This is a genomic window from Streptomyces sp. NPDC021080 (assembly GCF_044333225.1).
GTDB lineage: Bacteria > Actinomycetota > Actinomycetes > Streptomycetales > Streptomycetaceae > Streptomyces.
Window position 1 is genome coordinate 76281 of sequence record NZ_JBIRQM010000007.1, and the last position, 57671, is coordinate 133951.

Annotated in this window: 43 protein-coding genes and 1 tRNA gene (1 of these 44 only partly in view); 24 read left to right on the plus strand and 20 right to left on the minus strand. The window is 71.3% G+C overall.

Going from position 1 to position 57671, the window contains the following annotated elements; all coding sequences use genetic code 11:
• Positions 1-164: 164 nt before the first annotated feature.
• Positions 165-2891: a DNA polymerase I gene (gene polA / locus ACH4S8_RS18635; RefSeq protein WP_398395216.1), complete on the minus strand. Its 2727-nt coding sequence runs from the start codon at positions 2889-2891 to the stop codon at positions 165-167.
• 169 nt (positions 2892-3060) lie between these two features.
• Between polA and ACH4S8_RS18640 the strand changes: the two genes are divergently transcribed.
• The 7 genes from ACH4S8_RS18640 (at position 3061) to ACH4S8_RS18670 (ending at position 13260) form a co-directional block, all read left to right on the plus strand.
• The gene (locus ACH4S8_RS18640) at positions 3061-5340 is read left to right on the plus strand and encodes an FdhF/YdeP family oxidoreductase (protein WP_398395218.1); all 2280 of its coding nucleotides are present in this window, start codon (positions 3061-3063) and stop codon (positions 5338-5340) included.
• Positions 5341-5401: 61 nt separating this feature from the next.
• Positions 5402-5863: a PaaI family thioesterase gene (locus ACH4S8_RS18645; RefSeq protein ID WP_151474076.1), complete on the plus strand. Its 462-nt coding sequence runs from the start codon at positions 5402-5404 to the stop codon at positions 5861-5863.
• Between the two features lie 1530 nt (positions 5864-7393).
• Complete coding sequence (locus ACH4S8_RS18650) at positions 7394-8599, plus strand: branched-chain amino acid ABC transporter substrate-binding protein (RefSeq protein WP_398395894.1); 1206 nt, start codon at positions 7394-7396, stop codon at positions 8597-8599.
• Between the two features lie 194 nt (positions 8600-8793).
• Positions 8794-9726, plus strand: coding sequence for a branched-chain amino acid ABC transporter permease (locus tag ACH4S8_RS18655; protein ID WP_398395221.1), 933 nt, complete (start codon positions 8794-8796; stop codon positions 9724-9726).
• 5 nt (positions 9727-9731) lie between these two features.
• Entirely contained in the window at positions 9732-11513 is a 1782-nt protein-coding gene (locus tag ACH4S8_RS18660) for a branched-chain amino acid ABC transporter permease (RefSeq protein ID WP_398395896.1), read from the plus strand.
• 5 nt (positions 11514-11518) lie between these two features.
• Positions 11519-12547 (plus strand): ABC transporter ATP-binding protein, encoded by a 1029-nt coding sequence (locus ACH4S8_RS18665; protein ID WP_398395223.1) that lies wholly within the window; start codon positions 11519-11521, stop codon positions 12545-12547.
• A complete protein-coding gene (locus tag ACH4S8_RS18670) occupies positions 12544-13260 on the plus strand; it encodes an ABC transporter ATP-binding protein (RefSeq protein WP_328668515.1) in 717 nt (238 codons plus the stop codon). Before ACH4S8_RS18665 ends, ACH4S8_RS18670 begins: the two co-directional genes overlap by 4 nt.
• Positions 13261-13380: 120 nt before the next feature.
• Here ACH4S8_RS18670 and ACH4S8_RS18675 read toward each other — a convergent pair whose 3' ends face one another.
• Entirely contained in the window at positions 13381-14037 is a 657-nt protein-coding gene (locus ACH4S8_RS18675) for a response regulator (RefSeq protein WP_326788388.1), read from the minus strand.
• Between the two features lie 97 nt (positions 14038-14134).
• Between ACH4S8_RS18675 and ACH4S8_RS18680 the strand changes: the two genes are divergently transcribed.
• Both ACH4S8_RS18680 and ACH4S8_RS18685 read left to right on the plus strand, forming a co-directional pair.
• Positions 14135-14209: transfer RNA gene (locus ACH4S8_RS18680), tRNA-Leu, on the plus strand.
• 106 nt (positions 14210-14315) lie between these two features.
• Positions 14316-15107, plus strand: a complete 792-nt coding sequence (locus tag ACH4S8_RS18685) for a helix-turn-helix domain-containing protein (protein WP_398395227.1) — start codon at positions 14316-14318, stop codon at positions 15105-15107.
• Positions 15108-15162: 55 nt separating this feature from the next.
• Here ACH4S8_RS18685 and pyk read toward each other — a convergent pair whose 3' ends face one another.
• Entirely contained in the window at positions 15163-16599 is a 1437-nt protein-coding gene (pyk, locus tag ACH4S8_RS18690) for a pyruvate kinase (RefSeq protein ID WP_398395229.1), read from the minus strand.
• A 240-nt stretch (positions 16600-16839) separates the two neighbouring features.
• Positions 16840-17598 carry an SIMPL domain-containing protein gene (locus tag ACH4S8_RS18695; RefSeq protein ID WP_398395231.1) on the minus strand — a complete coding sequence of 253 codons (759 nt, stop codon included), beginning with the start codon at positions 17596-17598 and terminating at the stop codon, positions 16840-16842.
• 138 nt (positions 17599-17736) lie between these two features.
• On the opposite strand from ACH4S8_RS18695, the gene ACH4S8_RS18700 reads away from it, so the two are divergent.
• A complete protein-coding gene (locus tag ACH4S8_RS18700) occupies positions 17737-19542 on the plus strand; it encodes a 5'-nucleotidase C-terminal domain-containing protein (RefSeq protein WP_398395233.1) in 1806 nt (601 codons plus the stop codon).
• A gap of 170 nt (positions 19543-19712) precedes the next feature.
• Here ACH4S8_RS18700 and ACH4S8_RS18705 read toward each other — a convergent pair whose 3' ends face one another.
• The 6 genes from ACH4S8_RS18705 to ACH4S8_RS18730 form a co-directional block, all read right to left on the minus strand.
• Positions 19713-21158 (minus strand): lysine N(6)-hydroxylase/L-ornithine N(5)-oxygenase family protein, encoded by a 1446-nt coding sequence (locus ACH4S8_RS18705; RefSeq protein ID WP_398395235.1) that lies wholly within the window; start codon positions 21156-21158, stop codon positions 19713-19715.
• Positions 21155-22660: a pyridoxal phosphate-dependent decarboxylase family protein gene (locus ACH4S8_RS18710; protein ID WP_398395237.1), complete on the minus strand. Its 1506-nt coding sequence runs from the start codon at positions 22658-22660 to the stop codon at positions 21155-21157. The genes ACH4S8_RS18705 and ACH4S8_RS18710 overlap by 4 nt, the downstream gene beginning before the upstream one ends.
• Positions 22661-23005: 345 nt before the next feature.
• The gene (gene pepN / locus ACH4S8_RS18715; RefSeq protein WP_398395239.1) at positions 23006-25498 is read right to left on the minus strand and encodes an aminopeptidase N; all 2493 of its coding nucleotides are present in this window, start codon (positions 25496-25498) and stop codon (positions 23006-23008) included.
• A gap of 109 nt (positions 25499-25607) precedes the next feature.
• On the minus strand, positions 25608-25961 hold the full coding sequence (locus ACH4S8_RS18720) for a chorismate mutase (RefSeq protein WP_398395241.1): 354 nt from the start codon (positions 25959-25961) through the stop codon (positions 25608-25610).
• 34 nt (positions 25962-25995) lie between these two features.
• Complete coding sequence (locus tag ACH4S8_RS18725) at positions 25996-26262, minus strand: hypothetical protein (protein WP_398395243.1); 267 nt, start codon at positions 26260-26262, stop codon at positions 25996-25998.
• 188 nt (positions 26263-26450) lie between these two features.
• Entirely contained in the window at positions 26451-27233 is a 783-nt protein-coding gene (locus ACH4S8_RS18730) for a serine protease (protein ID WP_398395245.1), read from the minus strand.
• A gap of 218 nt (positions 27234-27451) precedes the next feature.
• Here ACH4S8_RS18730 and ACH4S8_RS18735 point away from each other — a divergent pair, with 218 nt between their 5' ends.
• Positions 27452-28345, plus strand: a complete 894-nt coding sequence (locus tag ACH4S8_RS18735) for a hypothetical protein (protein ID WP_398395247.1) — start codon at positions 27452-27454, stop codon at positions 28343-28345.
• Positions 28346-28510: 165 nt separating this feature from the next.
• On the plus strand, positions 28511-29257 hold the full coding sequence (locus ACH4S8_RS18740) for an ankyrin repeat domain-containing protein (protein WP_398395249.1): 747 nt from the start codon (positions 28511-28513) through the stop codon (positions 29255-29257).
• Positions 29258-29588: 331 nt separating this feature from the next.
• Here the strand turns inward: ACH4S8_RS18740 and ACH4S8_RS18745 are convergent, their stop codons facing one another.
• Positions 29589-30503, minus strand: a complete 915-nt coding sequence (locus ACH4S8_RS18745; protein ID WP_398395251.1) for an SDR family oxidoreductase — start codon at positions 30501-30503, stop codon at positions 29589-29591.
• On the minus strand, positions 30500-31279 hold the full coding sequence (locus tag ACH4S8_RS18750) for an SDR family oxidoreductase (RefSeq protein ID WP_398395253.1): 780 nt from the start codon (positions 31277-31279) through the stop codon (positions 30500-30502). The genes ACH4S8_RS18745 and ACH4S8_RS18750 overlap by 4 nt, the downstream gene beginning before the upstream one ends.
• Before the next feature lie 229 nt (positions 31280-31508).
• Here ACH4S8_RS18750 and ACH4S8_RS18755 point away from each other — a divergent pair, with 229 nt between their 5' ends.
• The 4 genes from ACH4S8_RS18755 to ACH4S8_RS18770 are packed head-to-tail and all read left to right on the plus strand — an operon-like array spanning position 31509 to position 35000.
• Positions 31509-32261 (plus strand): enoyl-CoA hydratase family protein, encoded by a 753-nt coding sequence (locus ACH4S8_RS18755; RefSeq protein WP_398395255.1) that lies wholly within the window; start codon positions 31509-31511, stop codon positions 32259-32261.
• Complete coding sequence (locus ACH4S8_RS18760) at positions 32258-33124, plus strand: CoA transferase subunit A (RefSeq protein ID WP_398395257.1); 867 nt, start codon at positions 32258-32260, stop codon at positions 33122-33124. The genes ACH4S8_RS18755 and ACH4S8_RS18760 overlap by 4 nt, the downstream gene beginning before the upstream one ends.
• On the plus strand, positions 33100-33906 hold the full coding sequence (locus ACH4S8_RS18765) for a CoA-transferase subunit beta (RefSeq protein WP_398395259.1): 807 nt from the start codon (positions 33100-33102) through the stop codon (positions 33904-33906). The genes ACH4S8_RS18760 and ACH4S8_RS18765 overlap by 25 nt, the downstream gene beginning before the upstream one ends.
• Positions 33906-35000, plus strand: coding sequence for an NAD(P)H-dependent flavin oxidoreductase (locus ACH4S8_RS18770; protein WP_398395261.1), 1095 nt, complete (start codon positions 33906-33908; stop codon positions 34998-35000). Before ACH4S8_RS18765 ends, ACH4S8_RS18770 begins: the two co-directional genes overlap by 1 nt.
• A 173-nt stretch (positions 35001-35173) precedes the next feature.
• On the opposite strand, the gene ACH4S8_RS18775 is transcribed toward ACH4S8_RS18770, so the two are convergent.
• Genes ACH4S8_RS18775 through ACH4S8_RS18785 form a run of 3 tightly spaced genes read right to left on the minus strand, consistent with a single transcriptional unit; the run spans position 35174 to position 37784 of the window.
• Entirely contained in the window at positions 35174-36331 is a 1158-nt protein-coding gene (locus ACH4S8_RS18775; RefSeq protein ID WP_398395263.1) for an acetyl-CoA C-acetyltransferase, read from the minus strand.
• 28 nt (positions 36332-36359) lie between these two features.
• On the minus strand, positions 36360-36977 hold the full coding sequence (locus ACH4S8_RS18780; RefSeq protein ID WP_398395265.1) for a TetR/AcrR family transcriptional regulator: 618 nt from the start codon (positions 36975-36977) through the stop codon (positions 36360-36362).
• A gap of 15 nt (positions 36978-36992) precedes the next feature.
• Positions 36993-37784, minus strand: coding sequence for an SDR family oxidoreductase (locus ACH4S8_RS18785; protein ID WP_398395267.1), 792 nt, complete (start codon positions 37782-37784; stop codon positions 36993-36995).
• 57 nt (positions 37785-37841) lie between these two features.
• On the opposite strand from ACH4S8_RS18785, the gene ACH4S8_RS18790 reads away from it, so the two are divergent.
• Both ACH4S8_RS18790 and ACH4S8_RS18795 read left to right on the plus strand, forming a co-directional pair.
• Positions 37842-38987, plus strand: coding sequence for an acyl-CoA dehydrogenase family protein (locus ACH4S8_RS18790; RefSeq protein WP_398395269.1), 1146 nt, complete (start codon positions 37842-37844; stop codon positions 38985-38987).
• Entirely contained in the window at positions 38987-40105 is a 1119-nt protein-coding gene (locus ACH4S8_RS18795) for an acyl-CoA dehydrogenase family protein (protein WP_398395270.1), read from the plus strand. Before ACH4S8_RS18790 ends, ACH4S8_RS18795 begins: the two co-directional genes overlap by 1 nt.
• Here the strand turns inward: ACH4S8_RS18795 and ACH4S8_RS18800 are convergent.
• A complete protein-coding gene (locus ACH4S8_RS18800; protein ID WP_398395272.1) occupies positions 40074-41807 on the minus strand; it encodes a cytochrome bc complex cytochrome b subunit in 1734 nt (577 codons plus the stop codon). The genes ACH4S8_RS18795 and ACH4S8_RS18800 overlap by 32 nt on opposite strands.
• 127 nt (positions 41808-41934) lie before the next feature.
• Positions 41935-42654, minus strand: coding sequence for a vWA domain-containing protein (locus ACH4S8_RS18805; protein ID WP_398395274.1), 720 nt, complete (start codon positions 42652-42654; stop codon positions 41935-41937).
• 208 nt (positions 42655-42862) lie between these two features.
• Here ACH4S8_RS18805 and ACH4S8_RS18810 point away from each other — a divergent pair, with 208 nt between their 5' ends.
• The gene (locus tag ACH4S8_RS18810; protein WP_398395276.1) at positions 42863-43783 is read left to right on the plus strand and encodes a rhomboid family intramembrane serine protease; all 921 of its coding nucleotides are present in this window, start codon (positions 42863-42865) and stop codon (positions 43781-43783) included.
• A 189-nt stretch (positions 43784-43972) separates the two neighbouring features.
• Positions 43973-44869 carry a chitosanase gene (locus ACH4S8_RS18815; RefSeq protein ID WP_398395278.1) on the plus strand — a complete coding sequence of 299 codons (897 nt, stop codon included), beginning with the start codon at positions 43973-43975 and terminating at the stop codon, positions 44867-44869.
• A 241-nt stretch (positions 44870-45110) separates the two neighbouring features.
• Here the strand turns inward: ACH4S8_RS18815 and ACH4S8_RS18820 are convergent, their stop codons facing one another.
• The 3 genes from ACH4S8_RS18820 to ACH4S8_RS18830 form a co-directional block, all read right to left on the minus strand.
• Positions 45111-46571 (minus strand): glutamate synthase subunit beta, encoded by a 1461-nt coding sequence (locus ACH4S8_RS18820; protein ID WP_398395280.1) that lies wholly within the window; start codon positions 46569-46571, stop codon positions 45111-45113.
• Positions 46564-51156: a glutamate synthase large subunit gene (gltB, locus tag ACH4S8_RS18825; RefSeq protein WP_398395282.1), complete on the minus strand. Its 4593-nt coding sequence runs from the start codon at positions 51154-51156 to the stop codon at positions 46564-46566. The genes ACH4S8_RS18820 and gltB overlap by 8 nt, the downstream gene beginning before the upstream one ends.
• A gap of 398 nt (positions 51157-51554) precedes the next feature.
• Positions 51555-52286: a VIT1/CCC1 transporter family protein gene (locus ACH4S8_RS18830; protein ID WP_398395284.1), complete on the minus strand. Its 732-nt coding sequence runs from the start codon at positions 52284-52286 to the stop codon at positions 51555-51557.
• A 272-nt stretch (positions 52287-52558) separates the two neighbouring features.
• Here ACH4S8_RS18830 and ACH4S8_RS18835 point away from each other — a divergent pair, with 272 nt between their 5' ends.
• The 4 genes in view from ACH4S8_RS18835 to ACH4S8_RS18850 are tightly spaced (at most 7 nt apart) and all read left to right on the plus strand, a layout consistent with a single transcriptional unit that may run on beyond the window.
• On the plus strand, positions 52559-53674 hold the full coding sequence (locus ACH4S8_RS18835) for an ADP-ribosylglycohydrolase family protein (RefSeq protein ID WP_398395286.1): 1116 nt from the start codon (positions 52559-52561) through the stop codon (positions 53672-53674).
• A complete protein-coding gene (locus ACH4S8_RS18840) occupies positions 53671-55152 on the plus strand; it encodes an ADP-ribosylglycohydrolase family protein (RefSeq protein ID WP_398395288.1) in 1482 nt (493 codons plus the stop codon). Before ACH4S8_RS18835 ends, ACH4S8_RS18840 begins: the two co-directional genes overlap by 4 nt.
• 7 nt (positions 55153-55159) lie before the next feature.
• Positions 55160-56329, plus strand: a complete 1170-nt coding sequence (locus tag ACH4S8_RS18845) for an ADP-ribosylglycohydrolase family protein (RefSeq protein ID WP_398395290.1) — start codon at positions 55160-55162, stop codon at positions 56327-56329.
• On the plus strand, positions 56317-57671 hold the 5' portion of the coding sequence (locus tag ACH4S8_RS18850; RefSeq protein ID WP_398395292.1) for an ADP-ribosylglycohydrolase family protein. The gene runs 10 nt beyond the window's last position; only the first 1355 of its 1365 coding nucleotides appear in the window; its start codon is at positions 56317-56319; its stop codon lies beyond the right edge, outside the window. The genes ACH4S8_RS18845 and ACH4S8_RS18850 overlap by 13 nt, the downstream gene beginning before the upstream one ends.

Genomic DNA, 57671 nt, shown 5'->3' on the forward strand with positions numbered 1-57671 from the left:
ACCCCCCCCGCGGGCAACCTCCCCGCCCCGGGGCGGGCCCCCCCCCCCCCGGGGGGGGCGGGGGGGGGCCCCCGGGGGGGGGCCCCGCCCCCCCCGGGGGGGGGGGGCCCCCCCCGGGGGGGGCCCCCCCCCCACGGCCCTTGGCCGAAGGCGTCGCCCGATGCCTAGTGCGCCGCCGACTCCCAGTCCCGGCCCGCGCCGACGGAGACGTCCAGCGGGACGTCGAGCCGGACGGCGGACGCCATCTCGCGGCGCAGCAGTTCCTCGGTCCGCTCCCGCTCGCCGGGAGCGATCTCCAGGACGATTTCGTCATGGACCTGAAGCAGCATGCGGGAGTCGAGCTTCGCCTCGCGCAGCGCCCGGTCCACGTTCAGCATCGCGATCTTGACGATGTCGGCGGCCGTGCCCTGGATGGGCGCGTTCAGAGCCATCCGCTCGGCCGCCTCACGGCGCTGCCGGTTGTCGCTGTTGAGATCGGGCAGATAACGGCGGCGCCCGAAGAGCGTCGCGGTGTAGCCCGTGGCCCGCGCCTCGTCGACCGCCCGGCGCAGATAGTCCCGCACCCCGCCGAAGCGCTCGAAGTACGTGTCCATCAGCGCACGGGCCTCGCCCGCCTCGATGTTCAGCTGCTGCGACAGACCGAAGGCCGACAGTCCGTACGCGAGGCCGTACGACATCGCCTTGATCTTGCGGCGCATCTCGGCGTCGACCGCGGACCGCTCCACCGAGAACACCTGGGAGGCGACGGTGGTGTGCAGGTCCTCGCCGGAGGTGAACGCCTCCAGCAGCCCCTCGTCCTCGGACAGATGGGCCATCACCCGCAGCTCGATCTGGCTGTAGTCGGCGGTCATGAGGCACTCGAAGCCCTCACCGACGACGAACCCGCGGCGGATCGCACGGCCCTCGTCCGTGCGCACCGGGATGTTCTGCAGGTTCGGATCGGTCGACGACAGCCGGCCGGTCGCCGCCACCGTCTGGTTGAACGTCGTGTGGATACGGCCGTCCGCCGCGATCGTCTTGATCAGGCCCTCGACCGTGGACCGCAGCTTGGCCTGCTCACGGTGCCGGAGCATGATCACGGGCAGTTCGTTCTCGGTCTGCGTCGCGAGCCACGCCAACGCGTCCGCGTCCGTCGTGTAGCCCGTCTTCGTCTTCTTCGTCTTCGGCAGGGCCAGTTCGCCGAAGAGGACTTCCTGGAGCTGCTTGGGCGAACCGAGGTTGAACTCGTGCCCGGCCGCCGCGTGCGCCTCCTTCACCGCCTGCTGCACCGCGCCGGCGAACATCTGCTCCATGGCCTCCAGATGGGCCCGGTCCGCCGCGATGCCGTGCCGCTCCAGCCGTGCCAGCAGGCTGGAGGTGGGCAGCTCCATGTCGCGCAGCAGATCCGCCGCGCCGACCTCCTGGAGCTTCTCCCCGAACGCCTCCCCCAGATCGAGGACCGTGCGGGCCTGCGCCATCAGCGCGTCGGCCTCGGCCTGTTCGTCCGTACCGAACGCCAGCTGCCCGTCGGCCGCCGCCGCGGGCCCGAGCTCCCGGCCCAGATACTCCAGGGACAGCGCGTCCAGCGCGAAGGAGCGGCGGCCCGGCTTGACCAGATAGGCGGCGAGCGCCGTGTCCATGGTCACGCCCTCGATGGTCCAGCCGTGCTCGGCGAAGACCCGCATCGCGCCCTTGGCGTTGTGCATCACCTTGTGCCGGCCGGAGTCGGCGAGCCACGCGGCGAACGCGTTCTCGTCCGGCTCGTCCAGCCGGGACGGGTCGAACCACACCGCGGGCCCCGTACCCGTCGCGAGCGCCACCTCGGCCACCGACCCCGAGCCGAGCGTCCACGAGTCCACCGTGGACACACCCAGCAGCCCGGCGCCGTGCTCGGCGAGCCACGGCGCCAGTTCACCCGTACCCAGCACCGCCCCGTCGATGTCGACGCCCTCGACGACGGGCAGCGCCTCCTCGGCCTCCGCGGTCCCCGGGTCGACGGCCAGCAGCCGCTCGCGCAGCGAGGGGTTACGGATCTCCAGCGTGTCCAGGACCATCGCCAGAGCCGTGCGGTCGTACGCGGCCCGCTCCAGGTCCGTCACCGTCCGGGACAGTTCGACGTCCTTGACCATCTCCGTGAGACGGCGGTTGAGCTTCACCGCCTCCAGGTGGTCACGCAGGTTCTGCCCCGCCTTGCCCTTGACCTCCTCGACCCGCTCGACCAGCTCCGCGAACGAACCGAACTGGTTGATCCACTTCGCGGCCGTCTTCTCGCCGACACCGGGAATGCCCGGCAGGTTGTCCGACGGGTCGCCGCGCAGCGCCGCGAAGTCCGGGTACTGCGCCGGCGTCAGCCCGTACTTCTCGAACACCTTCTCCGGAGTGAACCGGGTCAGTTCCGAGACACCCTTCGTCGGGTACAGCACCGTCGTGTGCTCCGAGACCAGCTGGAAGGAGTCACGGTCGCCCGTGACGATCAGCACCTCGAAGCCTTCGGCCTCCGCCTGCGTGGCGAGCGTCGCGATGATGTCGTCGGCCTCGAACCCGTCCACCGCGAACCGCTGCGCGTGCATCGCGTCCAGCACCTCGCCGATGAGCTCGACCTGCCCCTTGAACTCGTCCGGGGTCTTCGACCTGTTCGCCTTGTACTCGGGGAACTCCTCGGAACGCCAGGTCTTGCGCGAGACGTCGAACGCCACCGCGAAATGCGTGGGCGCCTCGTCGCGCAGCGTGTTCGCCAGCATCGATGCGAAACCATAGATGGCGTTCGTCGGCTGACCCGTCGCGGTGGTGAAGTTCTCCGCGGGCAGCGCGAAGAACGCGCGGTAGGCCAGCGAGTGCCCGTCCATGAGCATCAGGCGCGGGCGGCCCGTGCCTGCGGTTTTCTCGGTCTTATTCGATGCTGTCTCTGCCACACCCCCGATCCTGCCACGGCCCGCTGACAACGCGGGCCCTCCCGGCCCGGCGCACCCCCTCCCGTCCCGGATTCCCCCGACCCACGGCCGCCGCCGTCGGCCGCGCGTGCGAGGATCGAAGGGGTACGAACACACGCACACCGACGTGCGCATGCGAAGGGGTTCAGCGATGGCCAGCAAGCCGCCGAAAAGCGATCCGGTCCAGGACGCGCCGCAGGTAGCCGAACCCAAGCACGCAGCCGCCGGGTTCCCCGCCATCGGACACACCCTGCGCATCGCCCAGCAGCAGATGGGCGTCCGCCGCACCGCGCTCACCCTCCTGCGCGTCAACCAGAAGGACGGCTTCGACTGTCCCGGCTGCGCCTGGCCCGAGCCCGAGCACCGGCACACCGCCGAGTTCTGCGAGAACGGCGCCAAGGCGGTCGCCGAGGAAGCCACCCTGCGCCGGGTCACCCCGGACTTCTTCGCCGCGCACCCCGTCTCCGACCTCGCCGGCCGCAGCGGCTACTGGCTCGGCCAGCAGGGCCGCCTCACGCACCCCATGTACCTGCCCGAAGGTGCCGACCATTACCAGCCCATCGGCTGGGACCGCGCCTTCGACATCGTCGCCGAGGAACTCGTCGCGCTCGACTCCCCCGACGAAGCCCTCTTCTACACCTCGGGCCGCACCAGCAACGAAGCGGCGTTCCTCTACCAGCTCTTCGCCCGCGAGCTCGGCACGAACAACCTTCCCGACTGCTCGAACATGTGCCACGAGTCGTCCGGCTCCGCCCTCAACGAGACCATCGGCATCGGCAAGGGCAGCGTCCTTCTCGACGACCTCTACAAAGCGGACCTGATCATCGTCGCCGGGCAGAACCCCGGCACGAACCACCCGCGCATGCTCTCCGCCCTGGAGAAGGCCAAGGCCAACGGCGCGAAGATCATCACCGTCAACCCGCTGCCCGAAGCGGGCATGGAACGCTTCAAGAACCCGCAGACCCCCCAGGGCATGGTCAAGGGCGCCGCCCTCACCGACCTCTTCCTGCAGATCCGCATCGGTGGCGACCAGGCACTCTTCCGCCTGCTGAACAAACTGATCCTCGACACCGAGGGCGCCGTCGACGAGACGTTCGTCGCCGAACACACCCACGGATTCGAGGAATTCACCCAGGCCGCCCGCGCCGCCGACTGGGACGAGACCCTCACCGCCACCGGCCTCACCCGCGACAGCATCGACGAAGCCCTGAAGATGGTCCTCGCCTCCCGGCGCACCATCGTGTGCTGGGCGATGGGCCTCACCCAGCACAAGCACTCCGTCCCCACCATCCGCGAAGTCGTCAACTTCCTGCTGCTGCGCGGCAACATCGGCCGCCCCGGCGCCGGCGTCTGCCCCGTTCGCGGACACTCCAACGTCCAGGGCGACCGCACCATGGGCATCTTCGAACGCCCCGCCCCCGCCTTCCTCGACGCCCTGGAGAAGGAGTTCGGCTTCAAGCCGCCTCGCGAACACGGCTACGACGTCGTACGGGCCATCCGCGCGCTGCGCGACGGCGACGCCAAGGTCTTCTTCGCCATGGGCGGCAACTTCGTCTCCGCCTCCCCCGACACCGAGGTCACCGAGGCGGCCATGCGGCGCGCCCGGCTGACCGTCCACGTCTCCACCAAGCTGAACCGCTCGCACGTGGTCACCGGAGCGCGCGCCCTCATCCTGCCCACCCTCGGACGCACCGAACGCGACCTCCAGGGCAGCGGCGAACAGTTCGTCACCGTCGAGGACTCCATGGGCATGGTGCACGCCTCACGCGGCCGCCTGGAGCCCGCGAGCCCCCACCTGCTGTCCGAACCCGCCATCGTCGCCCGCCTCGCCCGCACCGTTCTCGGCGAGGCCAGCACCACCCCCTGGGAAGAGTTCGAGAAGGACTACGCGACCGTCCGCGACCGCATCGCCCGCGTGATCCCCGGCTTCCACGACTTCAACGCGCGCGTGGCCGACCCCGCCGGCTTCGCCCTCCCCCACGCCCCCCGCGACGAACGCCGCTTCCCGACGGCCACCGGCAAGGCCAACTTCACCGCCGCGCCCGTCGAACACCCCGAACTCCCCGAGGGCCGCCTGCTCCTGCAGACCCTGCGCTCCCACGACCAGTACAACACCACCATCTACGGACTCGACGACCGATACCGGGGCATCAAGAACGGCCGCCGCGTCGTCCTCGTCAACCCCGACGACGCCCGCGAACTGAAGATCGCCGACGGCTCCTACGTCGACCTCGTCGGCGAATGGAAGGACGGCGTCGAACGGCGCGCCCCCGGCTTCCGCGTCGTGCACTACCCCACCGCCCGCGGCTGCGCCGCCGCCTACTACCCCGAGACCAACGTCCTGGTCCCCCTCGACTCGACCGCCGACACCAGCAACACCCCTGCCAGCAAATCCGTGGTCGTCCGTCTGGAACAATCGACAGCCGACTGAGCGTTCGCTCAGCAGGAGACATCCGCGACGAAGCGGTCCACGACGAACGGAGCCGGACCCCATGGGCGAACAGCACACCCCGAAGTTCCCGCAAGGGGTCATCGACGAGTACGCCGCGCTCGGTGTCGACCTGCCCGCGCTCTTCTCCGCGGGCCACCTCGGCAACCGCATGGGCGTCCAGATCATCGAAGCCTCCGCGGACCGCGTCGTGGGCACCATGCCCGTCGAGGGCAACACCCAGCCCTACGGCCTGCTCCACGGAGGAGCCTCCGCCGTCCTCGCCGAGACCATCGGCTCCGTCGGCGCCATGCTCCACGGCGGCATCACCAAGATCGCCGTCGGCGTCGACCTGAACTGCACCCACCACCGCGGCGTCCGCTCCGGCCTCGTCACCGGCGTCGCCACACCCGTCCACCGCGGACGCACCTCGGCGACATACGAGATCGCCATCACCGGCGAGGACGGCAAGCGCGTCTGCAGCGCCCGCCTCACCTGCATCCTCAAGGACGCACCCCAGAGCTGACACCCGGGAGCACCCCGGAGACCACGGGCGCTCCGGGGACCCTCCCGGACCTCCCAGGCGCCCCGGGGACCTCCGGGGCGCTCCCGGACCCCCCAGGCGCTCCGGACACCCCCCTGACCCGCCAGGAGCGCGCGGACCACTCGGAGCCCTTCCAGGCGGGCGAGCCGCGCCGGGCCCGCCCGAGGGGCCGCCCTCGCTCCCGGATCCTCCGGGGCTCGCCCGGATGCTCCGGAGCCCGGCGGCGTCCGCAGAGCCGCCGGCGCTCCCGGGCCGCGCCGACCACGTCTTCCCGCCGGGGATCCCAACCCTCGCCGCGGGGCGTTCCGGGCCCGAAGGCGCCCGCCGGGCCGGCTCCCGGGGTTCCCCGGAGGTTCCGCGCGGCCCTCACGGAGGGAGAAGCCGTCCCGGCCGGCAAGGAGTGCGCGGGGCGTGACCGAGTTCCGGTGCGCACGCCTCCCGGGCGCTGGATCCTCCGGAGACCCGAACTCCCGCTCCGTACAGCCCTCTTGGCGGCCGTACGCTCCGAACCACCCCGGGACACCGGCGGCAGCGGGCCCGCCGAAGCCCAACCCCGCGCCCACCCCCGGCAACCGTCGGGCCACGCTCCCCCGGCCGCGCCGGCGACACCCACCCTCGGGCCGTCATCGCGATCGCAACCGGTGCTCCGCTCGCCCCGCGCCTGGCGCCGCCCCGGCCGTCGCCGGTGCCGCCGCCGTCCGCCGCCACGGCCCCGGCGGCACGGTCACCCGCTTCCGCTTCCCGGCCGGCACCGCCACCCGCACGACCGTCGCCGTCCGCCAAGTAGGCGCCGGGCCGACCGAGTTGAGCGCGACAGCACGCCCCCGTTGCCACTGACAGTGAAGGCCGGAAACCCCCCGCCTCATCGCCTTGCGCACCGCCGTATACAACCGCGCCGGCTCACCGCCCGCCGCCGAGGCCCCCCACCCCGACCTGCGCGTCCGCGGCGACAACGCACAGCAACCGCAAAGCCTCACTTCGGCGGCATCCGGCCGCACACCCCCGGGACCGGCCCGCACGCCCCCGGCTTCCCCAACAGGCCCGTCCCCACACCCACTTCACCCGGCCAGGGCACCGGCGGCCGCCTCACACGGCAGTAACAGTCGGTTACCTCTGCCGCAATAAATCAATCCCCGCGCCGCGGGCCGCACCGCACCCCGCTCCCGACGGCCCTCCGGACCGCCACCGGGCGTACAGCTTCCGGTATCCGCCATCAACCCGGAACAGCACGTTCTCACCATGCGAACACACAACCGCCTCCGGCCAACACGCCGAAATGCTCCGATCGTCCGCCCCACGCCCCGCGAGGCACCCCCCGGATAACAAGAGCGTCACAGCCTTCCCCACGCTCCTCCCCACCCCCCCAACCTGCGCTTATAGTCACGGCCAGTCACCGCGCCGCCGGGCGCGTCACTGCACGGCCCTGCTTCATCCAGTACGGCCCGGCGAGAAACACGGCCCCCACCCTGGGGTGCCGCGCCAGGGAGAGGATTCAACGTGCGACAGCGTTCCATGGTCATACTCACCGCCGTGCTCACGACAGGGGCACTCACGCTGACCGCCTGCGGCTCGCGCGACAACAGCGGCGACAGCAAGAGCGGCGGCAAGACCGAGATCATCATCGGCGTGGACGCGCCGCTGACCGGTCAGAACTCCGCCACCGGCCTCGGCATCCAGGGCGGCGTCCAGATCGCCGTCAACGACGCCAACAAGAACAACACCGTTCCCGGCGTGACCTTCAAGGTCCAGGCGCTCGACGACAAGGCGATCCCGGCCTCCGGCCAGCAGAACGCCACCCAGCTCGTCCAGAACGACAAGGTCCTCGGCGTCGTCGGCCCGCTGAACTCCGGCGTCGCCACCCAGATGCAGCAGGTCTTCGACACCGCCAACCTGGTCGAGATCTCCCCGTCCAACACCGCCCCGGAGCTCACCCAGGGCAAGAACTGGCAGACCTCCAAGTCCCGCCCGTTCAAGACGTACTTCCGCACCGCCACCACCGACGCCCTCCAGGGCGGCTTCGCGGCCGACTACGCCTACAACACCCTGAAGAAGCGCAAGGTGTTCGTGGTCGACGACAAGCAGACCTACGGCGCCGGCCTCGCCAAGCTCTTCAAGGCCGGCTTCACCAAGTCCGGCGGCAAGGTCGCGGGCGAGGACCACGTCAACACCGGCGACACGGACTTCTCCGCCCTCGTCACCAAGATCAAGAACTCCAAGGCCGACCTGGTCTACTACGGCGGCCAGTACGACGAGTCGGAGAAGCTGACCAAGCAGCTCAAGGACGGCGGAGTCAAGATCCCGCTGTTCGGTGGCGACGGCATGTTCAGCGACACCTACATCCAGACCGCCGGCAAGACCTCCGAGGGCGACCTGGCCACCTCCGTCGGCCAGCCCGTCGACTCCCTGGCCTCCGCCGCCGACTTCATCAAGAAGTACAAGGCCTCCGGCCTCAAGGGCGACTACGGCACCTACGGCGGCTACTCCTACGACGCCGCCACGGCCATCATCAAGGCCATCGGCGCTGTCGTGAAGGACGGCAAGATCCCGGACGGCGCCCGCGCCAAGATCGTCGCCGAGGTCCAGAAGACCAAGTTCGACGGCATCGCCGGCCCCGTCTCCTTCGACGAGTACGGCGACACCACCAACAAGCAGCTCACCGTCTACCAGGTCGTCGACGGCAAGTGGAAGGCCGTCAAGAGCGGTACGTTCAACGGCTGATCAGCACCACCCTGGGCCACCCCGGTGGATCGGTCCGACACCAGGCCACGGGGCCATCAGGCACCGTAGGCCCGGTCCGGTCCACCGGACAGGCCCTCCGCACAACCCAGGGCCGCGCGGCCACGACCACACGTCACCGCGCGGCCCGCTTCATACGCCCTGCTCAACTCTCCCCACCACATGGAGGCCACGCGGTGAACACCCTGCCGCAGCAGCTGGCCAACGGGCTGTTCCTCGGCTCGATGTACGGGCTGATCGCCATCGGCTACACGATGGTGTACGGCATCGTCCAGCTCATCAACTTCGCCCACGGCGAGATCTTCATGACCGGCGGCTTCGGCGCACTCACGGTCTACCTGTACGTTCTGCCAAACGGCACATCCATGTGGATCGCTCTCCCAGCGATGCTGATCGGCGGCGGACTCGTCTCCGTCCTCATCGCCGTCGGGGCCGAACGCTTCGCCTACCGACCCCTGCGCGGAGCGCCACGCCTCGCCCCCCTCATCACCGCCATCGGTCTGTCCCTGGCCCTCCAGCAGATCGTCTTCAACGTCTACCCGGACGCCAAGACGGACCTGAAGTTCCCTCAGCTTCCCTTCGGCCCCTGGCACATAGGCTCCATCAGCATCCAGAGCGGCTCCGTCTTCGTCATCGTCGCCGCCCCCCTGTGCATGGCCGCCCTCGCCCTGTTCGTCAGCCTCTCCCGCACCGGCCGCGCCATGCAGGCCACCGCGCAGGACCCTGACACCGCACAGCTCATGGGCATCGACACCAACAAGATCATCGTCATCGCCTTCGCGATCGGCGGCTTCTTCGCCGCCGTCGCCGCCGTCTCCTACGGCCTGCGCTACGGCACGATCCAGTACAACATGGGCTTCCAGATGGGCCTCAAGGCCTTCACCGCGGCCGTCCTCGGCGGCATCGGCAACATCTACGGCGCCATGATCGGCGGCCTCGTCCTCGGCCTCGCCGAGACCATGGCCACCAGCTACATCGACGGCATCCCCGGCATGCAGCAGCTCGGCGGCGGCGGCTGGTCCGCCGTGTGGGCCTTCGTACTCCTCATCCTCGTACTGCTGTTCAGGCCACAGGGCCTCGTCGGCGAACGCGTCGCGGACAGGGCGTGACCACCATGGCAACCACCGAGACCACCACCCCCGAGCGCGGCCTGATCGCTCTCCCCGAGAGCGCCGCCCGGGTCCTCATCGCCATCGGCGCGATCGCCACCATCGCCAGCACCTTCATGTCCTGGACCTACACGTCCGAATTCCCCGGGGACCTCACCTACTACGGCTCCCCGGCCGGACTCCAGGTCCTCGACATCGTCGCCGGCGTCCTCACCCTCCTGTACGCCCTGACCCTCTTCAACGTCCGCGGCCTCGGCTGGCTCAACCCGGCGGGCGCCACCCAGCCCGTCGTCCTCGCCGCCGCCTCCGCGTTCGCCGTCAGCTGGTTCAGCGCCATCGCCATCGCCGTCGACCTCAAGGGCCTCGTCGCACTCGACCCCGGCGCCTACCTCGCCGCCGTCGGCTCCCTGATCGCCCTCCTCGGCACCCTGGCACTCCCCAAGCCCGGTGACACCCTCAAGGACTACGTCACCAAGCCCGAACTCATCCCGCCGGCCGCCAAGCTGCCGGCCTGGGGCGAACGCCTCGTCGTCACCGCCGCCACCGCCGTCGCGCTGATCGTCTTCAACTACGGCATCGGCGTCGACCCCGACGCGAGCGAAACGTTCCTGGGCTACCTGCTCCTCGTCGTCTTCGGCTCCTGGGCCCTGCTCACCGCCGGACTCTTCGACCGCTTCGCGCAGCTGAACGCCCGCCACAAGGGATTCGCCACCACCATGGCCTTCCTCGCCGCGGCGGCCTTCCCGTTCCTCGCGAACAACGAGCACAACTCCAACCTCGGCGTCAACATCCTCGTCGTCGGAACCGTCGCCCTCGGCCTCAACATCGTCGTCGGCCTCACCGGACTCCTCGACCTCGGATACGTCGCCTTCCTCGGCGTCGGCGCCTACGCCGCGGCCCTCGTCTCCGGCTCCCAGTTCTCCGCCTTCGCCGGCGTCCAGTTCCCCTTCTGGGCCGCCATGCTCACCGGCATGGCCGCGTCGCTCGTCTTCGGCGTCCTCATCGGCGCCCCCACCCTGCGACTGCGCGGCGACTACCTCGCCATCGTGACCCTGGGCTTCGGAGAGATCTTCCGCATCGCCGTCAACAACATGGACGGCGTCTCCGGACCCAACCTCACCAACGGCCCCAACGGCATCTCCATGATCCCGGACCTCGACATCTTCGGGTTCAACTTCGGCGCCGAGCACAACATCCTCGGCTTCCCCCTCGGCCGCTTCGCGAACTACTTCCTGCTGATGCTCCTCATCACCGCAGTCGTGGTCATGGTCTTCAACCGCGCCGCCGACTCCCGGATCGGCCGCTCCTGGATCGCCATCCGCGAGGACGAGACCGCCGCCACCGCCATGGGCATCAACGGCTTCCGCGTCAAGCTCATCGCCTTCGCCCTCGGCGCCTCCCTCGCCGGCCTCGCCGGCACGGTCAGCGCCCACGTCGGCTACAGCGTCAACCCGGCCCCGTACCAGTTCGCCGGTTCCGTGCCCCCGAACTCCGCCTTCCTCCTCGCGGCGGTCGTTCTCGGCGGCATGGGCACCGTCAACGGACCCATCCTCGGCGCCACCCTGCTCTACCTCCTCCCCGAGAAGCTCGGCTTCCTCAAGGAGTACCAGCTCCTCGCCTTCGGCATCGCGCTCGTCATCCTCATGCGCTTCCGCCCCGAAGGCATCATCGCCAACCGCCGCCGCCAGCTCGAGTTCCACGAGAGCGACGACAGCGACAAGACCGTCCACATCCCCGAACAAGGCCTGCCCGACTCCACCGTCGGCGTCACCAAGGCAGGGGCGTAACCAACATGACCACCACCACAGCCCCCAGCCCCGTCCTCGAAGCCACCGGTGTCACCATGCGCTTCGGCGGCCTCACCGCCGTCCGGAACGTCGACCTCACGGTCAACGCCGGAGAGATCGTCGGCCTCATCGGCCCCAACGGCGCGGGCAAGACCACCTTCTTCAACTGCCTCACCGGCCTCTACGTCCCCACCGAGGGCAAAGTCGCCTACAAGGGCACCGTGCTGCCCCCCAAGCCGCACCTCGTCACCAGCGCCGGCATCGCCCGCACCTTCCAGAACATCCGGCTCTTCGCCAACATGACCGTCCTGGAGAACGTGCTCGTCGGACGCCACACCCGCACCAAGGAAGGCCTCTGGTCCGCCCTCCTGCGCGGCCCCGGCTTCCGCAAGGCAGAAGCCGACTCACGCGAACGCGCCATGGAACTGCTGGAGTTCATCGGCCTCGACCACAAGGCCGACCACCTCTCCCGCAACCTCCCCTACGGCGAACAGCGCAAGCTGGAGATCGCGCGCGCCATGGCCAGCGAGCCGGGCCTCCTCCTCCTGGACGAGCCCACCGCCGGCATGAACCCGCAGGAAACCCGCGCGACCGAAGAGCTCGTCTTCGCCATCCGCGACCGCGGCATCGCCGTCCTCGTCATCGAGCACGACATGCGCTTCATCTTCAACCTGTCCGACCGCGTGGCCTGCCTCGTCCAGGGCGAAAAGCTCGTCGAAGGCACCTCCGACGTCGTCCAGGGCGACGAGCGCGTCATCGCCGCCTACCTCGGCACCCCCTTCGAGGGCGCCCCCGGCGACGAGGAACTCGCCGAGGTCGAGGCCGCCGAGGCCGCCGGAACGACGGCAGCCGCCCCGGCCGAGCCCGAGGCCGAAGAGGCCCCGGCGGCCGAGGACAGCACGGACACCGACGACGCCCCCGCGGAGTCCGAGGAGCCCGAGGACGCCACCCCGTCGGACGACTCCGACGCACCCACCGCGTCCGACGACTCCGACGCGCAGGGCAGCACCACCAAGGAAGGAACCGCCCAGTGACCGCACTGCTCGAGGTCGAAGACCTCAAGGTCGCCTACGGCAAGATCGAAGCCGTCAAGGGCATCTCCTTCACCGTCGAAGCCGGCCAGATCGTCACCCTCATCGGCACCAACGGCGCCGGCAAGACGACGACCCTGCGCACCCTCTCCGGGCTCCTCAAGCCCAGCGGAGGCCGCATCCTCTTCGACGGCCAGCCCCTCGCCAACGTCCCCGCCCACAAGATCGTCGCCCTCGGACTCGCCCACTCCCCCGAAGGCCGGCACATCTTCCCCCGCCTCACCATCGCGGAGAACCTCCAGCTCGGAGCCTTCCTCCGCAGCGACAAGGCAGGCATCGAGAAGGACATCCAGCGCGCCTACGACCTCTTCCCCATCCTGGGAGAACGCCGTAAGCAGGCCGCGGGCACCCTCTCCGGCGGCGAACAGCAGATGCTCGCCATGGGACGCGCCCTCATGTCCCAGCCCAAACTGCTCATGCTCGACGAACCCTCCATGGGCCTCTCGCCGATCATGATGCAGAAGATCCTCGCCACCATCGCCGAACTCAAGGCGTCCGGCACCACCATCCTGCTCGTCGAGCAGAACGCCCAGGCGGCGCTCTCGCTGGCCGACCAGGCCCACGTCATGGAGGTCGGCAGCATCGTCCTCTCCGGCACCGGCCAGGACCTCCTCCACGACGAGTCCGTCCGCAAGGCGTACCTCGGCGAGGACTGACCCACCGCGGCCCCGCCGCACACGCGAAGAGGCCCGCACCTCCGTCAGGGGTGCGGGCCTCTTCCGTCCGCAGCGTCAACGCGGACCAAGCTCTTCAGCGGTGTTCTCCGAGGCGCGGAACTAGCCCTTCGCCGCCTTCTTCTCCTCGGCGTCCTCGATGACCGCCTCGGCAACCTGCTGCATCGACATACGACGGTCCATCGACGTCTTCTGGATCCACCGGAACGCCGCCGGCTCCGTCAGCCCGTACTCCGTCTGCAGCACCGACTTCGCACGGTCCACCAGCTTCCGCGTCTCCAGACGCTGCGTGAGATCCGCGATCTCACCCTCCAGCGCCTTCAGCTCCGCGAACCGGGACACCGCCATCTCGATCGCCGGCACCACGTCGCTCTTGCTGAACGGCTTCACCAGGTACGCCATCGCGCCCGCGTCACGCGCACGCTCGACGAGGTCGCGCTGCGAGAACGCGGTCAGCATCAGCACCGGGGCGATCGACTCCTCGGCGATCTTCTCCGCCGCCGAGATGCCGTCCAGCTTCGGCATCTTCACGTCGAGGATCACCAGGTCCGGCTTGTGCTCCCGGGCCAGCTCGACGGCCTGCTCACCGTCACCGGCCTCGCCTACGACGGTGTAGCCCTCTTCTTCGAGCATCTCTTTGAGGTCGAGACGGATCAGCGCCTCGTCCTCGGCGATGACGACACGGGTCGTCAGCGGAGGCACGTGCGACTTGTCGTCGTCGGGCGCGTCTACGGGCTGGGGCGACTCGGGGGCGGTCACGGGGGCTCCTCGTTCAGGCCGGGTACTGCTCCCAAGAGCCTACCTAGCTGCGGTATGGTGGTCGGGCAGCGGGTCGGGGTAAACCTTCGATTCAGCGGCCCCGGTAGCCCAATTGGCAGCAGGCAATGGATTCAAAACCCATACAGTGTCGGTTCGAGTCCGACTCGGGGCACTTTTCCTTGGATTCCAAGGTCACCACCCAGAAGCGGATGTTCCCATTCTAGTGAACATCCGCTTTTTGCTGCACGCGGTGACGATCAGCAGCGCACAGTGCTCACATGAACGCGCATGGCACAGAAGTGCGACACAAGGCGCTCGCCCTACTGCGCGGCGGCGCCAAGAACGCGGACGTGGCGCGACAGTTCAGGGTTCCGCTGGGCACCATCGGTTACTGGAAGCACGTGGACCGAGTGAAGCGCGGCGAGCCGGTCACCGTTCGTCCGTCGCTTCTCTGCCCGCGGTGCGACGGCCGCGGCCTCGACCAGGCCTCGTACAGCTATCTCCTCGGTCTGTATCTGGGCGACGGGCACATCAGTCACTACGCGAAGCACAAAGTGCCCAGCCTCATGATCACCCTTGACGACACGTGGCCAGGAATTCAGGACAGCGCGGAGCGTGCCCTGCGAACCGTGTTCCCCCACAACGCCACGTGCCGCGTGCGGAGCAAGGGCGCGCACAACATCAAGGTGTACTTCAAGCACCTCACCTGCCTGTTCCCCCAGCACGGCCCCGGCAAGAAGCACGACCGCCTGATCGCACTCGAACCCTGGCAGCAGGAGATCGTCGACGCCCACCCCTGGGAGTTCGTCCGGGGGCTCATCCACTCCGACGGCTGCCGCATCACCAACTGGACGACCCGCGTCGTCGCCGGGGAACGCAAGCGCTACGAGTACCCCCGGTACTTCTTCACCAATGTCTCCGACGACATCCGGCAACTGTTCACCGGCACCCTGGACAGGCTCGGCGTCGACTGGACCCACTGCACCCGCCACGGGAACCCGTACAACATCTCGGTCGCCAAGAGGGCCTCCGTGGCCCTCATGGACGCCCATGTGGGCCCCAAGTACTGACCGGCGGTCGGGGTGGAACCGCCGGGCCGGCAGGGGCCCGTCGGGCGGGTTGCGGTTACTTGGGGCTGTCGTCCTCGCCGACGTGGTGGACCCGGACGAGGTTCGTGGAGCCGGAGACTCCGGGCGGGGAGCCCGCGGTGATCACGACGATGTCGCCCTTGTTGCAGCGGCCGTACTTGAGGAGGAGTTCGTCGACCTGGTCGACCATGGCGTCGGTGGAGTCGACGTGGGGGCCGAGGAAGGTCTCCACGCCCCAGGTGAGGTTGAGCTGGGAGCGGGTGGCGGGGGTGGGGGTGAAGGCGAGGAGGGGGATGGGCGAGCGGTAGCGGGACAGGCGGCGGACGGTGTCGCCGGACTGGGTGAAGGCGACGAGGAACTTGGCGCCGAGGAAGTCGCCCATCTCGGCGGCGGCGCGGGCGACGGCGCCGCCCTGGGTGCGGGGTTTGTTGCGTTCGGTGAGGGGCGGCAGGCCCTTGGCGAGGATGTCCTCCTCCGCCGCTTCGACGATCCGGGACATGGTCCTGACCGTCTCGATGGGGTACTTGCCGACGCTCGTCTCGCCGGAGAGCATCACCGCGTCGGTGCCGTCGATGACGGCGTTGGCGACGTCGGAGGCCTCGGCGCGGGTGGGCCGGGAGTTGTCGATCATCGAGTCGAGCATCTGGGTGGCGACGATGACCGGTTTGGCGTTGCGTTTGGCGAGTTTGATGGCGCGCTTCTGGACCATCGGAACTTGCTCGAGGGGCATTTCGACGCCGAGGTCGCCGCGGGCGACCATGATGCCGTCGAAGGCGGCGACGATGTCGTCGATGTTGTCGACGGCCTGGGGTTTCTCGACCTTGGCGATGACGGGGAGGCGGCGGCCTTCCTCGTCCATGATGCGGTGGACGTCGTGGATGTCCTTGCCGCTTCGCACGAAGGAGAGGGCGATGACGTCGAAGCCCATGCGCAGGGCCCAGCGGAGGTCGTCCTCGTCCTTGTCGGAGAGGGCGGGGACGGAGACGGCGACGCCGGGGAGGTTGAGGCCTTTGTGGTCGGAGACCATGCCGCCTTCGACGACGGTGGTGTGGACGCGGGGGCCGTCGACGTCGGTGACTTCGAGGCAGACTCTGCCGTCGTCGACGAGGATGCGTTCACCGGGAGTGACGTCCGCTGCCAGTCCGTCGTGGGTGGTTCCGCAGTGCTCGCGGTCTCCTTCGGCGCCTTCTTCGACGGTGATGGTGAAGGTGTCTCCGCGTTCAAGGAGTACGGGGCCTTCGGTGAAGCGGCCGAGGCGGATCTTCGGGCCTTGAAGGTCGCCGAGGATTCCGACGCTGCGGCCGGTTTCGTCGGAGGCTTTCCGGACGTGTCGGTAGCGCTCTTCGTGGTCGGCGTGGGTGCCGTGGCTGAGGTTGAAGCGGGCTACGTCCATTCCGGCTTCGACCAGGGCTTTGATCTGGTCGTACGTGTCGGTGGCGGGGCCCAGTGTGCAGACGATTTTTGCTCGGCGCATGATTCGAGCCTAGGCCTTACCGGTCGGTAGAGAATTGGTCGCGCATGACTACTCAACAACCTTTGCGTGAAGGGTTATTGACAACTGTTGAATTGTGCGCCGCATCGCTCCGATGAGCAGAGGATCGCTCTTCGTGCGGTCGGCGCGTTCTTGTGCCCGTGTCCGTCCAGTGTGTGTCGGACTGTGGGCGGGTGCGCGGGAGAGTCTTCCGGTGACTTTCCGTGATGCTGCCAGGTGGGGTCAGAGCCGTGGTGGTGCCATGGTGAAGCGGGCGTCGACGTGGGCGTGGACGTGCTGGCGTTGGGGTGCGAGGTCGAGGGGTGCGGGCTGGTCCTCGGTGGGGCCGGCGCCGTAGGCGGCCCTGCTGAGGGCGCGGGTGTTCGGGGGGATGCGGGGGTGGGTGTCCTCGGCGTCGGTGTCGGCGAGTTCGACGAGGGCGGTGAGGGTGGTGTCGAGGGCTTCGGCGTATTCGCGGGCGCGTCGGACGGCTTCGCGGACGGCTTCTTGGCGTGCCGCGCGGTGCGCGGGTGAGTCGGGGCGCAGGGTCCACCAGGGGCCGTCGACGCGGGTGAGGTCGAGGTCGGCGAGGGCGGTGACGAGTTCGCCGAGTGCGGTGAAGTCGGTGAATTCGGCGGTGATGTGGACGTGGCCGTGGTAGGCGCGGACGCGTTCTCCGCGGCCGTGCGGGGCGAGTTCGGGGGTGATGGTGAGGGCGCCGGTTTCGAGGTGTTCGACGGCGTCGCCGTGGGTTGTGACGAGGTCGAGGGCGAGGGTGTTGCGGCGGGTGAGGTCGGCGAGGGCTTCGCGGCGGTCTTTGCCGCGGGCGGTGACGGTGATGGTGATGCGGGCGATCTCGGGGTCGACTTCGAGGTGGGCTTCGCCTCGTACGGCGATGCGGGGTGTGTCGGGGGTGCCGTAGGGGACGGCGGGTGGGGTGCGTCCGTCGGCGGGCGTGGTGGCTGGAGTGTGTCCGTCGGTGGGCGTGGGGTCGGGGGTCATACGTCCCACTCTGTCACCGGGTGGGAAGTCTCCGGTGCCGTCCGGCCATCAGATGGAAACCTCCAGGGTCTTTTGCGGGGGCGGGTGTTGGGCCAGAATCTACGCGCGTCGTTGACCTTTTCCCGAGGAGTTCGAGACATGCCGTTGAATCGCCGGAAGTTTCTGAAGGAGTCCGCCGTGACAGGTGCGGGGGTGGCGCTCGCGGGTGTGGGCGCGGCTCCGGTGGCGCAGGCCGCGGAGGGGGCGAAGGGGGGCCGGCCGGTGAAGCGGTACGAGCTGACGGTGATGGGGACGACCGATCTGCACGGTCATGTCTTCAACTGGGACTACTTCAAGGACGCGGAGTACGCGGACAAGGCGGGTAACGCCCAGGGTCTGGCGCGGATCTCGACGCTGGTGAACGAGATCCGTGCGGAGAAGGGGCGTTGCAACACGCTGCTGCTGGACGCGGGTGACACGATCCAGGGCACTCCGTTGACGTACTACTACGCGAAGGTGGATCCGATCACCGCCAAGGGTGGTCCGGTGCACCCGATGGCGCAGGCGATGAACGCGATCGGGTACGACGCGGTGGCGCTCGGGAACCACGAGTTCAACTACGGCATCGAGACGCTGCGGAAGTTCGAGTCGCAGTGCCGTTTCCCGCTGCTGGGTGCGAACGCGCTGGACGCGAAGACGCTGAAGCCGGCGTTCCCTCCGTACTTCATGAAGGAGTTCCGTGTTCATGGCGCTCCGCCGGTGAAGGTGGCGGTGCTGGGGCTGACGAATCCGGGTATCGCGATCTGGGACAAGGCGTACGTGCAGGGGAAGTTGACGTTCCCGGGTCTTGAGGAGCAGGCGGCGAAGTGGGTGCCGAAGCTGCGTTCCATGGGTGCGGACGTGGTGGTCGTGTCGGCTCATTCCGGTTCGTCGGGGACGTCTTCGTACGGTGACCAGTTGCCGTACGTGGAGAATTCGGCGGCGTTGGTGGCGCAGCAGGTGCCGGGGATCGACGCGATCCTGGTGGGTCACGCGCATCTGGAGATCCCGGAGCTGAAGGTCACCAACACCGCGACGGGGAGGACGGTGGTGCTGTCGGAGCCGCTGGCGTACGCGGAGCGACTGTCGGTGTTCGACTTCGGGCTCGTCTTCGAGAAGGGGCGCTGGCACGTCGAGTCGGTGTCGGCTTCCGTGCGGAACACGAACTCGGTGGCGGACGATCCGCGGATCACGCGGCTGCTGAAGGACGAGCACGATGTCGTGGTGGCGTATGTCAACCAGGTGGTCGGCCGGGCGACGGACACGTTGACGACGGTGGAGGCGCGTTACAAGGACGCTCCGATCATCGATCTGATCACGAAGGTGCAGGAGGATGTGGTGCGGGCGGCGCTGGTGGGGACGCAGTACGCGTCGTTGCCGGTGATCGCGCAGGCGTCGCCGTTCTCGCGGACCTCGGAGATCCCGGCCGGTGATGTGACGATCCGGGATCTGTCGAGTCTGTACGTGTACGACAACACGCTGGTGGCGAAGGTGCTGACGGGTGCGCAGGTGCGGGCGTACCTGGAGTATTCGGCGAACTACTTCGTGCAGACGGCCGTGGGTGCGGTGGTCGACACGGAGAAGCTGACGAACGCGAACAACCGTCCTGACTACAACTACGACTATGTGTCGGGCCTTGGGTACGACATCGACATCGCGCAGGCGGAGGGTTCGCGGATCAAGAACCTGACGTACGGCGGTGCGCCGTTGGACGACGCGCAGCAGTTCGTGTTCGCGGTGAACAACTACCGTGCCAATGGTGGCGGTGCGTTCCCGCATGTCGCTTCGGCGACCGAGGTGTGGTCGGAGTCGACGGAGATCCGGACGCGGATCGCGGAGTGGGTCACGGCGAAGGGTGTGCTGGACCCGAGGGAGTTCGCGTCGGTGGACTGGAAGCTGACGCGTGAGGGTGTGCCCGTGTTCTAGGGCGAGGGTGGTTCAGGCGGGCGGCGTCGGCGCGGTTTTCGCGTCGGCGCCGTTTGTGCTGGGCGGGTGCACGAGGTGTCTGGGCGGGTGCGCGAGGCGTTCGGAGCATCCCGGCCGGTGTGTGAACCGATCGGCGGGGCTCGTCCGATGAGGGGATGTGGGGGTGGTCCTCATCGTCCTTCGACGAGCGGGATGAGGGGGACGAGTGGGGTGAGGGTTCTCGGTTCTTGGCGGGCGGCGGGGACGCGGGGGGCGAGGTCGAGGCCGAAGGTGGTGAAGGCGGTGCGTCCGGGGAGGGGGTAGGGGTCTTTTCCGGTGAGGGAGTTGAGGATGGTGGCGCTGCGCCAGGCGGCGAGGCCGAGGTCGGGGGTGCCGACGCCGTGGGTGTGGAGTTCGGCGTTCTGGACGTAGACGCGGCCGGTGACGGTGGGGTCGAGGACGAGGCGGAACTGGTTGTCGATGTCGGGGCGTTCGGCGTTGTCGCGGCGGAGGTAGGGGTCGAGTCCGGCGAGGAGGGGGGCGATGGGGCGTTCGCGGTAGCCGGTGGCGAGGACGACGGCGTTGGTGGTGAGGCGGGAGCGGGTGCCTTGCTGGACGTGTTCGAGGTGGAGTTCGATCTGGGTGGTGGCGATGCGGCCGGCGGTGCGGACGGTGACGGCGGGGGTGAGGACGGCGTCGGGCCAGCCGCCGTGGAGGGTGCGGCGGTAGAGCTCGTCGTGGATGGCGGCGATGGTGTCGGCGTCGATGCCTTTGTGGAGTTGCCATTGGGCGGCGAGGAGGCGGTCGCGGACGGGTTCGCCCAGGGCGTGGAAGTAGCGGGTGTAGTCGGGGGTGAAGTGTTCGAGGCCGAGTTTGGAGTACTCCATGGGGGCGAAGGCCTCGGTGCGGGCGAGCCAGTGGATCTTTTCCTTTCCGATGGGGCGGTTGCGCAGGAGGTCGAGGAAGACCTCGGCTCCGGACTGGCCGGCGCCGATGACGGTGATGTGGTCGGCGGTGAGGAACCGGTCGCGGTGTTTGAGGTAGTCGGCGGCGTGGATGACGGGGGCGTCGGGGGCGTCGACGAGGGGTTTGAGGGGTGCGGGGATGTGGGGGGCGGTGCCGACGCCGAGGACGATGTTGCGGGTGTGGGTGCGGCCGAGGGCCTGGGCCTGGCCGTGGGCGTCGAGGCGGGTGAAGTCGACTTCGAAGAGGTCGTGTTCGGGGTTCCAGCGGACGGCGTCGACCTGGTGGGCGAAGCGGAGTCCGGGGAGGTTGTCGGCGACCCAGCGGCAGTAGGCGTCGTATTCGGCGCGTTGGATGTGGAAGCGCTCGGCGAAGTAGAAGGGGAAGAGGCGGTCGCGGTCCTTGAGGTAGTTGAGGAAGGACCAGGGGCTGGTGGGGTGGGCGAGGGTGACGAGGTCGGCGAGGAAGGGGACCTGGAGGGTGGCGCCGTCGATGAGGAGGCCGGGGTGCCAGTCGAAGCCGGGGCGTTGTTCGTAGAAGACGGTGTCGAGTTCGGTGAGGGGGTGGGCGAGGGCGGCGAGGGAGAGGTTGAAGGGGCCGATGCCGATGCCGACGAGGTCGCGGGGTGTCTCGGCGGTGGGGCGCTGGGGGTGGGGGTGCGGTGTCGGTCTCATCGAGGGGTGTGTCCTTCCACCAGTTTCAGGAGCGTGGCCAGGTCGCCGGGCCGGGTGTGGGGGTTGAGGAGGGTGGCTTTGAGCCAGCGGCGGCCGTCGAGGGTGGCGCGGCCGAGGACGGCGCGGCCTTGGTCGAGGAGGGTGCGGCGTACGGCGGCGACGGTGTCGTCGGTGGCGCCGTGGGGCCGGAAGAGGACGGTGCTGATGACGGGGTGGTCGTAGAGCTCGAAGCCGGGGTGGGCGGCGGTGAGGTCGGCGAGTTCGTGGGCGTGGGCGCAGACCTGGTCGACGAGGTGGCCGATGCCGTGGCGTCCGAGGGTTTTGAGGGTGACGGCGATCTTGAGGATGTCGGGGCGGCGGGTGGTGCGCAGGGAGCGGCCGAGGAGGTCGGGGTGGCCCGCTTCGGTGTCGTCGTCGGCGTTGAGGTAGTCGGCTCGGTGGGCGAGGGGGGTGAGGTCGGTGGGGTCGCGTACGGCGAGGAGTCCGGCGGCGACGGGTTGCCAGCCGAGTTTGTGCAGGTCGAGGGTGACGGTGTCGGCGAGGGCGAGGCCGTCGAGTTTGGTGCGGTGCCGGTCGCTGAAGAGGAGGCCTCCGCCGTAGGCGGCGTCGATGTGGAGGCGGGCACCGTGGGTGGCGCAGAGGTCGGCGATGTCGGGCAGGGGGTCGATGAGGCCGGCGTCGGTGGTGCCCGCGGTGGCGGCGACGAGGAGGGGGCCGGGCAGGTCGGTGAGGGCGCTGTCGAGGGTGGCGGGGTCGAGGGTGCCGGTGGGTGTGGGGAGGACGACGGGTTCGGGGAGGCCGAGGAGCCAGGTGGCGCGGTGGAGGGAGTGGTGGGCGTTCGCTCCGCAGACGAGTTGGATGCCGTGGTGTTCTTCGCGGGCGAGGAGGAGGGCGAGTTGGTTGGACTCGGTGCCGCCGGTGGTGATGAGGGCGTCGGCTCGGATGTCTTGCGTACTCGGCGCGCCCCGCATGCCTTGAGCGCCCCGGATGCCGTGCGTGCTCTGCGTGCCGTGCGTGCTCTGCGCGTCTTCCCTGTCCTGCGTGCGCTGCGCGCCTGAGGTGTCTGTGGCGGCTGTGGTGTCCGGGGTGCCGTAGACGAGGTGGGCGAGGGCCCGGGCGAGGAGTGCTTCGAGTTCGGAGGCGGCGGGGGCCTGGTCCCAGGAGTCGAGGGAAGGGTTGAGGGCGGAGGCGGCGAGGTCGGCGGCGGTGGCGACGGCCAGGGGCGGGCAGTGCAGGTGGGCCGCGCACAGGGGGTCGGCGGGGTCGGCGGCGCCTTCGGCGAGGGCGCGGACGAGGGTGTGCAGGGCGTCGGGGCTGCCGTGGTGGGGCAGGGGGTCACCGAGGGCCGTGCGCAGGCGCTGGGCGACGCGTTCGGGTCCTCCGGCGGGGAGAGGGCCTCCGCGGGCGGTGGCGCCTTCAACGAGGGCGCGCAGGACGGTGTCGAGCAACGGCCGCAGTGCGTCGGGGCCTTCGGGGCCTGAGGCGAGGGGCGGCGTGCTCATGGTGTCCTCCGGTGGACGTGCGGCGGGGTCCTTCCCGGCGTGTACGTGTTTTGGGCAGGTGCGCCCGCCAAGGACAACGATTCGGCCCCGGCGGGGGTACTGCCTACGGAGGATTTGTGTGAGCGGGGCCGGACGCGCCGGACGCCGGACGGCTGCTGGGGCAACTGTCCGGCGTCCGGGTTCGCATCTGGTGTCCGGTGCCGAGGTCAAAGCACCGGTCTCCGGTGCCGGAGTCCGGCCTCGGCGCCTGGTGGCGAAGTCCGTGTCTAGTGCTGGTGTCCGGCTCGGCGCTTCCTCGGCTTCTTCGGCTCCTTCGGCTTTCTCGGTTTCGGGGGCCGGGGGTGGCTAGGCATGCCTCACCCGCAGCGCGCGTGCGAGGTCGTCGAGCTGGTCGGTGAGTTTGCGGCGCAGGGCCGGGGTGGGGTCGGCGTCGCGCAGGCAGGTCTCGCCGAGGGCGAGGGTCTCGGGGGTGACGACGCAGGAGGGGAAGGCGAAGCGGCCGGCGGCTTCGGCGATGGCGGGGCCGCGCCGGGCGGCGAGGGCCACGGCGTCGGGCCAGTAGCGCTCGACGTACTCGTGCAGGAGGCCGGTCTGTTCGGGCTGCCAGAAGCCCTGGGCGGTGGCGGTGAACAGGTAGTTGGAGAGGTCGTCGCCGGTGAACATCGCGTCCCAGGCGGCACGTTTGGCCTCGGGGTCGGGCAGTGCGGCGCGGCAGCGGGCGGCGCCTTCCTGGCCGGCGGCGCTGGGGTCCTGGACGAGTTCGGCGTCGATGACGGCGTCGTCCACGGCGCCGAGGACGCTGAGCCGGCCGAGGATGCGCCAGCGCAGTTCGGGGTCGAGTTCGGGGCCGCCGGGGACGGTTCCCTCGGAGAACCAGGCGCTGATGGTGTCGGGGTGGACGGCGACGTCGATGAGGTGGCGCACGGCGGTCAGGCGCAGGCCGGGGTGGGAGCCGTCCTCGGTGCGGCGGACGAGGTCGCGGCACAGGTCGGTGAGGGTGGCGAGGGCGGCGGGCCGCTGTTCGGGGCGCAGGTACCGGTCGGCGACGTGGAGGGTGGCGAAGGTCAGGACGCCCTGGACGAGGGCGAGGTCGGTCTCGTGCGGCAGGTGGGTGCGGGCGGTCTCGATGTAGGCCATGGGGGGCAGTTCGCCGTCGCGGACGGCGTCGCGCAGGGCGTTCCAGACGATGGCCCGGGTGAGGGGGTCGGGGAGGCCGGAGAGGGCGGCTCCCACGGTCCGGAAGGACTTGGTGTCGAAGCGGACCTTGGCATAGGTGAGGTCGCCGTCGTTGAGGAGGAGCAGGTCGGGGCGGCGGCCGGGCCGGGGGTCGGTGGACTCGTCCTGGGGGACGTCGAGTTCGAAGCGGTCGCGCAGGGTGAGCCGGGTGTCCTCGCCGGGGACGGTGTCGTAGGCGCCGACGGCGATGCGGTGGGGGCGGCTGCCCTGGTGGCCGACGGTGAGGTGCCATTGGCCGTCGGCTTCGGTGATCTCGGGCGTGAGGGTGTCGACGCCGGTGGTGCGCAGCCAGGCGTCGGCCCAGGCGTGCACGTCGCGTTCGGTGGCGGAGGCGAGGTTGTCGATGAAGTCGGCGAGGGTGGCGTTGGCGAACTTGTGGCGGGCGAAGTGGGTGTTGATGCCGGCGAGGAAGTCCTTCTCGCCGAGCCAGGCGACGAGTTGGCGCAGGGCGGAGGCGCCCTTGGCGTAGGAGATGCCGTCGAAGTTGAGCATGGCGGACGCGGTGTCGGGGACGGCGTCCGGATCGGGGGCGACGGGGTGGGTGGAGGGGCGCTGGTCGGCGTCGTAGCCCCAGGACTTGCGGGCGACGCCGAAGTCGACCCAGGTGTCGGTGAAGCGGGTGGCTTCGGTGAGGGTCTGGTAGCCCATGTACTCGGCGAAGGACTCGTTGAGCCAGATGTCGTCCCACCAGCGCAGGGTGACGAGGTCGCCGAACCACATGTGGGCCATTTCGTGGGCGATGACCATGGCGCGGGTCTGGCGCTCGGTGTCGGTGACGGCGGAGCGGAAGACGAATTCGTCGCGGAAGGTGACGAGGCCGGGGTTCTCCATGGCGCCGGCGTTGAATTCGGGGACGAACGCCTGGTCGTAGGAGTCGAAGGGGTAGGGCTCGTCGAACTTCTCGTGGTAGCGGTCGAAGCAGGTGCGGGTGACGTCGAGGATCTCGTCGGCGTCGGCGTCGAGGTAGGGGGCCAGGGAGCGGCGGCAGTGGAGGCCGAAGGGGAGACCGGCGTGTTCGGTGCGTACGGAGTGCCAGGGGCCGGCAGCGACGGCGACGAGGTAGGTGGAGATCAGGGGGGTGGGGGCGGCTTTCCAGTGGCCGTCCCCGAGGTGTTCGGTGACGCCGTTGGCGAGGACGGTCCAGCCCTGGGGGGCGGTGACGGAGAGTTCGAAGACGGACTTGAGGTCGGGCTGGTCGAAGGCGGCGAAGACGCGCTGGACGTCTTCCATGAACAGCTGGGTGTAGAGGTAGGTCTCGCCGTCGGTGGGGTCGGTGAAGCGGTGCATGCCCTCCCCGGTGCGGGAGTAGCGCATGGAGGCGTCGACGCGCAGTTCGTGCTCGCCGGCGGTGAGTCCCTCGAGGGGCAGCCGGTTCTCGTCCAGGGCCTGGGGGTCGAGGGGCCGGCCGTCGAGGGTGACGGAGCGCAGTTGTGCGGGCTTCAGCTCGACGAAGGTGTCCGCGTCGGTACGGGCGGTGAACCGGATGACGGTCCGCGAGTCGAAGGTCTCGTCCCCTCCGGTCAGGTCGAGTTCGATCCCGTAGTGGTGGACGTCGAGGAGCTTGGCACGGGTCTGCGCTTCGTCGCGCGTCAGTACGGACATGAGGCCATGCTGCCCGATGGTGCGGTCGGCACACAGGGGTGGTCCGGTATGTACGCTTTGACGGTCCCTGGTCGTTCGGTGCGGCCGGGGGCGTGGTGGCCTGCCGCTGTCACTCGCGCGCGTCGGCGGTTCCGGCCGTGGTGCCGCCCGCGTCGTCCGCGATGCGTTCGTGGTGGCGGATGACCTCGGCGATGATGAAGTTCAGCAGCTTCTCGGCGAAGGCCGGGTCGAGTTTGGCGCTCTCGGCGAGGCTGCGCAGCCGGGCGATCTGGTGGGCTTCGCGGGAGGGGTCGGCGGGCGGCAGGTGGTGGGCGGCCTTGAGGTGGCCGACCTGCTGGGTGCATTTGAAGCGTTCGGCGAGCATGTGGACGACGGCGGCGTCGATGTTGTCGATGCTGTCGCGCAGCCGGGCGAGTTCCGCGCTGACGTCGGGGCCGGCTTCCTGGGGCTTGCTGGTGGTCATGACAGCCAACCCTACGTGGCCCGTGGGGCCGCGATCATCGGCGTGGGGCCCGGTCCGGGTGGGGTCGCCGCGGGTGCGAGCCGGTGGGCGTCCTGCGGGAGTGGACGTCCTGGTGTCCGCCGGGGACGCCGTCGGTGCGGCCGGTCTCCGGCAGCCGCGACTGCGGCAGAAGTCGGGGGCCCGGACAGGTGAAGGCGGTGAGTTCGTCGTCGAGGCGCTGTCGCAGGGCGGCGTCCTTGGAGCCGATCGGCGGGCACGCGGTGACGGGCTGCCGGTGCGAGCCGGTCACGGCTGCGCGCATGCCCGTCCGCGGGCCGGAGGCGTAGCCGGTTCCACCGCCCGCGCGCTCACCGCGGGCTTCTCGGCCGCTCCCCCGCGCACGTACGCACCCCTCGGCGGGACGCCGTGCGGCGGCGCCCGCGACCGGGGAGGCGCGGGCGCCGCGAGTACAGGTCGTACGAGTGGTGCGGACGGTGCGGCTCGCGGACGTCAGAGCCCGGTGGCCGCTCTGGCTATGTCGGCGGCGAAGGTCGAGACCTCGCTGTACACGCCGGGGTAGCCGGGTTCGGCGCAACCCTGGCCCCAGCTGACGATGCCGACCTGGAGGTAGGCGCCGGTGTCGTCCTTGCGGAACATGGGGCCGCCGGAGTCGCCCTGACAGGTGTCGACGCCGCCCTGGGCCACGAATCCGGCGCAGATCTCGTCGCCGGGGACGAGGTCGCTGCCGTACGCCTGCCGGCACGTGGCGTCGTCGACGAAGGGGACGGTGGCCTTGAGCAGATAGCGCTGCTGGCCGCCGCCTTCGCGGGTGGCGCCCCAGCCGGCGACGGTGAAGTCGCCGTTGTTGTAGGCGGTGTTGGTGGCGATCTTCAGGGTGGGCAGGTCGATGGGCCGGGCGAGCTTGATGAGGGCCCAGTCCTTGCCCTTGCCGTTGTAGCCGGGGGCTTGGAGCACCTTGGTGGACTTGACCTTGACGGCGCTGCCGCTCTGGAGGTCGACGACGCCGGCGGTGGCGGTGATGGAGGTGTTGGTGCCGGAGCCGTTCACGCAGTGCGCGGCGGTCAGGACGATGCTCTTGGTGTAGAGGGCTCCGCCGCAGCCCATGGAGAGTCGGACCATGAAGGGGAATTCGCCCTGGGCGGCGCGTGTGCCGCCGACGACGGGTGCGGGTGCGGCGTGCGCGGACAGTGGCTGGAGGGATACGGCGGCGAGCGCGACCGCGCCGACGGCGAGCAGTCTTCTGATGACGCCGTGCTTCCTGAGAGACTTCAACGTGCTTCCTTTCGTGGGGGGTTGTCCGCAGGGCCGGTGCACGAAAAACGCTTAATGGCATGCACCTGCCAAGCTGGTGGGGATTATGGGACCGGCCGCCGTACCGGGCAAGAGCCGCATTCCGGCCAGCCGCCGACCCGCCCGCCCCGCTCCCCCGCCACCGGGCGGAACCCCGCTTACAGTGGAGAGGAGTTCCGGCGTCTTCTGGGGGTGCGGGCGTGGCGAACGGCGGTCCCGTCGAGCACGGCTACCCGCATCTGGACACGGTGCGGGCATCGATCACCGCGCTCTACAAACGGCTCTCGTACGACACCGTCCACACCTTCGCGACCAGCGTGGCGCCCGCCGACGTGGCCTTCGCCGACGTCGACGACCTGCATCTGGGCGCCCAGCGCGTGGCCCGTGAGATGGTGCGGCACTACCACCTGCCGGACGCCCGGATGATCGTCGGCTTCCGCGAGATGACCCATGCGGCGCACGTCGAACTCGCCGCGGGACCCGAGTACTTCATCGAGCTCAACGACCGCTTCCGCACCCACCGCAGGGACATCGGGGCCGCCCTCGCCCACGAGGTGATGCACGTCTGTCTGCACCGCCTGGACCTCTCGTTCCCCGGCACCCGCGACACCGAGATCCTCACCGACACGGCCGCCGCCTACCTCGGCGCGGGCTGGCTCCTCCTCGACGCCTACCGCGAGGACGGCGCGTCCTCGCAGAAGCTCGGCTATCTGACCCCCGAGGAGTTCGGTTACGTCCTCGCCAAGCGCGCCCTGGTCTTCGGCGAGGATCCCTCCGTGTGGTTCACCAGCCCGCAGGCGTACACCGCGTACACCACGGGCAGGGAGCTGGCCCTGCGGGACGGGCGGCAGCCGCCGCTGACCGCGGCGGGCTGGGCGGGCCGCCGCCGCTATGCCCGCGACCGCCGCCACGCCCAGGACCACCGCGCTCCCGACCGCTCCGGCGTCTCCTACACCTTCGCGCCGGACGGCCGCGGGCCGCTGCGCGTCTCCTTCCCGTGCCCGACCTGCCACCAGCGCATCAGGGTGCCGGTGCGGGGCCGGGTACGGGCGCGGTGCACGCTGTGCCGGACCGTGCTGGAGTGCGACACCTAGTGCCGCGGCAGGCGACGTCTGCCCCGTCTTGGCACTGGCGGACGGGCCGTGTCCGGCGGCGCACGCGCGGCGTGCGGGCCGGGTGAGGGCCGGGTGAGGGCCGGGTGAGGCAGAACACCCCGAAAGTCTTTGCCTCGCGCGTCCGTGGCGAGCGAGGGTCGAAGGATGAGCACGAACGACCCGACCGCACTCCTCTTCCCCGCCGTGTACGAGGGGGACGAGGACGCGGTCGTACGGCTGCTGCGCGCCGGGGTGAGCCCCGAGGCGGTCGACGAGGACGGTCAGAGCGCCCTGTACCTGGCTGCGGTCAGCGACCGGCCCGGCGTCGTACGGCTGCTGCTGGCCACCGGCGCCGAGCCCGACCGGCTCAGCCTGGGCACGGACGCTCCCCTGTGCGGCGCGGCCTGCGGCGGTCACACGGAGGTGGTCCGCGCCCTGCTCGCGGCGGGTGCGCACCCGGACACGGTGGAGGCGTTCGGGTTCACCGCACTGACCTGGGCCCTGCGCCGGGGTCACACCGCTGTCGCGGAGGCGCTCCTCGGGGCGGGCGCGGACCCCGGCCGGCCCGGACCGGCGGGCGAACCCCCGCTGGTGACGGCCGCGCACCGGGGCTCGGCCGGCTGTGTACGGGCCCTGCTGGCGCACGGGGCAGGCGCACGGGGCGAGGCGCTGGCGGAGGCGCGCCGTCTGCTGGGCGTCGGTGTCGAGGCCGAGCTGCGGGAGACCCTGGCCCGCACGCACGGCCCCGGCCACGCCTCGGTCACCCACCGGCACGTCTCGCCCGAGGGCACCGTCGTCGAGGTCCAGCTCCTGGACGCACAGGGCCGGCCGTTCGCCGGCGACGACCTCCAGACCGGCCACGCAGAGATCGTCGCCCTGCTGAAGGCGAGCACGACCCGACCCGGACACTGAGTCCCGACGGCTCCGGGAGCGGTACGGCGGCACGCACGCCGCTCCCCTGAGGCCCCACGGCGCGCGAACCGCGCCGAGGCCGCCGCTCCCGGAAGTCCCCCTCCGCGACCGGGTCCCCGGCAGGGCGCGCCGAACCCTCCGTCACCCGACACCGCCGGGAAGCGCCGGCCTGCGCCCCATCGTCGTCGGCGTCCGCCGACCCTCTCCGTCCCCGACGCCGACAGGGCGCGCCGACCTCCGTCCCCGGCACCGGCACCGGCACCGGCAGCGGCAGCGGGACCGGCCGGCCTCGGAGCAACGTTCCGCCGGGCCGCGTGGATCGCCGGGTCGCCTACCGCGCCCCGTACACCGCTCCCGGAGCCGCGGCCCGGATCAGGAGTTCGCGGGCCGCCTCGCCGGCCTCCGCCGGGGTCCAGCGGGCGCCCTTGTCGGCGCTCGGACCCGGCCGCCAGCCCTCCATCACCGTGATCCGGCCGCCCTCGGCCTCGAAGACACGGCCGGTGACCCCTGCGCTGGCGGCCGAGCCGAGCCAGACGACCAGCGGCGAGACGTTGCCGGGGGCCATGGCGTCGAATCCGCTGCCGGGGACCGCCATGGTGTCGGCGAAGGCGCGCTCGGTCATCCGGGTACGGGCCGCCGGGGCGATGGCGTTGACCTGGACGCCGTAGCGTTCCATCTCGGCCGCCGCGACCAGGGTGAGTCCGACGATGCCTGCCTTGGCGGCGCTGTAGTTGCCCTGTCCGACCGACCCGAGCAGGCCCGCCCCGCTGCTGGTGTTGACGACCCGGGCATCGGGCGCGCGGCCCGCCCCGGCCTCCGCGCGCCAGTGCGCCGCCGCCTGTCTGAGCGGCAGGAAGTGCCCCTTCAGATGGACCCGCATCACGGCGTCCCAGTCGTCCTCGTCGAGGTTGACCAGCATCCGGTCGCGCAGGAACCCGGCGTTGTTGACGAGGGTGTCGAGCCGCCCGTACGTCTCCAGTGCGGTGCGGACGAGGGACGCGGCACCCTCGGTCGTCGCGATGTCCCCGCCGTGGGCCACCGCCTCGCCGCCCGCCGCGCGGATCTCCTCGGCCACCTGCCGGGCCGGGCTGTCGGCCGCGGGGGTGCCGTCGAGGCCGACACCGAGGTCGTTGACGACGAGCCGGGCGCCCTCGGCGGCGTACGCCAGCGCGTGGGCCCGGCCGAGCCCGCGGCCCGCGCCCGTGACGATCACGACCCGCCCCTCGCACAGCAGTGGTGCGCTCATCGGGTATCTCCCTGCTGGTCCTTGTCGGCGGTGGCCCGCCGGCCCTTGTTCGCGGTGGCTGCGTCGAGGAAGGCGGGCCGCTCCCCGCCGCCGTGGACGAGGAGAGAGGCACCACTGATGTAGGCGGCGGCGTCGGAGGCGAGGAAGACGGCGGCTGCGCCGACGTCGGAGGGCCGGGCGAGGCGGCCGAGCGGGACGGTGCGGGCGACTGCGGCGAGACCGTCCTCGCCGCCGTAGTGCAGATGGGCCAGTTCGGTGCGGACCATGCCGACGACCAGGGTGTTGACCCGGATCTCCGGCGCCCATTCGACGGCCATCGAACGGGCCAGGTTCTCCAGTCCCGCCTTGGCCGCGCCGTAGGCCGCGGAGCCGGGCGAGGGGCGCGAGCCGCTCACGCTGCCGATCATCACGATCGAGCCCCGGGACCGCCTGAGGTGTTCGCGGGCCGCGACCGACGCGGTGAGCGGGGCGGTGAGGTTGAGCTCGATCACCCGGGCGTGCCGCTCGACGTCCGCCTCGGCGAGGGGCCGGTAGGGGGCGCCACCCGCGTTGTTGACCAGGACGTCGAGCCGGGGCAGGGCGTCGAAGAAGGCCAGTACCGCGACCGGGTCGCGCAGGTCGAGGGGGACGAAGTCGGCTTTTCCGAGGGGGAGTTCGGGCGGCCGTCGGGCACAGACCACGACCTGGGCGCCGGCTCGCTCGAAGGCCCGGGTGATACCCGCCCCGACACCCCGGGTGCCGCCGGTGACGACGACGGTCCGGCCTGCGAGATCCACGGCGGGGCCGGGCGGATCCGCGCCTTCGGGCCGGTCGGAGCCGCCGGGCCGATCGAAGCGCCCTGGCCGACCGGTGGGGCCAAGCCGATCGGAAGGGTCGGGCCGGTCGGAGGGGTCGGGCCGGTTCATGGTGTCCGGGTTGTCCACAGGGCCTCCCGCGCGGCCGCGATCGCTGCTAGCTTCGCATCACACCTAACAAACGTTTGGTGGAAAGGTAGCTGATGTGCCCATGGGTGTCTCCACCTCGTCCCCGGAAAAGGGGATTTCCGTCGTCACGGTCGACTTCCCGCCGGTGAACGCGCTGCCGGTGCGGGGCTGGTTCGATCTCGCCGACGCCGTGCGCGCGGCGGGCGAGGACCCCGGGATCCGCTGTGTCGTCCTGAGAGCGGAGGGACGCGGATTCAACGCGGGCGTCGACATCAAGGAGCTGCAGCGCGACGCCACCGGTCATGGCGCGCTGATCGGGGCGAACCGCGGCTGCGCCGAGGCGTTCGCCGCGGTGTACGAGTGCGAGGTGCCGGTCGTGGCGGCGGTGCACGGCTTCTGTCTGGGCGGCGGCATCGGTCTCGTGGGGAACGCGGACGCGATCGTGGCGAGCGAGGACGCCGTCTTCGGCCTGCCCGAGCTGGACCGCGGCGCGCTCGGAGCGGCCACGCATCTGGCCCGTCTCGTCCCCCCGCATCTGATGCGCGTCCTGTACTACACCTCGCGCACGGCGACGGCGGCCGAGCTGCACGCCCACGGCTCGGTGTGGCGGGTCGTGCCGCGCGGGGAACTGCGGCCGGCGGCGCTGGAGCTGGCGCGCGAGATAGCGGCCAAGGACGGACGGCTCGTCCGGCTCGCCAAGGCCGCCATCAACGGCATCGATCCGGTCGACGTGCGCCGCAGCTACCGCTACGAACAGGGCTTCACGTTCGAGGCCGCCCTCGCCGGGGTGGCGTCCCGTGTCCGCGACACCTTCGGCAAGGAGGCTCCCCGGTGAGCGACAAGACCATGTCGGCGCAGGACGTCGTCGGCCGGCTGGAGAGCGGGATGACGCTCGGCATCGGCGGCTGGGGCTCGCGCCGCAAGCCGATGGCCCTGGTGAGAGCACTGCTCCGCAGCGAGATCACCGATCTGACGATCGTGTCGTACGGCGGCCCGGACGTCGGCCTGCTCGCCGCCGCCGGCCGGATCCGCACCCTGGTCACCGCGTTCGCGACGCTCGACTCGGTCCCGCTCGAACCGCACTACCGCGCGGCCCGTGAGCGCGGCGCGTTCCGGCTGAGGGAGGTGGACGAGGCGATGTTCATGTGGGGGCTGCACGCGGCGGCGAACCGGCTGCCGTTCCTGCCGGTGCGTGCGGGGCTCGGCTCGGACGTGATGCGGGTCAACCCGGATCTGCGGACGGTCACGTCGCCGTATCCGGACCCGGTGTCGGGGATACGGGAGGAGCTCGTGGCCATGCCCGCGCTGCGCCTGGACGCGGCGCTGGTGCACATGAACCGGGCCGACCGGGCGGGCAACGGCCAGTATCTGGGCCCCGACCCGTACTTCGACGATCTGTTCTGCGAGGCGGCGGACGCGGCGTACGTCTCCTGCGAGCGGATCGTCGACACGGCGGAGCTGACCAAGGAGGCGGCGCCGCAGACCCTGCTGCTCCAGCGGTCGTCCGTGACCGGGGTGGTGGAGACGCCGAACGGCGCGCACTTCACCTCGTGCGTCCCGGACTACGGGCGGGACGAGGACTTCCAGAAGCTGTACGCGGCCACGCCGTACGCCGAGTTCGCCGAGCGGTTCCTCGGCGGCGGCGAACACGCCTACCAGAGTGCGGTGCAGGCATGGCGAAAGGAACGGGAGCGGTGAACGGGAAAGGGGCGGGGCCGGTGCGTGTCACCCGGGCCGAATACTGCGTGATCGCGTGTGCCGAGGCCTGGCGGGACAACGGCGAGGTGCTCGCCAGTCCGATGGGCCTGATCCCGTCCTTCGGCGCCCGGCTGGCCCGGCACACGTTCTCGCCGGATCTGCTGCTGACCGACGGCGAGGCGCTGCTCGTCGGCCCGGACGGTACCCCGGAGGGCTGGCTGCCCTACCGCAGACATCTGACGGCGGTGACCGGCGGGCGGCGGCACGTGATGATGGGGGCGAGCCAGATCGACCGGTTCGGCAACCAGAACATAGCGTGCGTCGGCGACTGGTCCCGGCCGCGGCGCCAGCTGCTGGGCGTGCGCGGGGCCCCGGTCAACACGCTGAACAATCCGACCAGTTACTGGATCCCGCGGCACTCTCCACGGGTGTTCGTGGAGCGGGTCGACATGGTGTGCGGGGTGGGGTACGACCGGGCCGCCGCCGCGGGCCCGAGCGCCACCCGCTTCCATCGTCTCCCGCGGGTCGTCACCGACCTGGCCGTCCTCGACTTCGCGACGCCCGACCACGCGATGCGGCTGGTGTCCGTCCACCCGGGCGTCACCGTCGAGCAGGTCGGGGAGGCGACGGGTTTCGCGCTGACGGTCCCGGACGAGGTGCCGTTCACCCGTGAACCGGGCGCGGAGGAACTGGAGCTGATCCGCACGGTGATCGACCCGGACGGTCTGCGCGAGCGCGAGGTGCCCGATCCGCGGGGCGGTCCGATCGGGGGCGGGCGCTGATGGAGACCGCGCTGACCCGGCTCGTCGGGGTCCGGCATCCTGTCGTGCAGACCGGTATGGGCTGGGTGGCGGGGCCCCGGCTGGTCTCGGCGACGGCGAACGCGGGGGCGCTGGGCATCCTGGCCTCGGCGACGATGACGCTCGACCAGCTTCGTGACGCCGTCCGGGAGGTCAAGTCCCGTACGGACCGGCCTTTCGGGGTGAATCTGCGGGCCGACGCAGGGGACGCGGGCGACCGGGTGCGGATCATCGTCGACGAGGGCGTGCGGGTGGCGTCGTTCGCGCTGGCGCCGTCCCGCGAGCTGATCGCCGGGCTGAAGGAGGCCGGAGTGATCGTCGTGCCGTCCGTGGGCGCCCGGCGGCATGCCGAGAAGGTGGCCGCGTGGGGCGCCGACGCGGTGATCGTGCAGGGCGGGGAGGGCGGTGGTCACACCGGGGAGGTGGCGACGAGTGTGCTGCTGCCCCAGGTGGTGGACGCCGTGGACATACCGGTGGTGGCGGCGGGCGGCTTCCACGACGGGCGGGGGCTGGTGGCGGCGCTGGCGTACGGGGCGGCGGGCATCGCGATGGGCACGCGTTTCCTGCTGACCTCCGACTCGACGGTCCCGGACGCGGTGAAGGCGAGGTATCTGGCGGCGACGGTGAAGGACGTCACCGTGACGACGGCCGTCGACGGGCTGCCGCACCGCATGCTGCGCAGCGAACTCGTCGACGCGCTGGAGAAGGCGGGGCGTACCGGGACGCTCGTCCGGGCGGTGCGGCGGGCCGCCGGGTTCCGGCGGATCTCGGGCCTGTCCTGGCCGCGGATGATCCGCGACGGCCTCGCCATGAGACACGGCAGGGACCTGACCTGGAGCCAGGTCCTGCTCGCCGCCAACACCCCGATGCTGCTGAAGGCGTCGATGGTGGACGGCCGGACGGATCTGGGGGTGATGGCGTCGGGGCAGGTGGCGGGGGTGATCGAGGATCTTCCGTCGTGCGCGGAACTGGTCGAGCGGGTGATGGCGCAGGCCCGGGCGACCCTGGACGCGCTTCCCTCGCCGGCCGGAACGGACCCTCCGTGGGCCGAGGCCTGTCACGGCCCGGGAGACTGAACGCCCGCGCGGCTCAGGGGAGCCCGTCCCCTCCGGCGGCGCGGCTCACGAGGGTCTGTCCCTCCGGCAGCGCGGCGCACGGGGCCGCTCCTCCGGCGGCGCGGCGCACGGGCCCGTCCCTCCGGCCGTGCGGCTCGCGGGATCTGTCCCCTGGCCGCGCGGGTCGTGGTCTCTCAGATCCGTTCGATGATCGTCACGTTGGCCTGACCGCCGCCCTCGCACATCGTCTGGAGCCCGAAGCGGCCTCCGGTGCGTTCCAGTTCGTGCAGCAGGGTGGTCATGAGGCGGACGCCGGTGGCGCCGAGCGGGTGGCCCAGAGCGATGGCGCCGCCGTTGACGTTGACCTTCTCGGGGTCGGCGCCGGTCTCCTTGAGCCAGGCGAGGACGACCGGGGCGAACGCCTCGTTGATCTCGACGAGGTCGATGTCGCCGATGGACATGCCGGTCTTCTTCAGGGCGTACGCGGTGGCGGGGATGGGGGCCGAGAGCATCCGGATGGGGTCCTCGCCGCGTACGGAGAGGTGGTGGACGCGGGCCCGGGGGGTCAGGCCGTGTTCACGGACGGCCCGTTCGGAGGCGAGCAGCATCGCGGCGGCTCCGTCGGAGACCTGGGAGGAGCAGGCGGCGGTGATGGTGCCGCCCTCGACGACCGGGTTCAGGGCGGCCATCTTCTCCAGGGTGGTGTCGCGGCGCGGTCCTTCGTCGGCGGTGACGTCGCCGTGGGGGACGGTCTCGCGGGCGAAGCGGCCCTCGTCGGCGGCGCGGATCGCCCGCTGGTGCGAGCGGAGGGCGTACTCCTCCTGGTCGCGGCGGCTGATGCCCCACTTGGCGGCGATGAGTTCGGCGCCGTGGAACTGGTTGACGGGGCGGTCGCCGTAGCGGGCGCGCCAGCCCTCGCTGCCCGCGAAGGGGCCCTCGGTGAGGCCGAGGGGTTCGGCGGCCCGGCGGGAGGCGAAGGCGATGGGGATCTGGCTCATGTTCTGCACGCCGCCGGCGACGACGAGGTCCTGGGTGCCGGACAGGACGCCCTGGGCGGCGAAGTGGACGGCCTGCTGGGAGGAGCCGCACTGCCGGTCGACGGTGACGCCGGGGACCTCTTCGGGCAGCCCGGCCGCCAGCCAGCTGGTGCGGGCGATGTCCCCGGCCTGCGGCCCGACGGTGTCCAGACAGCCGAGGACGACGTCCTCGACGGCCGCCGGGTCGACGCCGGAGCGTTCGACGAGGGCCCTCAGCACGTGCGCGCCAAGGTCGGCCGGGTGGACCGCGCCGAGTCCTCCCCCGCGTCGCCCGACGGGCGTGCGGACCGCTTCGACGATGTAGGCCTCGGCCATGACGACTCCCTCGGTGTGGGTGGTTCGCTTATGTCTCCTCGCGGACGGAGATGCCGTCGAGCACCATCGACAGGTACTGGCGGGCGATCTCCTCGGGGCTGTGCAGACCGCCGGGCCGGTACCAGGAGGCGGCGACCCAGACGGTGTCGCGGACGAAGCGGTAGGTGAGGCGGATGTCGAGGTCGGCCCGGAAGACCTCGGCGTCGACGCCGCGCTCCAGGGTGCCGAGCCAGGCCTTCTCGAAGTTGCGCTGGGATTCGGTGAGGAAGGCGAAGCGCTCCTGCGCGGCGAGGTGCCGGGATTCCTTCTGGTAGATCGCGACGGCCGCGCGGTGCCGGTCGATCTCCCGGAAGGATTCGGTGACCAGGGCTTCGAGGGTTTCCCGGGGGCCGAGTCCGGCGTCGAGGACGGTGTCGTAGCCGTTCCAGAGTTCGTCGAGGAAGGTGCGCAGGATCTCCTCCAGCATCGATTCCTTGGAGTCGAAGTGGTAGTAGAGGCTGCCGGCGAGCATCCCGGCCTCGTCCGCGATCCTGCGGACGGTGGTGGCGTTGTAGCCCTGTTCGGCGAACACCTCGGCGGCGGTGCCGAGCAGTTCGCGGCGGCGCTCCGGGGTGGCGGTCACCTGGGGCTTCTTCTTGGTAGGCACCCGGTCATTGTCGTCCTAAGGGTGCTGGCTGCTCACGGAGACGACCTCGCCCGTGAGGTACGAGGAGTAGCCGGAGGCGAGGAACACGATGACGTTGGCCACCTCCCAGGGTTCGGCGTACCGGCCGAAGGCCTCGCGGGCGGTCAGTTCCTCCAGGAGCCCGGGGGTGGTGACCTTCGCCAGGTGGGGGTGCATGGCGAGGCTGGGCGAGACGGCGTTGACCCGGACTCCGTAGGCGGCGGCCTCGACGGCGGCGCAGCGGGTGAGGGCCATGACGCCCGCTTTCGCGGCGGCGTAGTGGGCCTGTCCGGACTGGGCGCGCCAGCCGACGACGGAGGCGTTGTTGACGACGACTCCGCCGTCGCCCTGTTCCCTGAGCCGCCGCAGGGCGGCGCGGGTGCAGCGGAAGGTTCCGTTCAGGGTGACGTCGAGGACGGTGGACCACTGGTCGTCGGTCATGTCGACGAGGGGCGAGGTGCCGCCGAGTCCCGCGTTGTTGACGACGATGTCGAGTCGGCCGTGGAGGTCGATGGCGGTGTCGAAGAGGGCCTGGACCTGGTCCTCGGCGGTGACGTCGCAGGGCTGTGCGGCGACCTGGTCGGGGCCGAATTCGGCGGCCAGGGTCTCGGCGGTCTCCTTGAGGCGGCGGGTGTGCGCGTCGCTGACGACGACGCGGGCGCCCTCTTCGAGGAACCGGCGTGCGGTGGCTCCGCCGATGCCGGCGCCGGCCGCGGCGGTGATGACGGCGCTGCGGCCCTTCAGCAGTCCGTGGCCGGGTACGTACGCCGGGCTCTCGACGTCGCTCATGTCTCCAAGCTAACCTACCAAACACTTGTTAGGGAAGGTTGCCGGAAGGTGCCGCCGATGGATCTCGACCTCTCCCCCGCCGACCAGGCGTTCCGTGCCGAGGCCCGTGCCTGGCTGGACGCCCGTGTCCCGGCCCTCCCGCTGCCCTCTCTGGAGACCGCGGAGGGCTTCGCGGCGCATCGCGCGTGGGAGGCCGAACTGGCGGCGGACCGCTGGTCGGTGGTGTCGTGGCCGGCGGAGTACGGCGGCCGGGACGCGGACCTCGTGCGCTGGCTGGTGTTCGAGGAGGAGTACCACGCGGCGGGCGCGCCGGGCCGGGTCGGGCAGAACGGCGTCAGTCTCCTCGCGCCGACGCTGTTCGGGCACGGCACGGCGGAGCAGCGCGCGCGGGTGCTGCCCCCGATGGCCACGGGCGAGGTGGTGTGGGCGCAGGCCTGGTCCGAGCCGGAGGCGGGTTCGGACCTGGCCTCGCTGCGGTCGCGGGCGGTGCGGGTGGACGGCGGCTGGCTGCTGCGGGGGCACAAGACGTGGTCGTCGCGGGCGGCGTTCGCCGACCGCGCCTTCGGCCTGTTCCGCAGCGAGCCCGGCCTGGCGAGGCCCCATGAGGGCCTGACGTATCTGATGTTCGACCTGCGCGCGCCGGGGGTGACGGTCCGCCCGATCGGGCGGCTGGACGGCAGGCCGGCGTTCGCGGAGCTGTTCCTGGACGACGTGTTCGTGCCCGACGAGGACGTGATCGGCGAGCCGGGGCGGGGCTGGCGGGTGGCGATGTCGACGGCGGGCGACGAACGGGGTCTGACGCTGCGTTCGCCGGGCCGTTTCCTGGCGGCCGCGGACCGGTTGGCGGCGCTGTGGCACGCCCACGGCGACCCGTCCGACTCGGCCCTGCGCGAGCGGGTGGCCGACGCGGTGATCGGGGCGCGCGCCTACCAGTTGTTCGCGTACGCCCATGCCTCCCGGCTGCTCGAGGGGGAGAGCATCGGGCCGGAGTCCAGCCTGAACAAGGTGTTCTGGTCGGAGCTGGACATCGCGCTGCACGAGACGGCGCTCGATCTGCCGGGCTCCGGGGGCGAGCGGGCGGACACCGCGTGGTCCGAGGGGTATGTCTTCGCGCTCGCGGGTCCGATCTACGCGGGCACCAACGAGATCCAGCGCGACATCATCGCCGAGCGGCTGCTCGGCCTTCCGAAGGGCCGCCGCTGATGCGCTTCCTCCTCGACGCCGAACAGCGTGCCTTCGCCGCCTCCCTGGACGCGATGCTGGCGTCCGCGGACACGCCGTCGGCGGTGCGGGCGTGGGCGGACGGCGATCACGCTCCGGGGCGGGTCCTGTGGTCACGGCTCGCCGAGGCGGGCGTGTTCGCGCTGGCGGTCCCGGAGGCGTACGAGGGGGTGGGCCCGCTGCCGGTGGACCTGGCGGTGGCGTTCGTGGAGCTGGGGCGGCACGCGGTGCCGGGCCCGGTGGTGGAGACCGTCGCCGCGGCCGTCCTGCTGGGCGAGCTGAGCGCGCTGGGTGAGCCGGGTCCGGCCGAACGGCTGCTGCCGGGGCTGGCCTCGGGCAAGAGCGTCGCCACGCTGCTTCTGCCCGACGGTCACGCGCCCGCGGCGGGTGCTTCGGCGCCGTCCGGCAGGCACACGCCCGACGCAGCCGCGGCACCGTCCGAAGGCCACACGCCGGACCTGGACCCGGCAGCCCTGTCCGGCGGTTGCGCGCTGGACGCGGACGCGGCGGCGGTGTCGCTCGTGGTGGACGGTGACGGGCTGCGGCTCGCGTCCGGTCACGGGCCGGTGCGGGCGTCCGTGGACCGGGCCCGCCGGCTCGCCCGGCCGGAGGGCGGCGGCGAGCTCCTGGCCGCGGGCCCGCGGGTCGCCCGTGCCGCGTCGGCGGCGCTGGCCTGGGCCCGGCTGGCCACCGCCGCCCAGGCGCTCGGGGTGGGTCTCGCGCTGCTCGGCCGGACCGTCGCGTACGTGGGGCAGCGGACCCAGTTCGGTGTCCCCGTCGCCTCGTTCCAGGCGGTCAAGCACCGGCTCGCGGACGCGATGATCGCCCTGGAGTTCGCGCGGCCGCTGCTGTTCGGGGCCGCGCTGTCGACGGCACCGGCGGACGTGGCCGCCGCGAAGGTGACGGCGTGCGAGGCCGCGTACGGCGCCGCCAGGGCCGCGCTGCAGTTGCACGGCGCGATCGGCTACACCGCCGAGTACGACCTGTCCCTGTGGTTCACCAAGGCCCGTGCCCTGCGGACGGCCTGGGGCACCCCGGCCGAGTGCAGGACCGAGGCGCTGGCCGGGCTCAGTGGTGGTGGTCGTCGTCCCCGCTCGTGAGCGCCCGGTACTCCTCGGCCGTCGGTTTGGGGATCTGTGTGCCGGGCCCGTACAGGGCGCGCGCCAACCGGGCGCGCAGCCGCCGGGCTGGGCCGGCGCGGCGGGCCACGCCGTTGGCGTCGACGAGCGGGCCCAGTTCGTAGGGCGGCGCCTGTTCGTGCTGGGTGAGGGTGAACCGCTGGGCCGGGGTGAGCGGTTGATGGACCTCGACGTACTCGCCGTGCGGCAGCATCTTGATCGTGCCCGTCTCGCGTCCGTGCAGCACCTTGTCGCGGTCGGCGCGCTGGAGCCCGAGGCAGATCCGTTTCGTGAGGACGTAGGCGAGTGCGGGTCCGGCGAAGACGGCGACGCGGACGAACCAGGTGATCGCGTTGATCGACAGATGGAAGTGGGTGGCCCACAGGTCGTTGCCGCCGCCGACCAGCAGGACGGCGTAGAGGGTCAGCCAGGCGACGCCGAGCGCGGTGCGGGTGGGCACGTTGCGCGGCCGGTCCAGGATGTGGTGCTCGCGCTTGTCGCCGGTGACCCAGGCCTCGATGAACGGGTAGACGGCGATGGCGGTCATGATGATCGGAAAGAGCATGAAGGGGATGAAGACGCCCAGTTGGAGGGTGTGGCCGAAGGCGTTGATCTCCCATCCCGGCATCACGCGGATGAGTCCTTCGGAGAAGCCGAGGTACCAGTCGGGCTGTGCGCCGGTGGTGACCAGGTCGGGGCGGTAGGGGCCGAACGCCCACACGGGGTTGATCGTGGCGATCGCTCCCATGATCGCCAGGACGCCGAAGACCAGGAAGAAGAAGCCGCCGGCCTTGGCCATGTAGACGGGCAGGAAGGGCATGCCGACGACCGTTCTCCGGTCCTTCCCGGGTCCCGGGTACTGCGTGTGCTTGTGGTGGAAGACCAGGATCAGGTGGGCGACCACCAGGCCCAGCATGATGCCCGGCAGCAGCAGGACGTGGATGGGGAAGAACCTCGAGATGATGTCGTGCCCCGGGAACTCCCCGCCGAAGAGGAAGAAGGAGAGGTACGTCCCCACGACGGGGATCGACAGGATGGCGCCGTCGGCGAAGCGGACGCCGGTGCCGGAGAGCAGGTCGTCGGGGAGCGAGTAGCCGGTCAGTCCGGTGATGAGGCCGAGCATCAACAGGGTCCAGCCGAACAGCCAGTTGACCTCGCGCGGCTTGCGGAACGCGCCGGTGAAGAACACCCGCATCATGTGGACGAGCATCCCGGCGAGGAAGACGACCGCCGCCCAGTGGTGGATCTGGCGGATCAGCAGCCCGCCGCGCACGTCGAAGCTGATGTCGAGCGTGGACTCGTACGCCCGGGTCATGAGGACGCCGTTCAGCGGTCCGTAGGAGCCGTGGTAGACGACCTCGACGCCGCTCGGCTCGAAGAAGAGGGTGAGGTAGACGCCGGTGAGGATCAGGACGAGGAAGCTGTAGAGGCAGACCTCGCCCAGCATGAACGACCAGTGGTCCGGGAAGACCTTGCGCATGTTGGCCTTGGCCAGCGAGTAGACGCCGAGGCGTCCGTCGGCCCAGTCGGCGAGCCGCTCCCCCTTGCCGGTCTCCGGCGCGCGCCGGGCCCGTACGGTCCCCTCGGGCCCGGGGGTCCCCGAAGTACCCGAAGTCCCGCTCGGGGGTGCCCCGTTCACCGAAGTCCGTGCGGCCCTGCCGGAGTCGATCTCTCGTGCGCCCATTCGCCGCTCCCCTCGGCCCACCAGGGTGGCACGCCGGCCGGTCCAAGCCAACGGGGCGTCAGAGGTGGGGTGTCGGGGTGACGGGGGCCGCCCGGTGTCCGCCGGACCGCAGCGAACGCCGGTCGGGTCAGGTCACTATCCCCTGGGCCCGTGCCGCCGCCAGCCAGTGCGGGAACTCCGCGACCAGCCGGTCGTAGAGCTCCCCGTCGCTCACCTCGCGCGGATCCGAACCGGCATGGAAGAAGCCCGCGTTGTCGACGACGCGCTTGTGCGGCACGGCCAGTTCGTCGAGTTTGCGCAGGAAGTCGAACTGCTTGCTGCCCCGGTCGCCGAACCCCACGAACTGCCAGAACATCGGCAGCCGGGCGGCCTTGCACAGGTACCGTTCGGCGGCGAGCTTGTTGATCGGCCCTCCGTCGGTCTGGAAGACGACGAGGGCCGGGGCGTCCGAGCCGCTGTCGAGGTAGTGGTCGATGACGGCGTCCATGGCGAGGTGGTAGCTGGTCCTGCCCATGTGCCCGAGCCCGGCCACGATCGATCCGATCCGCCCCCGGTGGTTGTCGAGCGCGATGTCGGTGACGGCGTCGACGTCCGTGGAGAAGAAGACGACCGGGACGGTGCCGTCGTCGTCGAGGTGGGCGGACAGGCCGAGCACCCGGTCGGCCAGTGCCTGCACACTGCCGTCGTCGTAGTACGGCTTCATCGACCCGGAGTAGTCCACGACCAGGTACACGGCGGCCCGTTGGCCGCTCAGTCCGTGCTTGACGAGGCTGACCCCGGCGCTCTTGTAGGGGCCCACCAGCGCCGGCGCGGCCTCCTCGATCTTGGTGAGGCTGATTCCGGCCATGTGGACTCCCGTCGTGCGCGGACCGCGGAACGACGAGATTACGTCACCCGGCCGTCCGGCCCGTGGGGCGGGCACCGGCGTTCACCTGCGGCAGCCACGGATCACGGCCCTGCCGTTCCCCGTTGTCAGAGGCGTTGGATAGTTTGATCATCGCCGTCCCCACCGGCTCGTCCTTTCCCCATTCCCCGCGCGTTCCTAGGAGCCGGCCGTGGAGCCCGAGTCCGCCGTCACCACCTGCTACCGCCACCCCAAGGTGGAGTCGCATGTGCGCTGCACCCGATGCGACCGCTACATATGTCCGGGCTGTATGCGCGAGGCGGCCGTCGGCCATCAGTGCGTGGAGTGCGTGAAGGAGGGCGCGAAGTCGATCCGGCAGGCGCGCACGGCCTTCGGCGGCCGGATCTCGGCGGTACCCGCGGTGACGTACGCCCTCATCGGCCTGAACGTGCTGGCCTATCTGGCCGAACTGCTGCGTTCCTCGGTCGAGGGCCGGTTCGCGATGCTCGGCGCGGGCCTGACGGACTCGGACGGGAACCACTACCTCTGGGACACCGCGCACTCCTCGTTCTACCGCCCGGAGGGCGTGGTCGCCGGGGAGTGGTACCGGCTGCTGACGGGCGCGTTCCTGCACTCGTCGCCCGCCGAGGGCACGTTCGGGATCGCGCACATCGTGATGAACATGTTCGTACTGTGGAACATCGGCCGGATCGTCGAGGTTCAGCTCGGCCGGGTCCGCTATCTCGCGCTGTACCTGCTGTCGGCGCTCGGCGGCTCGGTCCTCGTGCTGCTGATCGCGCCGGGCGACCAGACGGTCGGCGCCTCGGGCGCGATCTTCGGCATCGGCGCCGCCTACTACGTGATGGCCCGCAGGCTCGGCACGGACATGAGCAGCGTCAACCGGTTCATGGCGGGCCTGCTGATCTGGCTCCTGATCTCGGCGGGGATCACGTCCTGGCAGGGGCACCTGGGCGGACTGCTGGCGGGCGGGCTCGTGACGGCGGCCTACGCGTACGCGCCCCGCGGCCCCCGTCGGGCACTGGTCCAGGCGGCCGTCTGCGGGGGGCTTCTCCTGCTGCTGGTGGTCCTCGTGGTGCTGAAGGTGTCGGCGCTGAGGACCGGCGCGGTGTGACGGACCGCCAGGGGCGCGCATCCGGCGTGTCCGGGGCGCGGGAGGACCGACCGGGCGACGCGCGGTCCGGGGCGCGAGAGGACGCGCCGGGCGACGCGCGTCCGGGGACACGAAAGGCGGACCGGGCGATACGCGCCCGGCCCGCCCGGCGTCCCCGCCCGTACGCCGGCGCTGCGTACCCTGTGCGTCATGAAACGTGCGGGTTTCCTGTTGTTCGCCCTCGTCCCCGTGCTGATCACGGCGGCGGTCTCCTGCACCACGCCCGAGCACACCGCGGCCGACGCCAAGGGCAACCCGTCGCCCGTGTCGCGGTCCCGTGCGACGGACAGGGCCGGGGGAAAGCGGGCGGTCCATGACGCGGCCGTCGCCGGCCGGCCGGCGGGTCTCGCCGCCCCGGACAAGAAGGAACTCGCCCAGAAGATCGTGGCGAGTGCCGAGAACGCCACGCTGAACTGGCGCTCGGCGTACGGCTACATCGAGGACATCGGTGACGGCCAGGGCTACACCGCGGGCGTCATCGGCTTCTGCACCGGCACCCACGACCTGCTCACCCTCGTCGAGCGCTACACGAAGGCGCACCCGGACAACGGGCTCGCCCGCTATCTCCCGGCCCTGCGCGAGGTCGACGGCACGGACTCCCACGAGGGTCTGGACCCGGGCTTCGTCACGGCCTGGCGCCACGAGGCCACCCTCGCCGCGTTCCGCGAGGCCCAGGACTCCGAGCGCGACCGGGTCTACTTCGACCCCGCGGTCCGGCTCGCCAAGCTCGACGGGCTCGGCACGCTCGGCCAGTTCATCTATTACGACGCCATGGTGATGCACGGTCCCGGCACGGGCGACGACGGTTTCTACGGACTGCGCGAGCGCGCCCTGCGCGAGGCGAAGCCGCCGTCCGGGGGCGGCGACGAGAAGGCGTACCTCGGCGTCTTCCTGGACGTCCGCCGCGCGGCCATGAAGTCCGCGGACCCCGACCGCGACACCACCCGTGTCGACACGGCTCAGCGCCGGTTCCTCGACGAGGGGAACCTCGCTCTGGACACACCGCTGGAGTGGAAGGTGTACGGCGAGACGTACCGCGTGCCGTAGGGGCCGGGCCTGTCCCACGAGCCGTGCCGGGCGGCCCGGCACGGGTGCGGACATGGAGGCGGGCCGCCGGCCCGGACGGGTGCGGACCCATGAGCCGGCCTCGGCCCCGGACCGGGTGCGGACATGCGGCGGCGCCTGCCAGGGCGTCCGGTCGGGGACAGTGAGGCAGGCGCCGTCTCGTGTTCCGCACGCCTTTGTGCGGGACGTTTCGAGTGACCGTGTCAGGTCACGCATCCATGGGTCAGACCGTCAGCGAACGGTCCGTCGGGCGGATCGGGGCCGGCAGGTCGCTCGCTCCGGTGAGGAAGCGGTCGACACCGCGGGCGGCCGAGCGGCCCTCCGCGATGGCCCAGACGATGAGGGACTGGCCGCGGCCGGCGTCACCGGCGACGAACACCCCGGGGACGTTGGTCGCGAAGTCGGCGTCGCGGGCGATGTTGCCGCGCTCGTCGAGCTCCAGACCGAACTGGGAGACCACACCGTTCTCGACGTCCGTGCCGGTGAAGCCCATCGCCAGCGTCACCAGCTGGGCGGGGATCTTGCGCTCCGTGCCCGGCTTCTGGTTCAGCTTGCCGCCGGTGAACTCTACCTCGACCAGGTGCAGCCACTGGACGTTGCCGTCCTCGTCGCCCTCGAAGTGGGTCGTCGAGACGGCGTAGACGCGCTCGCCGCCCTCCTCGTGCGCGGAGGTGACCTTGTAGAGCATCGGGAACGTCGGCCAGGGCTGGCCCGGGTTCCGCTCCTCGCCCGGCCGCGGCATGATCTCCAGCTGCGTGACCGAGGCCGCGCCCTGGCGGTGGGCGGTGCCCACGCAGTCCGCGCCCGTGTCGCCGCCGCCGATGACCACGACGTGCTTGCCCTCGGCGGTGATCGGGGGCGCCACGAAGTCGCCCTCCTGCACCTTGTTGGCCAGCGGCAGGTACTCCATGGCCTGGTGGATGCCGTTCAGCTCCCGCCCGGGGACGGGCAGGTCACGGGCGGTCGTGGCGCCGGCGGCGATGACGACGGCGTCGTACCGCTTGCGCAGGTCCGTCGCCTTGAGGTCGCGGCCGATCTCGATGCCCGTGCGGAAGCGGGTTCCCTCCGCGCGCATCTGCTCGATGCGGCGGTTGATGTGCCGCTTCTCCATCTTGAACTCGGGGATGCCGTAGCGCAGCAGACCGCCGATGCGGTCGGCGCGCTCGTACACCGCGACCGTGTGCCCGGCCCGCGTGAGCTGCTGGGCGGCGGCGAGACCGGCGGGACCGGAACCGATGACCGCGACGGTCTTGCCGGAGAGGCGCTCGGGGGCCTGGGCCGCGACGGAGCCGCTGTCCCACGCCTTGTCGATGATCGAGACCTCGACGTTCTTGATGGTCACGGCGGGCTGGTTGATGCCCAGCACGCACGCCGACTCGCACGGAGCGGGGCACAGGCGGCCCGTGAACTCCGGGAAGTTGTTCGTGGCGTGCAGCCGCTCGGAGGCGGCCTGCCAGTCCTCGCGGTACGCGTAGTCGTTCCACTCGGGGATCAGGTTGCCCAGCGGACAGCCGTTGTGGCAGAACGGGATGCCGCAGTCCATGCAGCGCGAGGCCTGCTGGGAGATGATCGGGAGCAGCGAGCCCGGAACGTAGACCTCGTTCCAGTCCTTGAGCCGCTCCTGGACCGGCCGGGACCTGGCGACCTCACGGCCGTGGTTCAAAAAGCCCTTGGGATCAGCCATTGGTCGCCGCCTCCATCATCTTCTCGGTGATCGCGGACTCGTCGAGTCCGGCTCGCTCGGCGGCGTCCTTGGCGGCGAGCACTGCCTTGTACGTGCTGGGAATGATCTTGCTGAAGCGGTCGACGGCGGCGGGCCACTCGGCGAGCAGCTTCTCGGCGACCGTCGAGCCGGTCTCCTCGGCGTGCCGGCGCACGACGTCGTGCAGCCACTTCTTGTCGGCGTCGTCGAGGTCCTCGACGGCACCGACGCTGGCGACGTTCACGTTGTCGCGGTCGAGGTCGATGACGTAGGCGACACCGCCGGACATGCCGGCCGCGAAGTTGCGGCCCGTCTCGCCGAGGACGACCGCGTGACCGCCGGTCATGTACTCGCAGCCGTGGTCGCCCACGCCCTCGGAGACCACCAGCGCGCCGGAGTTGCGGACGCAGAAGCGCTCGCCGGTGCGGCCGCGCAGGAACAGCTCGCCGCCGGTCGCGCCGTAGGCGATGGTGTTGCCCGCGATGGTCGAGTACTCGGCGAGGTGGTCGGCACCCCGGTCGGGGCGGACGACGACCCGGCCGCCGGAGAGGCCCTTGCCGACGTAGTCGTTGGCGTCGCCCTCCAGGCGCAGCGTGACGCCGCGCGGCAGGAAGGCGCCGAAGGACTGGCCCGCCGAGCCGGTGAAGGTGATGTCGATGGTGTCGTCGGGCAGGCCCGCGCCGCCGAACTTCTTCGTCACCTCGTGGCCGAGCATGGTGCCGACCGTGCGGTTGATGTTGCGGATCGCGACCCGGGCGCGGACCGGCTGGGCGTCGGCCTGGGAGTCCGCGGCCAGCGCGTCGGCGGCGAGCTTGATGAGCTCGTTGTCGAGCGCCTTCTCCAGGCCGTGGTCCTGCTCGATGACCTGGTGCAGGGCCGCACCCTCGGGCAGTTCGGGCACGTAGAAGAGCGGGGACAGGTCCAGGCCCTGCGCCTTCCAGTGGGTGACGGCGCGCTCGACGTCGAGGTTCTCGGCGTGGCCGACGGCCTCCTCGATCGAACGGAAGCCGAGCTCGGCGAGGATCTCGCGGACTTCTTCGGCGATGAACTTGAAGAAGTTGACGATGTACTCGGCCTTGCCGGCGAACCTCTCGCGCAGCACCGGGTTCTGGGTGGCGATGCCGACCGGGCAGGTGTCGAGGTGGCAGACGCGCATCATGACGCAGCCGGAGACGACGAGCGGCGCGGTCGCGAAACCGAACTCCTCGGCGCCGAGCAGCGCGGCGATGACGACGTCGCGGCCGGTCTTGAGCTGGCCGTCGGTCTGCACGACGATGCGGTCGCGCAGGCCGTTGAGGAGCAGGGTCTGCTGGGTCTCGGCGAGGCCGAGCTCCCAGGGGCCGCCCGCGTGCTTGAGCGAGGTCAGCGGGGAGGCACCCGTGCCGCCGTCGTGACCCGAGATGAGGACCACGTCCGCGTGCGCCTTCGACACACCGGCCGCGACCGTGCCGACGCCGACCTCGGAGACCAGCTTCACGTGGATGCGTGCGGCCGGGTTGGCGTTCTTGAGGTCGTGGATCAGCTGAGCCAGGTCCTCGATGGAGTAGATGTCGTGGTGCGGCGGCGGGGAGATCAGACCGACGCCCGGGGTCGAGTGCCGGGTCTTGGCCACCCACGGGTAGACCTTGTGGCCGGGCAGCTGGCCGCCCTCGCCGGGCTTGGCGCCCTGGGCCATCTTGATCTGGATGTCGTCGGCGTTGACCAGGTACTCGGAGGTGACACCGAAGCGGCCGGAGGCGACCTGCTTGATGCTGGAGCGGCGCGCCGGGTCGTACAGGCGCTCCGGGTCCTCGCCGCCCTCACCGGTGTTGGACTTGCCGCCCAGCTGGTTCATGGCGATGGCGAGGGTCTCGTGCGCCTCCTTGGAGATGGAGCCGTACGACATGGCGCCGGTGGAGAAGCGCTTGACGATCTCGGAGACGGGCTCGACCTCGTCGAGGGAGATCGACGGGCGGTCCGAGGTGAAGCCGAACAGGCCGCGCAGCGTCATGAGGCGCTCGGACTGTTCGTTGACGCGGTCGGTGTACTTCTTGAAGATCTCGTAGCTGCCGGAGCGCGTCGAGTGCTGGAGGCGGAAGACCGTCTCGGGGTCGAACAGGTGCGGCTCGCCCTCGCGGCGCCACTGGTACTCGCCCCCTATGTCCAGGGCGCGGTGCGCGGGCGCGATGCCGGAGGCCGGGTAGGCCTTGGCGTGCCGGGCGGCGACCTCCTTGGCGACGACGTCGAGGCCGGCGCCGCCGATCTTGGAGGCCGTGCCGTTGAAGTACTTCTCGACGAAGGCCTGCTCCAGGCCGACGGCCTCGAAGACCTGGGCGCCGCGGTAGGAGGCGACGGTCGAGATGCCCATCTTGGACATGACCTTCAGGACGCCCTTGCCGAGCGCGTAGATCAGGTTGCGGATGGCCTGCTCGGGCTCGATGCCCTGCAGGAAGGTGCCGGCGCGGACGAGGTCCTCGACGGACTCCATCGCGAGGTACGGGTTGACGGCCGCGGCGCCGTAGCCGATGAGCAGGGCGACGTGGTGGACCTCGCGGACGTCTCCGGCCTCGACCAGCAGGCCCACCTGGGTGCGCTGCTTGGTGCGGATGAGGTGGTGGTGCACGGCCGCGGTGAGCAGCAGCGAGGGGATCGGCGCGTGCTCGGCGTCGGAGTGACGGTCCGACAGGACGATCAGACGGGCGCCGTTCTCGATGGCGGCGTCGGCCTCGGCGCAGATCTCCTCGATGCGGGCGGCGAGGGTGTCGCCGCCGCCGGAGACCCGGTACAGGCCGGACAGCGTCGCGGCCTTCATGCCGGGCATGTCGCCGTCGGCGTTGATGTGGATGAGCTTGGCCAGCTCGTCGTTGTCGATCACCGGGAAGGGCAGGGTGACGCTGCGACAGGAGGCGGCCGTCGGCTCCAGCAGGTTGCTCGCCGGGCCGAGGGAGGAGCGCAGGGAGGTGACCAGCTCCTCGCGGATCGCGTCCAGCGGCGGGTTGGTGACCTGGGCGAACAGCTGGGTGAAGTAGTCGAAGAGCAGACGCGGGCGCTGCGAGAGCGCGGCGATCGGCGAGTCGGTGCCCATGGAGCCGATCGGCTCGGCGGCGGCCTTGGCCATCGGCGCGAGGATGATCCGCAGCTCCTCCTCCGTGTAGCCGAAGGTCTGCTGGCGGCGGGTGACCGAGGCGTGGGTGTGCACGATGTGCTCACGCTCGGGCAGGTCGGAGAGCTCGATCTCGCCGGCTTCCAGCCAGTCCGCGTACGGCTTCTCGGCGGCGAGGGCGGCCTTGATCTCGTCGTCCTCGATGATGCGGTGCTCGACGGTGTCGACGAGGAACATCTTGCCGGGCTGGAGGCGGCCCTTGCGGACGACCTTGGCGGGGTCGATGTCGAGGACGCCGACCTCGGAGCCGAGGACGACGAGGCCCTCGTCGGTGACCCAGTAACGGCCGGGGCGCAGGCCGTTGCGGTCGAGGACCGCGCCGACCTGGGTGCCGTCGGTGAAGGTGACGCAGGCCGGGCCGTCCCAGGGCTCCATCATTGTGGAGTGGAACTGGTAGAAGGCGCGCCGGGCCGGGTCCATGGAGTCGTGGTTCTCCCACGCCTCCGGGATCATCATGAGCACGGAGTGCGGGAGCGAACGGCCGCCGAGGTGCAGGAGTTCGAGCACCTCGTCGAAGGAGGCCGAGTCGGAGGCGTCCGGGGTGCAGACGGGGAAGATCCGCTCCAGGCCCTTGTCGCCGAACAGCTCGGAGGCGAGCTGGGACTCGCGGGCGACCATCCAGTTGCGGTTGCCCTTGACCGTGTTGATCTCGCCGTTGTGCGCGACGAAGCGGTACGGGTGGGCGAGCGGCCAGCTCGGGAAGGTGTTCGTGGAGAACCGGGAGTGCACGAGCGCGATCGCGGAGGCGAAGCGGCGGTCGGACAGGTCCGGGAAGAAGGGCTCCAGCTGGCCGGTGGTCAGCATGCCCTTGTAGACGATGGTCCGCGCGGACAGCGAGGGGAAGTAGACCCCGGCCTCGCGCTCGGCGCGCTTGCGCAGCACGAAGGCGCTGCGGTCCAGGGCGATGCCCTCGTTCTCGCCGTCGGCGACGAAGATCTGGCGGAAGGCCGGCATCGTCGAGCGGGCGGTGGCGCCGAGGAGCTCGGGGGCGACCGGGACCTCACGCCAGCCGAGGACGGTGAGGCCCTCTTCGGCGGCGATCGTCTCGATCTGTGAGACGGCGTCGGCCGTGCCGTCGTTCGGGAGGAAGGCGATGCCCACCGCGTACGAGCCGGCTGCGGGGAGTTCGAATCCGGCCACTTCGCGCAGGAAGGCGTCCGGGACCTGGGAGAGGATGCCGGCGCCGTCACCCGAGTCGGGCTCGGAGCCGGTGGCACCGCGGTGTTCCAGGTTGCGCAGAACGGTGAGCGCCTGCTCGACCAGCGCATGGCTCGCCTCGCCGGTGAGGGTGGCCACGAAGCCGACGCCACAGGCGTCGCGCTCGTTGCGGGGGTCGTACATACCCTGCGCAGCAGGGCGAGCATCCATGAAGGACCACTTCCGGTCGTTCGCGGAGTGCTGGGACGGCTGGCGCGGCGTACGCATCGGCTCTCCCGTCGTCGTCGGGGCGGGGGGTCTCCCAGGCTCTGAAGGCGCTGGGGAGACATCTGCCGAGGGACGACGTTGGCCCTCATGCTGGGTGCAAAATTTCGTGCAGGTTACATGATGGAACGGTTCTCGGGAACCGGATACTTCGTTCCAACATGCGGACACCACAGGAGCCGCGGCGGGGGTGACGCGCTTCGGCAGTGGGAGGTACTGGGACCTGAGCGGACAGATCGATGACCATCGGTCCGGTTCGCGGCAGAGGTCGTGATCCGCCGCGAGAGATGCGACGCGGGCGTCATTGCCCGCGGCGCTTACGGCTCATTCCCAGTGGCCACGGAATCGAAACCGCCGGGTAACAATTACTTATGCAGTCCCTTGCATAGGTGATCGAGGCCTCATCCTACGGCCGCGCCGAACAAAGTGCCGAGGGCGTACGTCACACCTGCCGCGGCACCCCCGAGAGCGAGCTGGCGCAGCCCGCTGAACCACCAGGACCGCGCGGTCACCTTGGCCACGACGGCACCGCACGCGAAGAGCCCGATCATGGCGAGCAGCAGCGCCGGCCACAGCACGGTCGCGCCCAGCAGATACGGCAGCACGGGCAGCAGGGCGCCGAGCGCGAACGAGCCGAAGCTGGACACGGCGGCGACGGCCGGGGAGGGCAGGTCGCCGGGGTCTATGCCGAGTTCCTCGCGGGCGTGGATCTCCAGGGCCTGCTCGGGATCGCGGGAGAGCTGCCGGGCGACCTCGCGGGCCAGCTCGGGCTCGACGCCGCGGGCCTCGTACAGCGCCGCCAGCTCGCGCTCCTCGTCCTTGGGGTGCTTGCGCAGTTCACGCCGCTCGACGTCGAGTTCCGCCTCGACGAGCTCACGCTGCGAGGCGACGGAGGTGTACTCGCCGGCGGCCATGGAGAAGGCTCCGGCGGCCAGGCCCGCGAGTCCGGTGATGACGATCGTCTGCTGGGAGACGGATCCGCCGGCGACGCCGGTCATCAGGGCGAGGTTGGAGACCAGACCGTCCATCGCGCCGAACACGGCGGGGCGCAGCCAGCCGCCGTTGACATCGCGGTGGGTGTGGTTGTCGCGGTGCGCCACATGCAGCGTCGCCTCGGTCTCGATGATCGCCATGCCGGTCCCCCAGAGTGCTTGATTGGACAGCTTCCACTTTTCGACAACTCTGAAAGTACGCCGCGAAATTCCCCGCCGCCAGCAAGGAAAGGCTGGGCTAACCTGCGCTTTTACCCTTCGACGCTCATCCGTGGCATGTCATGCACATATGTCGACCGGGTGACAGTGGAGCCCACGAGGCTCCTGTCAACCGCCAACGTGGCACAGATCCGCAAAGGGTTCCGCGCGCCGCATTCCGCGCGCCGGCAGGGACCCCGAGAGGAGAAGCACGTATGGCTTCCATCGCCTGCATTCCCTCGGCCCCGGCGTCCGGGAAGGCCGCAGATCTCCGTGACCGGGCACGCGGCGCGCTGCTCGGGCTCGCCGTCGGGGACGCGCTGGGCGCACCCGCCGAGAACATGAAGCCGTCGGAGATCCGCGCGCGATGGGGCCGGATCACCGGATACGTCGCCGAGAACCCGGCCGGGACGGACGACACCGAGTACGCCATCTTCTCGGGGCTGCTGCTGGCCCGGCACGGCTCGGCGCTGACCGTCGCGCACGTCGAATCGGCCTGGCACCAGTGGATCGCGGACCGCGACGAGGGGCCCTTCCGCGGTGCCGGCTTCAGCGAGCGCGGCACGCTGGAGAACCTCCGCCGGGGGCTCGCCGCGCCCATCTCCGCCCAGCACCGGCACGCCTGGAGCGACGGTCTCGCCATGCGCGCGGCACCCTTCGGCGTCTTCGCGGCGGGCCGGCCCGCCGAGGCGGCCCGGCTCGTGGCGATCGACGGCTCGGTGAGCCACGAGGGCGAGGGCATCTACGGCGGCCAGGCGGTCGCGGCCGGGGTCGCCGCCGCGATGGGGGGCGCCTCCCCCGTCACGGTCGTCGCCTCCGCCCTGGCCGTCGTCCCGGACGACTCCTGGACGGCCCGCTCGCTGCGCCGGGCGGTCGCCGTGGCCCACCGCGGGGAACGCGCGGTGCGCTCCGCGGTGGTGATCGGCGGCTACCCGTGGACCGACCTGGCTCCCGAGGCCGTGGCCCTGGCGTTCGGCGCGTACGCGGCGGCGGACGGGGTGTTCACCGAGTCGGTCCTGACCGCGGTGAACATGGGCCGCGACGCCGACACGACGGCCGCGGTGGCCGGGGCGCTGGCGGGCGCGACGCGGGGGATGTCCTCGGTCCCCGCCGAGTGGGCGGCGGCCATCGGACCGGCCCGCGGGAGCTGCCTGCCTTCCATGGAGGGCCACCACATCCTGGACGTGGCGGAACTCCTGATCCCGGAGGACGGGGAGAAGTGGGGCGCCGGGGGCCGCGTACCGCCCACCGCGGAGACCGGGTACGCGGTCCGGTCGCCGGACGCGGACAGGCGCGCATCCGTCGGCCGCGACGACGAGGCGCGGTCATGAGCCCCGGCCCGGCCGGAGACGGGTCCGCCCCGGCACCGGGCGAGGGCGCGGCATCGGCGACACCCCCGGAGGACACCCCGCCCACCGCGGAAACGCGGCCCGCGCCGGCCGCCGCGCAGGCGGAGCCCGTGGTGCTCGCCGCCGGGGCGAAGGCCGCGGCTGTCGCCGGTGGTGTCCTCGCCGGTGCCGTCCGGGCCGGGGCGCTGCTCGGAGGGGGTGATCCGGCGGACCGCCGGACCGCGGAGCCGGCCGCCTCCGCGCCGGGCACCTCCGCGCCGGGCGCCCCCGCGGTCCGGGAAGCCGGGGTCTCACCGGCCGGGGCGCCCGGGGAAGCGGGTGTGCGCCGGATCGAAGGGCTGCTGCTCGGACTGGCCGCCGGGGACGCCGCGGGCTGGCCCGCCGCGCGGCACCGGGCCGCCCGGATGCCCGAGTGGACCCGGCGGCTGACCCGCGAGCTGGACACCTTCGCGGAACAGAACGCGACGACGACCCTGCCGGTGCCGATCGCGCTGAACCAGCCGCCGGAACCGCTGCGGCTCGGCCCCTCGGACGACGCCGAGTGGGCGGCGTTCGCGGCGGAGGCCGTACTGCGGGCCGGGGAGACCGCGGCGCTCGGGGATCTGAGCCTGGACCGCCGGATGCGCGCGTCGATCGACCTGTCCTGGAACGCCGTCGCCAGCGAGGTCGCCGCCGCCGCGGACCGCGCCCCCGAGGTCGAGTCCGCCCTGCTCCCGCTGCGCGCCCGGATCTCGGTGCGGGCCGGACTCGGCAACCTCGCCACCGGTCTGCGCCCGCCCGCCACCGGCCACGACAACCCGCACTACTTCGACGACGCGGCCTGCGTCCGGGCCTGCGTGCTCGCCGTGGCGCACCCGGGAGACCCCCGACTCGCCGCGGAACTCGCCGAGTTCGACGCCCGCTACACCCAGGACGGCGACGGCGTGCACGGCGCCCGCGCCATGGCCACCGCCGTGGCCCTCGCCCTCGCCGGGCACGGCGTCGGCACCTGCGTGGAGGCGGCCCTGGCCGAACTGCCCGCCGCGACGGAGATCGGCCGCAACGCCCGCGACGCCCTCGCGCTGGCCCAGGACAGCGAGAGCACCTTCGCGCTGGTCCCGCTGCTGGAGCACCGGATCGTCGACCACGTCTACAGCTACGGCATCGCCGCCGCCGAGACCGTCCCCGTCGCCCTGGCCCTGGCCCTGGCCGCGCACGGCCGGATCGCCGAGGCCGTACCCGCCGCCGCCTGCCTGTCCCGGGTCGCCGACTCGGCGCCCGCCCTGGCCGGAGCGCTCACCGGCGCGCTCGGCGGCGCCGCCGCCGTACCCGCCTCCTGGCGCGACGCCTGCCGCACCCTGTCCGGCTGTGCGCTGCCCCGGCTGACCGGCACGGATCTCGTCGGGCTCGCCGAACTCCTGGAGGCGACAGGACTCGCCGACCCGCTTCGTTCCCCGGAACTGGCCGCCCCAGAGGGATGATTCGGGCATGACGCCCAAAGGAGAAGGAAACGGAACCCTCGACGAACGGATCGTCGGAGCCCTCGTGGGAGCCGCGGTCGGCGACGCCCTCGGCGGCCCCGTCGAGGGATACTCCCCCGAGCAGATCGCCGAACGCCACGGCGGCCGCGTACACGGCGTCGTCGGCCCCTGGAACGGCGACGCCTGGCCCACCGCCCGCCCCGTCGCCCCGTACCACAAGGGCGACGGGCACGTCACCGACGACACCCTGATGACCCATGCGCTGGTACGGGTGTACGCGGAGGTCCGCGACCACCTCGACGCCTACGCGGTCGCCGAGCACCTGGTCCCGGACCTGATGACGACCCCCCGCTGGATCCCGGAGCTGGAGTGCGAGGCGCTGCCCCTGCAGCGGATCTTCCTCGCCGAGAAGTGGCTGGTCGCCCGCCTCCACTACGGCCATGTGGACCCCCGGGAGGCCGGCACGGGCAACATCGTCAACTGCGGTGCCGCGATGTACATGGCCCCGGCCGGCCTCGTCAACGCGGGGAACCCGGCGGGCGCGTACGCCGAGGCGCTCGACATCGCGGGCGCCCACCAGTCCTCGTACGGGCGCGAGGCCGCGGGCGTCTTCGCGGCAGCGGTGGCGGCGGCCTGCTCGCCCGGCGCGGACCCCGGCTCGGTCGTCGCCGCGTGCCTGGCGCTGGCCAAGGACGGCACCCGCGCCGCCGTCGAGGCGGTGTGCGAAGTCGCCTCGCGGTACACGGACTTCGAGTCGGCGCTCGTCCCGCTGCGCCGGGCGGTCGCGCCCTTCGACACGGTCGGCCCCGACTACCGTTCCCCCTCCCTCGGCGCCCGGCGTCCCTCCCGGCTCCACTCGATCGAGGAACTCCCCGTCGCGCTGGGCATGTTGCTGGTGTCCGGCGGCGACTTCCGGCACGCGGTCCTCGGCTCGGTCAACTACGGCCGCGACTGCGACTCCATCGCCACCATGGCCGGCGCCCTCGCGGGCGCGCTCGGCTCCGAGGTCCCGCACGACTGGGCCAAGACGGTGGCCGAGTCCAGCCGCCTCGACCTGGACGCCCCGGCGCGTACGCTGGCCGAGGTGACCCGGGAGATCTTCGACCGTGACGTCCACCGCCGCCGGGCCCACGAGGCGGCGTACGCCGCGCTGACGGGAACACCGTGCTCCGGCTGACCTGGGTCCAGCCCGAGGACCTCCTCGGCCACGAACTCCACCAGGCCGTGCAGGACGGCCGGGACCCGTCCGTCGTCGCGGCCCGCTGGTACGCGGCGGGCGGCAGGACCGCCCCGCCGCGCGCGGGCGCGTCGACGGCCCCGGCCTCGCCGTCCCTGCGCCGGCTGGCGTCCGTCCTTCTCGACGAACTCGCCGCCCTGCCGGGCAGACTGGCGGACGACGAACCGACGGACCTGGCACTGATCAAGGACCGGTGCCCCGACTGGCCGCCCCCTCGGTACGCGTCCCTGCCCGCTCCCGGCCCGGCCCGCCTGGAAGCGGCCTGGCTCGGGCGGGCCGTCGGCTGCCTGCTCGGCAAACCCGTGGAGAAACTCCCCCTCGAAGCGATCCGGGCCCTCGCTCGGGCCTCCGGCAACTGGCCCCTGCACACCTGGTTCACCGCACGGGGCGTCCCCGGGGAACTGCTGGCCGCCCACCCCTGGAACCGGCGCTCCGCCGCCACCTCGCTGGCCGAGAACATCGACGGCATGCCGGAGGACGACGACCTCAACTACCCTCTCCTGAACCTCCTGTTGCTCCAGCGGTACGGCCGGGACTTCACCACCGCGGACGTGGCCCGCCTCTGGCTCGACGAACTCCCCGCCGGCCGGACCTTCACCGCGGAACGCGTCGCCTACCGCAACCTCCTCGGCGGCGTCGAGCCCCCGGACACCGCCCGCCGCCACAACCCGTTCCGTGAGTGGATCGGCGCCCTGATCCGCGCGGACGTGCACGGCTGGACCAACCCGGGCGACCCGGCGCGGGCCGCCGAACAGGCACACCGCGACGCCGCCCTCACCCACACGGCCAACGGCGTCTACGCGGCGATGTTCACGGCCGCCGCCATCGCCGAGGCGGCCGGCCCGGCCGCGGACGTCCACGCCTGTCTGCGGACCGGACTCAGAGTCGTCCCGCCGGGCTCCCGGCTGGCCCGGGCGGTCCGCCAGGCCGTCCGGCTGGCCCGTACGACGAAGGACTTCGACGCGGTCGTCGACGAACTGCACGCCGTCCACCGCGACTGCCACTGGGTCCACGCCGTCCCCAACACCGCGCTGATCGCCGCCGCGCTCACCCACGCGGACGGCGACTTCGCCGGCTCCGTCTGCCGGGCGGTGTCCGGCGGTCTGGACACCGACTCGAACGGCGCGACGGCCGGAAGCATCGCCGGCCTGCTCACGGGCGACCCCGCCGCGCTGCCCGACCGCTTCACGGGCCCCCTCAAGAACCGGCTCGCCACCTCCGTCGCCGACTTCAACGGCATCGGCTTCGACGCCCTCGCCCACCTCACACACCGGGAGACCGT

What these genes read in the sequence shown, in the direction of transcription:
- ACH4S8_RS18640 (WP_398395218.1), top strand. Translation starts at nt 3,061, where the DNA reads ATGGCCAGCAAGCCGCCGAAAAGCGATCCGGTCCAGGACGCGCCGCAG.
- ACH4S8_RS18645 (WP_151474076.1), top strand. Translation starts at nt 5,402, where the DNA reads ATGGGCGAACAGCACACCCCGAAGTTCCCGCAAGGGGTCATCGACGAG.
- ACH4S8_RS18650 (WP_398395894.1), top strand. Translation starts at nt 7,394, where the DNA reads ATGGTCATACTCACCGCCGTGCTCACGACAGGGGCACTCACGCTGACC.
- ACH4S8_RS18660 (WP_398395896.1), top strand. Translation starts at nt 9,732, where the DNA reads ATGGCAACCACCGAGACCACCACCCCCGAGCGCGGCCTGATCGCTCTC.
- ACH4S8_RS18665 (WP_398395223.1), top strand. Translation starts at nt 11,519, where the DNA reads ATGACCACCACCACAGCCCCCAGCCCCGTCCTCGAAGCCACCGGTGTC.
- ACH4S8_RS18685 (WP_398395227.1), top strand. Translation starts at nt 14,316, where the DNA reads ATGAACGCGCATGGCACAGAAGTGCGACACAAGGCGCTCGCCCTACTG.
- pyk (WP_398395229.1), bottom strand. Translation starts at nt 16,599, where the DNA reads ATGCGCCGAGCAAAAATCGTCTGCACACTGGGCCCCGCCACCGACACG.
- ACH4S8_RS18695 (WP_398395231.1), bottom strand. Translation starts at nt 17,598, where the DNA reads ATGACCCCCGACCCCACGCCCACCGACGGACACACTCCAGCCACCACG.
- ACH4S8_RS18700 (WP_398395233.1), top strand. Translation starts at nt 17,737, where the DNA reads ATGCCGTTGAATCGCCGGAAGTTTCTGAAGGAGTCCGCCGTGACAGGT.
- ACH4S8_RS18705 (WP_398395235.1), bottom strand. Translation starts at nt 21,158, where the DNA reads ATGAGACCGACACCGCACCCCCACCCCCAGCGCCCCACCGCCGAGACA.
- ACH4S8_RS18710 (WP_398395237.1), bottom strand. Translation starts at nt 22,660, where the DNA reads ATGAGCACGCCGCCCCTCGCCTCAGGCCCCGAAGGCCCCGACGCACTG.
- pepN (WP_398395239.1), bottom strand. Translation starts at nt 25,498, where the DNA reads ATGTCCGTACTGACGCGCGACGAAGCGCAGACCCGTGCCAAGCTCCTC.
- ACH4S8_RS18720 (WP_398395241.1), bottom strand. Translation starts at nt 25,961, where the DNA reads ATGACCACCAGCAAGCCCCAGGAAGCCGGCCCCGACGTCAGCGCGGAA.
- ACH4S8_RS18725 (WP_398395243.1), bottom strand. Translation starts at nt 26,262, where the DNA reads ATGCGCGCAGCCGTGACCGGCTCGCACCGGCAGCCCGTCACCGCGTGC.
- ACH4S8_RS18740 (WP_398395249.1), top strand. Translation starts at nt 28,511, where the DNA reads ATGAGCACGAACGACCCGACCGCACTCCTCTTCCCCGCCGTGTACGAG.
- ACH4S8_RS18745 (WP_398395251.1), bottom strand. Translation starts at nt 30,503, where the DNA reads ATGAGCGCACCACTGCTGTGCGAGGGGCGGGTCGTGATCGTCACGGGC.
- ACH4S8_RS18755 (WP_398395255.1), top strand. Translation starts at nt 31,509, where the DNA reads ATGGGTGTCTCCACCTCGTCCCCGGAAAAGGGGATTTCCGTCGTCACG.
- ACH4S8_RS18765 (WP_398395259.1), top strand. Translation starts at nt 33,100, where the DNA reads ATGGCGAAAGGAACGGGAGCGGTGAACGGGAAAGGGGCGGGGCCGGTG.
- ACH4S8_RS18770 (WP_398395261.1), top strand. Translation starts at nt 33,906, where the DNA reads ATGGAGACCGCGCTGACCCGGCTCGTCGGGGTCCGGCATCCTGTCGTG.
- ACH4S8_RS18775 (WP_398395263.1), bottom strand. Translation starts at nt 36,331, where the DNA reads ATGGCCGAGGCCTACATCGTCGAAGCGGTCCGCACGCCCGTCGGGCGA.
- ACH4S8_RS18785 (WP_398395267.1), bottom strand. Translation starts at nt 37,784, where the DNA reads ATGAGCGACGTCGAGAGCCCGGCGTACGTACCCGGCCACGGACTGCTG.
- ACH4S8_RS18790 (WP_398395269.1), top strand. Translation starts at nt 37,842, where the DNA reads ATGGATCTCGACCTCTCCCCCGCCGACCAGGCGTTCCGTGCCGAGGCC.
- ACH4S8_RS18795 (WP_398395270.1), top strand. Translation starts at nt 38,987, where the DNA reads ATGCGCTTCCTCCTCGACGCCGAACAGCGTGCCTTCGCCGCCTCCCTG.
- ACH4S8_RS18800 (WP_398395272.1), bottom strand. Translation starts at nt 41,807, where the DNA reads ATGGGCGCACGAGAGATCGACTCCGGCAGGGCCGCACGGACTTCGGTG.
- ACH4S8_RS18805 (WP_398395274.1), bottom strand. Translation starts at nt 42,654, where the DNA reads ATGGCCGGAATCAGCCTCACCAAGATCGAGGAGGCCGCGCCGGCGCTG.
- ACH4S8_RS18815 (WP_398395278.1), top strand. Translation starts at nt 43,973, where the DNA reads ATGAAACGTGCGGGTTTCCTGTTGTTCGCCCTCGTCCCCGTGCTGATC.
- ACH4S8_RS18820 (WP_398395280.1), bottom strand. Translation starts at nt 46,571, where the DNA reads ATGGCTGATCCCAAGGGCTTTTTGAACCACGGCCGTGAGGTCGCCAGG.
- gltB (WP_398395282.1), bottom strand. Translation starts at nt 51,156, where the DNA reads ATGCGTACGCCGCGCCAGCCGTCCCAGCACTCCGCGAACGACCGGAAG.
- ACH4S8_RS18830 (WP_398395284.1), bottom strand. Translation starts at nt 52,286, where the DNA reads ATGGCGATCATCGAGACCGAGGCGACGCTGCATGTGGCGCACCGCGAC.
- ACH4S8_RS18835 (WP_398395286.1), top strand. Translation starts at nt 52,559, where the DNA reads ATGGCTTCCATCGCCTGCATTCCCTCGGCCCCGGCGTCCGGGAAGGCC.
- ACH4S8_RS18840 (WP_398395288.1), top strand. Translation starts at nt 53,671, where the DNA reads ATGAGCCCCGGCCCGGCCGGAGACGGGTCCGCCCCGGCACCGGGCGAG.
- ACH4S8_RS18845 (WP_398395290.1), top strand. Translation starts at nt 55,160, where the DNA reads ATGACGCCCAAAGGAGAAGGAAACGGAACCCTCGACGAACGGATCGTC.